Origin of the sequence: Amycolatopsis sp. NPDC047767 (assembly GCF_040704195.1) — a bacterium.
Lineage (GTDB): Bacteria > Actinomycetota > Actinomycetes > Mycobacteriales > Pseudonocardiaceae > Amycolatopsis.
The window spans coordinates 1-48622 of record NZ_JBEYSJ010000005.1 but is presented as its reverse complement, the minus strand read 5'-3'; the positions used below and the strand labels follow the sequence as shown (position 1 = coordinate 48622).

Below are 48622 nucleotides of genomic sequence, written 5' to 3'. Positions count from 1 at the left end.
GCACGCCCAGCTGACAAAGCGGCAACGCGCTCGTGCGCCCACTCCGAGGGGAGGCAGCGCTCCCGTGCGCCTGCTCAACGGCGCGGCAGCGCCCGTCCGACAGCGTGGCGGCGATCCCGCGCACAAAGCCGCAGGGGCGGGCGTGCTCCCGCGCCCCAACCAACGGCGCCGCGGCGCACCCCGACACGATGGCGACGCGCTCGTACGCCCGGCACCGAAGCCGAAGGGCGGCAGCGTTCCCGCGTGCCGGCCTACCCGCGCGGCTGCGCGCCCACCCGACAGCGCAGAGGCGCTACCGCGCCCAGCCAAGCGACGGCGGCAGTCCCACCCGCCAACCCGCCAGGGCAGCGGCGCACCCGAACTCCAGGGTGGAGACGCTCCCGTGCCGTGCCAAGAGGCGGCCGAGCTTCTGCGCGCCAGTCCAGCGGCGCAACGGCGTGCCGATCTGACAGCGCGAGAGGGCTCCCGCGTCACGGCCAAGGGACGGCGGCGCGCGCTAGACCAAAAGCACGGCAGCCAGCCCGTTCGACAATGCGGCGCCGCTCCCGCGCCGAATCATGAGCTGGCAGCGCTCCTTCGCGCCAGCCCAGCGGCGCGACGACGCGACCTCGCGCTCGTCTTACAGCGCGGCGACGTTCCCGGGCCAAGCCCAACCGCGCGGCGGCGATCCCGCGCGCTAGGCCAACAGCGCGGCAGCGCGCCCGTCCGACAGCGCGGCGGCGATCCCGCGCGCTAGGCCAACAGCGCGGCAGCGTTCCCGTCCGAGAGCGCGGCAGCGCGCCCGTCCGGCAGCGCGGCCGCATGCCCGTCCGAGAGCGCGGCGGCGATCCCAACCGACAGCAAGGCCGTGTTCCCGTGCCAACCGACGGGGTGCACTCACCCGCACCCTCGCTGGTGAATTCCGCGCGAACAGCAAGGAAAACCGTCCACACCCGGCCAACAACGCGCACCCAGGAGCAGCCTCACGCAGCCGTATAGCGACCGAAAACCGCCGCCTGCCCCCGTTTCACACCGGTGTCGTCGATGAGGTTCCACATCGTCACGTCTTCGATCCAGAAGCGGCGGCCCGACTTGGCGATGCGGCGGCCGCGGTAGCCGGTGACGAAGCCGTGGGTGGTGACGGCTTCGACGAGGGCGTCGCGGTCTTCCTGGCGGTCCGGTTCGGCGGAGAGGCGGGAGGGCATGCCGCGGAATTCGGTCCAGTCGAGTTCGAACGCGTGCTGGGCGACGAGGTTGGCGTAGGTGAAGCGGGGGTCGTCGGAGGTGTCGTGGGCGAGGAGGCCGAAGGGGGCGTCCGCGTAGAGGTGGTGGGCGGCGTCCGCCGTGGCGTCGATCAGTGGTGTGCCGACCACGCGGCGGTAGCTGTCCACGAGCAGCTGGGCGAAAGCGGCGTCCAGTGGTGACGACCCGGCGTCCGACATAACGCCAAGCTACGCCCGTCGCGGATCACGGCAAGCACAGGTGATCGACTTCACGTCGGGGTCCACTATGGACTCCACCGCCGGAGAAAAAGAACTCGCCACGGCCTCCCCCTCGAGGACCGTGGCGAGGCGTTCGTCCCTGGAGCGACTACGCGTTGACCGGGGTCCAGAGCGCGTCGATCTCCCGCTCCGCCGCGGCCAGGCTCTCGGCCGCCAGGTCGCGCAGGTCGGCCATCGCCGGGTTGGTGTCCGCGAGGGTCAGTTCCGCGGAGATGAACCGCGGCTCGATGCCGGTCATGGCGAGGCCGTGTGGAAGCCAGGACTCGGCGTGGTCCCAGCCGAAGCGCGGGGTGCCCTCGCCGTAGCCGCCGCCGCGGGAGGCCAGGACGAGGAACTCGCGGCCGTCGAGCAGGCCGGTGCCCGTGGCGGGGTCGAAGGCGAGGCCGGGCGCGATCAGGTGGTCGACCCAGGCCTTCACGACGCTCGGGGCGCCGTAGTTGTACAGGGGCAGGCCGAGCAGCACGGTCGAGGCGTCGCGGACCTCGCCGACGAGCTCCTCGGTGAGCTTCCACGACTCGTTCTGCTCCGCCGTGCGCTGCTCGGCAGGCACGACGCGGGCGAGGCCGGACGCGGCGTCGAAGTGCGGGACCGGGTTCGCGCCCAGGTCGCGGTAGGTGACGGTGCCGTCGGGATGGGCGGCTCGCCACGCGGCGGCGGCGCGGGCGGTGAGCGCTCGGCTGACCGAGCGGTCGCCGCTGATGCTGGAGTCGATGTGGAGAAGGTGAGGCATCTCGTTCGCCATCCATAGATCGTTTGTGTAGGGCAAACCATTTATAGCACATGGACGACTAGCGAGTTCTCGTATACTGGACGCATGGCCTCGCTCCCGGTCGTCAACCAGCCGCCCCACCGGTGCGGCGCCCTGCTCGACCACCTCTCGCGCCGCGTGCGCACGCGGGCGGAATCGGTGCTGACGCCCATGAACCTGCGCCCCCGCCACCTGCTCACGCTCACCGTGCTGCGCGACCACGGCAGCAGCACCCAGCAGGCGCTGGCCGCCACGCTCGGCATCGACAGCACGAACCTCGTCGGCCTGCTCAACGACCTCGAGGCCGACAACCTCATCGAGCGCCGCCGCTCCCCCGAGGACCGGCGCCGGCACGTGGTGGAGCTCACCGACGTCGGCGCGAAGAAGCTGGCCAAGGCCGAGTTCGCCATGGCCGCCGTCGAGGACGAGGTGCTCTGCGCGCTGAGCGTCGAGCAGCGCGAACAGCTCTACAGCCTCCTCCAGCAGGCCACCGCCACCACGGACGTCGAGGCCTGCGCCGCCGCCGACGACTCCGGGCGCACCCACGTGCAGGCCTGCGTCGCGGACGACGTGCAGGGGTAGCCGGCTCACCGAAGTGCGTTGAAAAAACGGCCCCACCCCCTCCTCGTGATCGCGCCCACAATGGGTACGCCCTGATGGGAGGACCGATGGCCGACACCGTGACCAGGCCCGTTCCGGTTCCGCTGCGCCCGGCGTGGCGGGGACCGAAGGGCGGGCAGATCCTGAAGATCGCCCGCACGACGGACCACAAGACGATCGGCGTCCTCTACCTCTCGACGTCGTTCGCGTTCTTCCTCATCGGCGGCCTCACCGCGCTGCTGATGCGCACGGAGCTCGCCCAGCCCGGCATGCAGTTCCTGTCACCCGAGCAGTACAACCAGCTGTTCACCATGCACGGCACGATCATGCTGCTGCTGTACGCGACCCCGAACCTCTTCGGCTTCGCCAACTTCGTCGTGCCGCTGCAGATCGGGTCGCCCGACGTGGCGTTCCCACGCCTGAACGCGTTCTCCTACTGGCTGTACCTGTTCGGCGGGCTGATCGTGATCAGCAGCTACCTCACGCCCGGAGGCCCGCCCGACTTCGGCTGGACCGCGTACACGCCGCTGTCCAACGCCATCCACTCGCCGGGCATCGGCGGCGACCTGTGGATCACCGGGTTGATCGTCTCGGGCCTCGGCACGATCCTGGGCGCGGTCAACATGGTGACGACGATCGTCACGTTGCGCTGCCCCGGCATGACGATGTGGCGGATGCCCATCTTCACCTGGAACATCCTGCTCACCGGCGTGCTGATCCTGCTCGCGTTCCCGATCCTCACGGCCGCGCTGTTCGGGCTGCTCGCCGACAGACACATCGGCGCGCACGTTTTCGACCCGGCCAACGGCGGCGCGATCCTGTGGCAGCACCTGTTCTGGTTCTTCGGGCACCCGGAGGTCTACATCGTCGCGCTGCCGTACTTCGGCATCGTCACGGAGATCATCCCGGTGTTCAGCCGCAAACCGCTGTTCGGCTACCGGACCATGGTGTTCGCGACGATCGCCATCACCGGTCTGAGCGCCACCGTCTGGGCGCACCACATGTTCGCGACCGGCGCCGTGCTGCTGCCGTTCTTCTCGTTCATGACGTTCCTCATCGCCGTGCCCACGGGGATCAAGTTCTTCAACTGGATCGGCACGATGTGGAAGGGACAGCTGAGTTTCGAATCGCCGATGCTGTGGTCGATCGGTTTCCTCGTCACGTTCCTGCTCGGCGGGCTCACCGGCGTGATCCTGGCCGCGCCCGCGCTCGACTTCCACGTGCACGACAGCTACTTCGTCGTCGCCCACTTCCATTACGTGCTGTTCGGGACCATCGTCTTCGCCACGTTCGCCGGCATCTACTTCTGGTTCCCCAAGATCACCGGCCGCATGCTCGACGAACCGCTGGCCAAGTGGCACTTCTGGACGACGTTCATCGGCTTCCACACCACGTTCCTGATCCAGCACTGGCTCGGCGACGCCGGTATGCCGCGCCGCTACGCCGACTACCTGCCCACCGACGGGTTCACCCTCATGCAGACCATCTCCACGATCGGGGCGTTCATCCTGGGTGCCTCGGTGCTGCCGTTCATCTGGAACGTGGTGAAGAGCTACCGCTTCGGCGCCCACGTGGAGACCGACGACCCGTGGGGCTACGGCAACTCGCTGGAATGGGCGACGACGTGCCCGCCGCCGCGGCACAACTTCCTCGAGCTGCCGCGCATCCGCTCCGAACGGCCCGCGTTCGAGCTGCACTACCCGCACATGGTGGAACGCCTGCGCGAGGAGGGCCACGTGCGCCGCACCGGCCGCCACCGCGCGACGCCGAGCCAGGCTGCGTCCGACGCGCTGACCCCGCCCGAAGACCAAGCTCGCTGATCGAAAGTGTCCTACGCTGCCTTGAGGAGGGCGGACCATGGACTCTGCGGCGGAGCGGCTCAAGAAGTATCGCGAGATGCGCGACTTCCAGCGCACCGCCGAGCCCGCGGGCGGCGACGCGGCCACCACGCAGGGAAACCGCTTCGTCGTGCAACGTCACCGCGCCCGCCGCCGGCACTACGACCTGCGCCTGGAGCTGGGCGGCGTCCTCATCAGCTGGGCCGTGCCGAAGGGCCCGACGCTCGACCCGAAGGTGCGGCGCATGGCCGTGCACGTCGAGGACCACCCGCTCGAATACGCCGACTTCGAGGGCGTGATCCCGCACGGCGAGTACGGCGGCGGCGACGTGATCGTGTGGGACCGCGGCACGTGGGAGGCCGTCGACACCGACGACCCCGAGCAGGCGCTCGCCGACGGCAACCTGCACTTCGACCTGTTCGGCGAGAAGCTCGCCGGTCGCTTCGTGCTCATCCACCCCAGCCGCGACGGCGACGGGAAGCAGTGGCTGCTGCTGCACAAGCAGGACGACCACGCGTCCGCCGGCTGGGACGCCGAGGACCACCCGAAGTCGGTGAAGAGCGGGCTGACCAACGACGAGATCAAGGCCGCTCCCCCGGCCCTTTGGCGCGCCGACCTGCCCGCGGCCGAGGCGGAGGTGCGGCTCACGCCGGAGTTCACCCCCGCGTCTCCCGCGGAGCTGAACGCCCTCGACGAGCTGGACGGGCGCGGCAGCTGGGCCGTCGCGGGCCGGAAGCTGGCGCTGACCAACCTCGACAAGGTGCTCGTCCCCGGCCGCGAGGGTGAAGACCCGATCACCAAACGCGACCTCATCCGGTACTACACGCGCATCGGCCCGACGATGCTGCCGTACCTCGCCAACCGCGCGCTCAACACCAACCGGTTCCCCGGCGGCATCGAGAAACCCGGCTTCTGGCACAAGGAAGTGCCCGACCACGCGCCGAAGTGGCTGCACCGCTGGCACTACGACAAGGCCGACGCCGACGACGTGCAGCAGTACCTCGTGCCCGAGGGCGTCGCAGACCTGGCGTGGCTGGCGAACTTCGGCGCGCTCGAGCTGCACGCGTGGACATCGCGCATCGAGGACGTCGAGCACCCCACGTGGACGTTGTTCGACATCGACCCCGGCCCGGAGACGTCGTTCGACGACGTGCTCGCGCTGGCCCGCCTCCACCGCACGGCGTTGGAGCACCTCGGGCTCATCGGGCTGCCGAAAGTCACGGGACAGCGCGGGATCCAGGTGTGGGTGCCGGTGGAACCGCGCTACACGTATGCGGAAACGCGCAAGTGGGCCGAGACCGTGTCGAAGACGATCGGGCGGACGCTGCCCGATCTGGTGAGCTGGGCGTGGCACAAGGACCGCCGCGGGGGCAAGGCACGGCTGGACTACACGCAGAACGTGCTGAACAAAACACTCGTCGCGCCCTACAGCGTCCGCCCGCGGCCGGGGGCGCCGGTTTCCGTGCCGTTGCAGTGGGACGAGCTCGACGACCCGGAACTCACCCCCGACCACTGGACGATTCGGACAGTCCTCGAACGAGTCGAGACCGTCGGTGATCCGTTCGCGGCGTTGCTGGGTGTGGAGCAGGAGCTGCCAAAACTGTGAATTATCACCGGTTCGGCCGCACCTGGAGCGCACTCCAGGCCTAGGGTCGGGGCCATGCGATTCGGAATGTTCGTTCCCCAGGGCTGGCGTCACGACCTCGTCGGTATCGACCCGGCCGACCACTGGACCACCATGCTCGACCTCGCCCGCTTCGCCGACGCGGGACCGTTCGAGTCGATCTGGGTCTACGACCACTTCCACACCGTGCCCGTGCCGAGCGACGAAGCCACCCACGAGGCGTGGAGCCTGATGGCCGCCTACGGCGCCGCGACTTCGCGCGTGCGGCTGGGGCAGATGTGCACCTGCATGGCGTACCGCAACCCCGCGTACCTCGCGAAGGTCGCGGCCACCATCGACGTGATCTCCGGCGGCCGCGTGGAGATGGGCATCGGCGGCGGCTGGTACGAGCACGAGTGGCGCGCGTACGGCTACGGCTTCCCCAGCGCCGGCGAGCGCCTCGGCATGCTCGACGAGGGCGTCGAGATCATGCGCCAGCTGTGGACCGAGGGCAAAGCCACCCTCGACGGCAAGCACTACCAGGTCGACGGCGCCATCTCCCGCCCGCTTCCCTTGCAGGACGGCGGAATCCCCCTGTGGATCGCCGGCGGCGGCGAGAAGAAGACCCTGCGCACGGCCGCGAAGTACGCCCAGTACACCAACTTCGTCGGCGACGTCGAGGGCTTCAAGCACAAGTCCTCCGTGCTGGAGGGCCACTGCAAGGACCTCGGCACGGACTTCGGCTCGATCGTCCGCTCGGCCAACTACAACGTCGTCATCGGCGAAACCGAGAAGGACGTGCAGGACCGGCTGGCGTGGATCCGTTCCCACTACGAGCCTTATCTGCCGGCGGATGTGCTCGAGTCCACTCACGAGAGCTTCGCGAAGGGGCCGCTGGTGGGCACGCCGGAGCAGATCGTGGAGCGGCTGAAGGAAATGGAAGGCCTCGGCATGACCTACGCGATCTCCTACTTCGTGGAGGCGGCGTATGACCGGTCGGGGATCGAGCTTTTTGCGTCGAAGGTGATTCCTGAGTTGGTCTGAGGGTTTATGTGGTTTGCCGGCCGGTGCCTGTTGGGGGTGCCGGCCGGTTTTTTTGTATCAGACCAGCGACTCGAGAAGGTCGGGTGCTGCCACCAACACCGTGGCAGCCAACGCAAACGGCACCACCCACAAAGCGACAAACCCGAGCTGTCGCAGTGAACGCACGCCCAGACCCAGCACCAAACCCACGGCGAGCAGAGTCGCCACACCGAGCGTGGGTGGGCCGAAGTGGGACCATTCGCGCACGGCATCGGCGAGGAGGAGGCCCACCGCGGCGGCCGTGGCGAGGGTGCCGGCGCGGGTGGGGGCGCCGATGAAGCGGAAGGCCAGGCCGAGGGTGCCCGCGAGGACGGCCAGAAGGCACCACAGCAGCACCGTCTGGGTGTCGATGGAATACGGCATGCCCGGGTATTTGAGGCCGTACATGACTTTCTTTCCGACGTAGAACGCCACCACGGCCGGCAGGAGGGCCGCGACGGTGCGGACGTACGCGCGGCGCGGGCCGCGGCCGGCGGAGACGGCGACGACCAGGGCGATCCACAGGACGAAGGCGTGGGCGAGGATGCGAAGGGTGTCGTTGTAGTAGGCGAAGGCCGCGAAGGCGCCCGAAAGCAGGCCGCCGGCGGCGGACAAGGCTTCGCCCGCGCCGAGGGGGCGGCGGGTCAGAGTGTCGGTCATGTGTCCCCCCAAAGAACGCTGACCTTACCGGGCGAAGGCGCGGAGGGGTCAGCGTTTCGTCAGCACCACCAGATATCGGCAAGCGTCCGCGGTCGGGTTCACATAAGTGCACGGCGCCGGGCGGCCGAGGTGCAGGCAGTCGCCCGCGTCGAGTTCGTGGACGGTGGGGCCCTCGACGAAGCGGAGGTGGCCCGACAGGACCCAGATCTGGTGGTCCGCGAACGCATACGAATCCGCGGGGAAGCCGACCGAAGCGCCGGCCGGCAGGGAGACCTCGACGAGTTCCGTGGGGCCGGGCGGTGAGACAGCGCGGCGCACGTACCCCGTGACCGGGTCGGTCCACGTCGGTTGAGCCGAAAAGCGCGAGAGGCGACGGTCGGAGCCGGCCTCGGCGCGGGCTATGAGCTCCGACAGCGTCAGGCCCAGGGCGGACGCGAGCCGGCTCAGCAACACCGCCGTGGGCTGGGCCTCGCCGCGTTCGATTTTGCCGATCATGGCGCGTGAGACGCCCGAGCGTTCGGCCAGGGTGCCGGCGGAGAGGTCGTGGGCCAGGCGGGCGTCGCGCAAGGTCGCGGCCAGCGAGGCCGACAGGGGGTCCGTCACAAGGTGACACTATAACAGTCAATATCCGCTACTATAGTGAGCCATGCTGATCCGAGACGCCGACGAGCGCGACGCCGAAGCGTGCGCCGAGATCTACGCGCCGTACGTGCGCGACACGACGATCACGTTCGAGACGGAGCCGCCGACCGGCGCGGAGATGGCGGAGCGCATCAAGCGCGCCGCGAAGACGCACGCGTGGCTGGTGCTGGAGATCGACGGCCGCGTGGCCGGGTACGCGTACGGCGGGCCCTTCAAGGAGCGCGCCGCGTACCGCTGGTCGTGCGAGGTGAGCGTGTACCTGGAGCTGGGGCGGCGACGCACGGGTGGCGGCCGCGCGCTGTACGAAGCGCTCTTCGCCCGTCTCGCCGAGCGCGGGTTCCGGACGGCCGTTGCCGGGATGACGCTGCCGAACGAGCCCAGCGAAGGCCTGCACCGGGCGCTGGGGTTCGAGCCCGTCGGCACGTACCGGCGCATCGGGTGGAAACACGGAGCGTGGCGGGACGTGGCGTGGGCGCAGCGCTCGCTCGTGCCCGATTCGAACGAAACTCCGGAGGAACCACGCTGAGCAGTGCAGAATGGAGCCCATGAGCGCCGACCTCGACGAGCTGCGCAGACTGCGCCGGGCCCGTGACCGGATGGACCGCGAGTACGCCGAACCCCTCGACGTGCCCGCGCTCGCCCGCACGGCGCTGATGTCGACGGCGCACTTCAGCCGCCGGTTCCGCGAGGCGTACTCCGAGACGCCGTACTCCTACCTCATGACCCGCCGCATCGAACGCGCCAAGACGCTGCTGCGCAACGGTCTCACCGTCACCGAAGCGTGCTTCGCCGTCGGGTGTACGAGCCTCGGTTCGTTTTCGGCGCGGTTCACCGAGCTCGTCGGCGACACGCCCTCGGCGTACCGGGCGCGCAACCACGAGGACGTCGCCGCGGTGCCGCCGTGCCAGACGATGGTGGCGTCGCGCCCGCGCAAGACCGGCGGCGCGCCGCGGCAGAGCAGTTTTGGAGAAGCGTCCGTCGGCGCGCCCGCATAACCTCACGGCATGACTGTTTCCATCGCCGCCGTGCACGTGACCGTCGACGATCCCGACGCGGCCGTCGCGTTCTACAGGGACACGCTGGGTTTCAAGGTGCGCAACGAGGTCGCCAACGACGGCTTCCGCTGGGTCACCCTCACCACCGAGACCCAGCCCGACATCGAGATCGTGCTGTCGCAGCCGCACGCCGGCCGCTCGAAGGCCGACGGCGACACCGTGGCCGAGCTGCTCGCGAAGGGTGAGCTCGGCACGATCAACCTGCGCACCGACAACCTCGACGAGACGTTCGCCAAGGTCGCCGCCGCGCCCGGGGCCGAGGTGCTGCAGGAGCCGACCGACCAGTTCTGGGGCGTGCGCGACGCCGCCGTGCGCGACCCGGCGGGGAACCTGGTGCGGATCGCGCAGGCCTAGTTGCCAATCCGCCCAAAAGCAGGCGGACACCTGTGCGCGCGACCCTCTCGAACACGAGTTTCCGTCGTGGCTGTGGCCGGATTCGCACCAATCAGGACAGCCAGTCCCCGCTGATGTCGAGGTCCTCGATGTCCTGCTCGAGCCGGGCGCGCCAGGACCACTGCGGCTGGGTCCAGTCGGTGTCGTCGGCCGGGGGCTCGCCCAGCGGCAGCGCCTGGTCGGTCACGCCGTGGGTGACGCGGTAGGCCAGCGCCGACGTCGCCGCGCGGATCCACCGGTCCCCCGCCGCACCGGACGGCGGGGCGACGCCGAACGCGTGCGTGAACCACACGGGCAGCAGCGCGCTGGAGCCGATCGCGTCCGTGATGCGTTCGCGCAGCTTGGAGTGCAGCTCTTCCCAGTCGCGTTCGGACTTCTCGATCTGGGGCAGCACGCGGGTGCGCGTGACGTCGTCGGCGGTCAGCATCTGCTGCGCGGCCTCGGCGTCCTTGATCGCGGCGGGCAGCTGCCGGTCGAGGACACCGCGGCGGCGGGCGACCACTTCGGACAGTCGGGCCTGCGCGCTGCCGCGGTTTTCGTCGCCGTGCTGGGTGGACGCGAGGATGGCGAGCACGTTGATGAGCGCGTTTTCGCTCTCTGCCAACGCTTCCCGCGCCTGCGGCAGCCGCGCGATGTCCTCTTCGTACGGACGGCGCTGGTTGGCCGTCATGAGCTGCGCGGCCAGCGCGTGGCGACGTTCGGCGTCCGCGGCGAGCTTGCGCAAGGCAGGCCCGACGTCGTCGAGGTCCACCACCGGCACCTTCTCCGACACGCGCACGGCGCGTTCGAGCAGCTGCAGGCGCTGGCGCAGACGTTCGAGCTGGCGCGTGGCCACGTCGAGGCGGGATTCGTGGCGGACCTGGGCTTCGGAGAAGGACTCGAACGTCTCGCGCAGCTCCGTCAGCTCGCGCCCGGTGCGCGACTCGAGGTCGACGACCGTTTCCTGCATGCCGTCGACGGTTTCGGACAGCGCGTCGAACTCGCTGTCGGACTCCTCGGTTTCCTCGTAGTACTCGGTGTCGGGGTAGTACTCGGAGTAGGTCATCGGACCTCCTGCACCAGGAACACGACGGTGGCCACGGTCGCGAGCGCGGCCAGCACGACCAGGATCGCCTGGACGGCGCCCGGGACCAGCAGCGACGCGCCCGTGAGCCCCGCGGCGGCCGCCCCCACGTACGCGGCGCGCAGCCGCCGGTCGACCATCAGCGGCGTCGGCCCGAGCGCCCCGAGCGCGATCCGCAGCCCGGCGCCGAGCAGCGGCAGCGCGAACAGGACCCACACCGCGCCGATCCCGCCGAACAGCATCAGCGCCCCCACGACCATCCCCACCGCGACCGGCGCCGCCGCCAGGTACAGCGACAGCCGCTGCGCGCCGGCCCGCCGCGCCTCGAGCTTCGCCGCGCGCACCTGCTCGGTCGCGATCTCGACCTCACGCTCCGTGCGCAACAGGTCCTCGGCCGCGTCGACCAGGCTGTCGAGGGCACGCGTCCGCTCGTCCCCGGCCTCCGGCAGGGCGCCCAGCCCCGCCCGCATGGCCTCCTGCACCCGGGCGACGCGCGCCGTCGCCTGCTCGCGCTTGTGCTGCGCTGGCGTAGTCACCCGGCCACTGTAGGTACGAACCGCGCCAACCTACGGGAACGACGCGGCTTGCGGTGGGGTGTCGCCGCCGGTCAGATGACCCCGAAGAGGCAGAAACCGCCGTCGGGACCCTGCCGCAGCATGAACGTGGCGCTGTAGGGCATCGGGTTTCCGGGATAGTCCGAGTCGACGTGCACGAACTGCGTGATCTCGTGCAGCGGCTCGACCTCCCGGACGCGATAGTGCCCCACGTTCGGGTCCGCGAAATGCCCGTGCACCAGCGACGCCGGGCTCTCGTCCGCCGACGCGCACACATACGCGGCGGCCCCGGCGAGGTCGTGGACGTTGAGCTTGCCGAGCAGCTCGTTCATGAACTGCGGCTCAGCCAGAGTGCGAGCGGCGCCGACCGGGTGGTTCTTGTTGAGGAAAAACCCAGGCGCGACGAAGCCTGTGATGCCGACGCCGCCGGCCAGGACGACGACTACGCCCAGGGAGATCCAGAGCCAGAGGAGCCTGCGCTTCTTGGGCTGCGGCGGGTAGCCGGGTTGGACCCACTGTTGTTGTGGGTACGGCTGCTGCTGGGGCGGGTACGGCGGCTGTTGCGGGTACGGCGGTTGTTGGGCCGGGTAGGGCGGTGGTTGCTGCGCGTACGGCTGTTGGGGGTAGGGCTGCTGCGGATACTGCCCGCCCTGCTGCGGTGGGTAAGTCATGGTCGTCCTAGCGTGCTCACCGAACGTAACTTACCCATACCGCACGCGTAATTCTCGACGGAGGCTCGTCCCGCACCAAGCCGCCGAACATTGCGCCCCGGCCCCATCCCCCGCCAGACAGGCCCCCGCCCTCTCTAGGGGGCGTGCCCTTGTCCAGTCCATCGGCCACCCCCGACAAAACCCGAGCGCTGCCGAGGCGACTCCAAGCAGATTTACGGGCATCCAACCCCAGACCGGCCCGAGGCCGACAGAGCCCGACAGAATCCGGGATATCCCCGACGCGCCCAGCCCCGAGACCGGGCAGAATCGAGCGGTGCGGATCAGCTTGCTCGGCCCCCTGGAGGTCCGGACGGACGACGGCGCGTCCGTCGAGGTCGCGGGTGCGCGGCTGCGGGCGCTGCTGAGTGCGTTGGCCGCGGATGGCGGGCGGGTGGTGCCGGCGGGGCGGCTGGTGGACGCGGTGTGGGGAGAGCAGCCGCCGTCGACGGGGAATGCGTTGCAGGCGCTCGTGTCGCGGTTGCGAAGGGCCGGGGTGGTCGTGGAGGCCGCGGCGGTCGGGTATCGGGTGGTGGCCGACGTCGACGTGGTGCGGTTCGAGGAGCTCGTCCGGCGGCGCGACACCAGCGCGCTGGCCGAGGCGCTCGGGCTGTGGCGGGGGCCGGCGCTGGCCGACGTGGCGGACAACGCCTACTTCCAGGGCACGATCGCGCGGCTCACGGAGCTGCGCCTGGCCGCGGTGGAGGAGCACGCCGAGGCGGAGCTGCGGCGCGGCGGCGGCGAGGAGCTGACGGCGGAGCTCACCGCCCTCCTGGCGGAACACCCGTTGCGCGAGCGCCTCGCCGCCGCGCTCATGCGCGCGTTGTGTGCCGCGGGGCGGCCGGCCGAGGCGCTGACCGTCTACGAGCGCCTCCGCAAAGCGCTCGCCGAAGAGCTGGGCACCGACCCGTCGGCTCGGCTTTCCGCCTTGCACACCGAGATCCTGCGTGAGTCCTCTGTGGACACCCAGTCCGAGGCGCGCACCAATTTGCGCGCCGGGCTCACGAGTTTCGTCGGTCGTGACGCCGATGTCGCCCAAGTCGTCAAGCTCGTCGCCGAGTACCGGCTCACCACGCTCACGGGGCCGGGCGGCGCGGGGAAAACGCGCCTGGCCACCGAGACCGCGCGCACGCTCCTCGACCGCACGCCGGGTGACGTCTGGTTCGTCGCGCTGGCGCCGGTCGCCGACGCCGACGTCGCGCAGGCCGTGCTCAGCGCCCTCGGCCTGCGTGAACAGGGGCAGCTCGGGCTCGTCGCCGGCGGGACGGCCGCCGACCGGGCCGTGAGCGTGCTGCGTGACCGCGACGTGCTGCTGGTGCTGGACAACTGCGAGCACGTGGTCGACGCCGCCGCGGAGCTGGCCGACCGGCTCCTCGGCGAGTGCCCGCGCCTGCGGATCCTGGCGACGAGCCGTGAGCCGCTGGCCGTGACGGGTGAGGCCCTGTGGCCCGTGGCGCCGTTGGCGTTGCCGCCGGAGGGCGCGAGCGTGACGGAAGCGATGTCGTGCGCGTCGGTGCGATTGCTGGCCGACCGCGCCGCCGCGGTGCGGCCCGGGTTCGAGGTCGCGGAAGCCACGGTCGAGGCCGTTACGCGCATCTGCCGCGCGCTCGACGGGATGCCGCTGGCCGTGGAGCTGGCGGCGGCGCGCCTGCGTTCGCTCACCATCGCGCAGCTGGCCGCGCGCCTCGACGACCGGTTCCGCCTGCTCAACGCCGGCAGCCGCACGGCGATGCCGCAGCACCGGACGCTGCGCGCGGTCGTCGACTGGAGCTGGGAGCTGCTCTCGGAAGCCGAACGCACCCTGCTGCGCCGGCTCGCCGTGTTCTCCGGCGGCGCCACGGCCGACGCGGCCGCCGCCGTCGCGAAGACCGACGACACCGCAGACCCTGCTGGCCGCCCTGGTCGACAAATCGCTTCTCGTCGTGTCGCAGGCGAGCGAGCCGCGGTACGGGATGCTGGAGACGATCAAGGCCTACGCCGCCGAACGGCTCGACGAGGCCGGCGAGCGCGAGTCCGTCCGGCGCGCCCACGCCGAGTGGTTCGCGCGGTTCGCCGAGACGGCCGACCCGCACCTGCGCGGCGCCGAACAGCTCGGCTGGCTCGCCCGGCTCGCGGCCGACCACGGCAACCTGGCCTCGGCGGTGCGCGGCAGCATCGCCGCCGGCGACGCGGCGATGGCCGTGCGGCTCGTGATCGCCGCCGCGTGGTTCTGGCTGCTGGCGGGGCACAAGGGCGAAGGCCAGGAGCTGATCACGGCGGCGCTGGCCGCGCCGGGTGAGGTCGACGCCGAGGACCGGGCCGCGGCCAACGCGCTCGCCGCCGTGTTCGTCACCGCCGGCCTCGCGGACTTCGGCTCGGCCGACGACTACCTCCGCAACGCGATGGAGCTGAGCGACCGGACCACGCGCCACCCGGTGCTGCGGTTCATGGTGTCGCTGCAGGAACTGTTGTCCGGCCTGGAAACCGGGGTCGCGCCACGACTGGACACTTTGGACGATCTCCTCACGGACGAAGACCTCTGGCTTCGGGCGCAGGCGCGGATGAACCGGGCCCAGCTGCTGCTGGCCGGCGGTGGCGGGCAGGAGGCCGCCGAGGAGGACGCCGCCGAGTCCGTGCGGCTGTTCCGGCTCATCGGCGAACGCTGGGGCACGTCGCTGGCGCTCGGCAACCTCGCCGACCTCGTGGCCCGCCGCGGTGAGCTGCGGCTCGCGATCGAGTACTACGGCGAGGCCGCCACGGTCGTGTCCGAGATCGGCACCCTCGAAGACGTGCTGTGGTTGCGCGCGCGGCAGGCGCAGCTGCACTGGCTGCTGGGCGACGTCGAGGCCGTGGACGCGGCCCTGGCCCAGGCCGACCGCGACGCCGCGGTGGTCGTGTACCCGGACGCGCTCGCCGGGCTGGCGCAGGCCAAAGCCGACATCGCCCGGTGGCGTGGCGACGCCGACGGGGCACGGGCCGAGTTCGACCGGGCCGAAGGGATGTTGCGCCACTTGTCGGTGCACCCGTCCTTCCAGGCGACGGTGCTGCTGTCGCGGGCTTATCTCGACGCCGAGGCCGGTGACCTGGCCACGGCCGCGCAACGACGACGCGACGCCGTGCGGATGACCTCGGGCGACGCGATGTACCTGGCGCAGGCCATGGTGAGCATCGCCGATCACGCCACGCGGATCGGGCGGACCGAGGACGCCGCGCGGTTGCTGAAGACAGCCGAGACGCTGCGCGGCGGGCCCGACTGGTCGCTGCCGGACCTGGTGCGGTTGCTGGAGATCGTCGACATCGAGGCCGCGGAAGCCTTCGGCGAAACCGAACTGAAGGCCGTCATGGAGTCCGTCCTGGGCTGAGGACCCAGGCCCTGCACCGAACCTGTCAGCGAACGATCTTGCGGCTGAACACGTCGTCGAGGTGCTGACGCGGCGCTGACCTGGCCTCCGACCAGCGCTTTTCGACGGAGCTCAACGCCGTGGACTTCTCCGGGGACCGCCTTTAGCGTGGTCGCCGTGACGACCTACGTGCTCGTGCCCGGCGCCTGCCACGGCGGCTGGTGCTTCGACCGGCTCACCGGGCAGCTGCGCGACCTCGTCGGCGCGCTGGAGGCCGAGCGGGTGGAGAACGCCGTGCTCGTGGGCCACAGCTACGGCGGCATGGTGATCACCGGCGCCGCCGATCGCGTGCCGGACCTGGTCGACGCGCTGGTGTACGTGGACGCGTTCGTGCCGCGCGACGGTGAATCCTGCTGGCAGCTCACCGACGACCGGCAGCGCGAGTGGTACCTGAGCGTCGCCGAGACCGGGTACGCGAAGGAGTGGGACGGCGGCTCGCCGTTCCAGCCGACGTACGAGCGGCTCATCGACGATCCACTGTGGAACGTTCATGCCCTCGACGGCAAGCACGACCTCATGCGCGACGCCCCCGACGAGCTCCTGCGCATCGTGCTCGACGCGGGCTGAGCCGCGTCCCGGGGTTCGTGGTGCGATGGACGGCATGGAGATCCGGGAGATGCGGGCCTTCGTCGCCGTGGTGGACGAAGGTGGGCTGTCGGCGGCGGCGCGGCGGCTGCACGTGAGCCAGCCGGCGGTGTCGCAGACGGTGCAGGCGCTGGAGCGGCAGCTGGGGGTGCAGCTGCTGGTCCGCAGCAACGCGGGCGTGCAGCCCACCGAAGCCGGGATGACCTTGGCCGGCGAGGCACGCGCCGTGCTCGCGCGGCACGATCAAGCCGTGGCGACGGTGACGCGGCACGCGTCGGGCAGCCCGCTGCGAGTGGGGATGCCGCTGGAACTGCCGCCGGATCTCATGGCCCGCGCCCTCGCCGACCTGGCCGGCGCGTTCCCGGACACCCGGGTGCAGGTGGTGCACGCCTCGACGACCGGACAGTTCGCGTTGCTGCGCAAGGGCGAGCTCGAGCTCGGCCTGGTCCGTGAACACCCCGTCGGCCCCGAACTCGACGCGATGCCGGTGCTGGCGGAGAACCTCGGCGTCATGCTGTCGAAAGCGCAAGCCGACCAGCTCGCCGGCCCCGACGGTGTGCGCCTCGACGCACTGGCCGGGCTGGAGTGGATCGGGTTTCCGCGCGAGGGCAGCCCGGCGTGGTACGACGAGGTCACCGCGATCTTCCGTTCGCACGGTCTCGAAATCGGCCCCGACCCGACGGCCGGGCACTCGCTGATCTCCGAGCTCAAGTTCGCCGCCGTGAGCGCGGGCGGCGCGTTCACGCTCGCGCCGCCGAACTGGACGCAGCCCATCCCCGAGCACCTGGCGTGGTGCCCGCTGCTCGGATCCCCGCTCGTGCGCCGCACGTGGGCGGTGTGGCCGGCCTCCTCGCACCGCCGCGACCTCGGACATCTCGTGGCGGCCTTGGACGTCTTATAGGCGCCATAAGCGAGCCGTATCGCCGGGTCGGAAGGCTCACCGGGCCGTTTCGCTTGAACGAGGCGACCGCGCACGAAAGCGCGGCGGACTCGGGAGAAGTGAACGAAATGACGGCAGAACTGTCGGGAACCACCGCTCTGGTCACCGGCGCCACGAGCGGCATCGGGCGCGCCACGGCGGTCGCGCTGGGCAAGCTCGGTGCGCACGTGCTGGTGAGCGGTCGCGACGCCGGCCGGGGCGAGCAGGTGGTGAAGGAGATCGTCGCCGCCGGTGGGCAGGCCGCGTTCCTGGGCTCCGACCTCGCCGACGCCGCGTCGGCGCGGGACCTCGCGGTCCGGGCGCTGGCGGTGACCGGTCAGGTCGACGTGCTGGTGAACAGCGCCGGCATCTTTCCCTTCGGCCCCACCGAGGACACCACCGAGCCGGACTTCGACTCGGTATACGCGTTGAACGTGAAGGCGCCGTACTTCCTCGTCGCGGCGCTGGCGCCGGCGATGGCCGAGCGGGGCGCGGGATCCATCGTGAACGTGTCCACCATGGTCGCCGAGTTCGGTGCGGCAGGGATGGGTCTCTACGGATCCAGCAAGGCCGCGCTCGAACTGCTCACCAAATCGTGGTCCGCGGAGTTCGGGCCGCGCGGCGTGCGGGTGAACGCGGTGAGCCCCGGGCCGACGCGCACCGACGGCACGGCCGCGATGGGTGAGAGCCTGGACCAGCTGGCGTCCCTCGCGCCGGCCGGGCGCCCGGCCGGCCCGGAGGAGATCGCGGCGGCGATCGTCTTCCTGGTGACGGGTGGCGCGAGCTTCATCCACGGCGCGGTGCTGCCGGTGGACGGCGGACGGGTTGCGGTGTAAGGGATTTCGAGTGGCTGAGCCGGCGCGGGTTCACGCCGGGCTACTGGTGCTGCAGTTCCTGCGACTTCCGCAGCGACCGCAATGATCGTGAGTCCGCGAAACCCGCGCTGCGGGCCGCCGCCTCGAGCGTCGACCCGTCGGCCAGCAGGTGCTCGGCGTGCTCCAGCCGCAGCGTTTGCTGATAGCGCAACGGAGTCATGCCGACGGCGTCGACGAAGTGGCGCGTGACCGTCCGCTCGCTGCAGCCCAGCTCCCGCGCCAGCGACGAAAGCCGCAGCGGTTCCGCGTAGCGCGTCTCGATCAGGTCCTGCACGCGGTGCACCAGGTCGGACAGGTGGTTGCGGTGGCGGAGCAGGCCGGTGACGGGCTGCTGGCCGTTGCGGCGCGCGTAGAAGACGAGCGAACGCGCGATGCGGCCCGCGACGCCCGGACCGTGGGCGCTGGCGACGAGGTGCAGCGCCAGGTCGATGCCGCTGGCCATGCCGGCGGAGGAGGCGACGCGGCCGTCGACGACGTAGAGCACGTCGCGGACGACGGTGGTGGCCGGGTAGCGCAGGGCGAGGTCGTCCTGGAGGTCGTGGTGGGTGGTGCAGCGCCGGCCGTCGAGCAGGCCCGCCTCGGCGAGCGCGACGGTGCCCGCGCAGACGCTCGCGACGAGGCCGCCCGCGGAGTGGTGGACACGCAGCAGGTCGAGCCCGCGTGGCATGGCCGGGGCGACGCCCGGCGTGAACCCGGCGCCGCCGGGGACCACGAGGATGTCGTCACGGCCGAGCACGGGGACGCGGGTCGAGGCGCGCACCGGCAGGCCCTCGGCGGTGGGCACGTCGGGTTCTTCGGCGAAGTAGGCCGGCTCGTAGGGCAGGCCCAGCGAGCGCGCGGCGAGGAACACGTCGGCCGCGCCCGCGATGTCCAGCAGGTACGCCTGAGGTGCGAGCAGGAACACCACCCTCGTCATGAGCGCGACGCTACCCGCGAGCGTCTCCCGGACCGGCGGCGTCGGCGCGGGTCCGGGAGACCTCGGGTAAGGGTCCTGCCCTCGTGGGCCCAGCTGTGGCGAAACGCGTCACGCCGCCAGCGGAGGCACCTGCTCGCCTTCGATCGGCGGACCGGGCGGGGTGCCGTCGCCGAACGGACGGCCGCCCAGCTCCTCGCGGCCGTGCGGCGTCAGCCAGCCCGACAGGTCGGGCCCGGCGGGGATGATGCCGGTCGGGTTGATGGAGCGGTGCACCACGTAGTAGTGCTCCTTGACCTGGTCGAAGTCGATCGTGTCGCCGAATCCGGGGGTCTGGAACAGGTCACGCGTGTAGGCCCACAGCACCGGCATCTCGGTGAGCTTCTCGCGGTTGCACTTGAAGTGGCCGTGGTACACCGCGTCGAAGCGGACGAGCGTGGTGAACAGCCGCACGTCGGCCTCCGTGATGGTGTCGCCGATGAGGTAGCGCTGGTTCGCGAGGCGCTCGGAGAGCCAGTCGAGACGGGCGAACAGCGCGTCGTACGCCTTCTCGTACGCCTCCTGCGAACCGGCGAAACCGGCCTTGTAGACGCCGTTGTTCACGTCGCGGAACACCTTGTCGGCGACGTCGTCGATCTCGTCACGCAGGGGTTCCGGGTACAGGTCGGGCGCGCCTTCGCGGTGGTACGCGCGCCACTCCAGCGACAGGTCGAGCGTCATCTGCTTGAAGTCGTTGGTCACGACCTGGCCGGTGGGCACGTCGACGATCGCCGGCACGGTGATGCCGCGCGGGTACTGCGGGTCGCGCTTGAAGAAGGCCTCCTGCAGGCGCTCGATGCCCAGCACCGGGTCGCGCCCGCCCGGGTCGAGGTCGAACGTCCAGCTGCGCTGGTCGTGCGTCGGCCCGCAGATGCCCATGGACAGCACGTCCTCGAGGCCCAGCAGCCGGCGCACGATCGACGCGCGGTTGGCCCACGGGCACGCGCGGGCGATCACGAGGCGGTAGCGTCCGGGCTCCACGGGCCAGCCGTCGCGGCCGTCGGCGGTGATGCGGTCGGCGAGGTAGTTCTGGTCGCGCTTGAACTCGCCCTTGTCGGCAGTCATGGCACCACTTTCGTCGAAGGGTTGCAGGTCACTCGGGGCACGGCTGGGGGCCGTCCGGCTCCAGCGCCGCGGCCACCCGGGCGAGGATCGGGCCCGCGCCGCGGATCTCTTCGGGGGTCAGGTGGTCGAACAAGTGCGACCGTACGCGCGCCAGGTGCCCCGGGTAGGCGCCCGCGAGCTTGGCGCGACCCGATTCGGTGAGCGACGCGTTGGCCGCGCGGCCGTCGCTCTCGCACTTGGCCTTCTCCACGAGGCCGCGCTTGACCAGGCTGTCGACGACGCGGCTGATGCGGCTGAGCGAGAGCGCCGTGGCCTTGGCCAGGTCGGACAGCCGCAGCCACCCCTCCTCGGCCTCGGACAGGGACACGAGCACGGTGTAGTCGGTCATCGAGATGCCGGTCTCGTTCACGAAATGATCTTCCAGCACCCGCGGCAACACGGTGATGATCCGCGTCAGCGGCCGCCACACGGCCTCTTCTTCCCTGCTCAACGGCACTCTGTCCACCATATGGGCAGTCTACCGGAATACTTGCTCGCGCAATCAGGTTATGTGGGCTAGAGTCTTGTTGAGCCCTCAACCAAGTGGTTGGGGGAGCGAACCCGAAGGAAGAGATCCCATGACCAGCGCGACCACCACTTACCCCCAGCTGACCGGCGAGTACACGATCGACGCCGCCCACAGCCGCATCGGCTTCGTCGCCCGCCACGCGATGGTGACGAAGGTCCGCGGTGCGTTCAACGAGTTCGACGGCACCTTCACCGTCGACGGTGAGAACCCGGCGAACTCGACCGCCAAGGTCACCATCCAGGCGCACAGCATCGACACCCGCAACGCCGACCGCGACGGTCACATCCGCAGCAACGACTTCCTCTCGATGGACGAGTACCCGCAGATCACCTTCGTGTCCACCGGGATCACCCAGACCGGCGACACCAGCTTCGACGTGACCGGCGACCTGACCATCAAGGGCGTTGCCAAGTCCATCACCATCCCCTTCGAGTTCGAGGGCTCGGCGAAGGACCCGTTCGGCAACGACCGCGTCGGCTTCGAGGGCTCCACCACGATCTCCCGCAAGGACTACGGCATCACCTGGAACGCCGCGCTCGAGACCGGCGGCGTGCTGGTGTCCGACAAGGTCACCCTCGAGTTCGAGGTCTCGGCGATCAAGAACGCCTGAACCTCGTCCCAGACCCCGGGTACCCGGGTCGCGCAGGGCCGGCTCACTTCAGTGGGCCGGCCCGTTCGCGTTTGCAGGGTCCCCGCGCTCCGCGGTTCAGCTTTCGGGCAGGAGGGCTTCGCCCAGGCGACGCCAGTGCGGCATGGCCGAGGCTCCCGGTGAAGTGCCGATGACCTGGATCCCGACGTGGTCCGCGCCCGCTGCCAGGTGGCCGCGGAGTTTCTCCACGACGGTGTCCACGTCGCCCCAGAAGACGAGGGCGTCGACGAGGCGGTCGGAGCCACCGTGGGACGTGTCGGCTTCGGAGTAGCCGAGGCGGCGGAACTTGGCGACGTTGTACTTCGACGTCAGGTAGCGCGCCAGGTGCTCGCGCGCGACGGCGCGGGCCACCGAAGGATCGCGCTCGAAGAGGACGGCGTGCTCGACGCCCAGGAAGGTGTCCGGGCCGAGGATCTCGCGGGCTTGCGCCGTGTGGTCGACGGTGACGTGGTACGCGTGGGCGCCCGAAGCGCGGTCGCGGGCCAGCTCCAGCATCTTCGGTCCGTACGCGGCCAGGATGCGGCGGACCGGTGAAGCCGGCGCGGGGTTCGGAGTCTGCACGGCGTCCATCTCGTCCAGGTACGCGGCCATGGCGGCCAGCGGTTTGACGTCCGGCCGGGAGGCGCCGCCGTAGCCGAGACCGAGGACGTGACGGCCGGGGTAGGCGTCAGCGAGCAGGTGGGCGGCGCCTTGGGTCCACCGCGCTTGGCGGGACCAGATCTGCGCGATGCCGTTGACGACGCGCATGCGCTGGGTCGCGGCAAGCAGGAAACCCGCGTGCGTCAAGGCTTCGCGGCCCAGCAGTTCCGGCACCCAGATCGCGCGCCAGCCGTGTTCTTCCAGTTCCTGCACCGAATCCCGGATCAAAGCGGCGGGCTGGTGTTCGAAGTCGAACGTCCAGATCCCGAACTTGCCCAGCCCGTCCACAGCATCTGCTCGCGTCACGTATCGAAGTATCGCAGAATTACGATATGACGCGCAACCAAGGAGCCGGGGCTGAGAACACCTGGACCTACAACGTCTGACCCAGCACCGAAACCAGCGAGGCGATCCGCTCCTCGTCGCGCCGGTAATGGGTCCACTTCCCCACTCGCGTGGACCGCACCAGGCCCGCGCGCTCCAGCTCCGCGAGGTAGGCCGACACCGTCGACTGCGCCAGACCCGCCTTCGCCTGGATGTGGCTCACGCACACGCCGACGTCGAGCACCCCGCCGTCGAGCGGGAAGTGCTGCGCGGGGTCCCGCAGCCACGTGAGCAGCTGCAGCCGCACGGGGTTGGCCAGTGCGCGCAACGCCCGCACGACCTCGGGATCCGCGACTGTTTCCACAGCTGCAGGATACCGCGCACATTTCGCGGTATCCCGATCCGAACTAGCTGCGCCGCAGGTTCTCGATCGCCACGTCCAGCGCGTTCTCCAGGTGCGCGGACGACCCCGTGGACAGCAGCATCATCACCCCGCCCTGAAGCCCGGCCAGCAAAGCCGACGCCGCTCGCGCGGGATCGACCGACGGTCCGACCTCGCCGGTCGCCTGCAGGTGCCGGATGCCGGCCGCGAGCTCGGCGAGCCAGCGCTCCATGAGCTGCGTCGACACCGCCTGTGCGCCCGGGGTGTTGCGGCCGAGCTGCGACATCACGACGTTGATCGGGCAGTGCCGGCCCTGCTCGGTGTAGTGCGCCACCACGGTGTCGCGCCACGACTGCCACGCGTCCCACGTGTGCAGCGCGCCGAGGTAGGGCTGCTGCGAACCCAGCACCTGCTCGGCCTCGAACTCCGCGACGGCCAGCAGCAGCTGCTCCTTGCCGTCGGGAAAGTAGTGGAACAGCTGGCTTTTGCTCGTGCCGGTGCGCGCGCGGACGTCGTCGAGCGTGGTGTCGAACACCCCGCGCTCGCGGATCTCGGCAGCGGCACCCTCGACGATGCGCTGCCGCGTCGCGGCGCCCTTGCTGGTGAGCGTCTGGGTCACGGCCACCCCTTCGCGGTCTGGACTTGCCGGTCCAATTTAGCGCGGGCACGGTTGAACTCGCCAGTCCATTCCACGAAAGGAAGCTCCACCGTGACCTCACGTTTCGAAGGCCGCACCGCGCTCGTCACCGGTTCGACGGGCGGAATCGGCGTCGCCATCGCGCGCGCGTTCGCCGCCGAGGGCGCCCACGTGCTGGTGAGCGGCCGCGACGCCGAACGCGGCGAGAAGGTGACCGCCGGGATCGCCGAGGCAGGCGGCCGCGCCACGTTCGTGCGTGCCGACCTCACCACCGGCGCGGCCGTGCGCGAGCTCGCCCAAGCCGCCGAACAGGCAGCGGGTGGCGCGCTCGACATCCTCGTCAACAACGCCGCCCTGCTGATCTTCCCCTCGCCCACCGCCGACGTGGCCGAAGAGCTGATCGACGCCGCGCTCGCCGTGAACATCAAGGCGCCGATGCTGCTCACCGGCCTGCTCGCGCCGGGCATGGCCGCGCGCGGCAGCGGCGCGATCGTGAACCTCGGCTCCATCAACGGCCTCGACGGCATGGCCGGCTCCGCCCTCTACAGCACCACCAAGGCCGCCGTGCACTCGCTGACGAAATCGTGGGCCGCCGAGTACGGGCCGTCGGGCGTGCGCGTGAACACCGTCGCGCCCGGGCCCACCTTCACCGAGCGCATCGCGGGTTCGGCCGAAGCACTGGAGCACGTGCGGCCGATGCTGGCGACCCTCCCGTCGCGGCGGGCGAGCCAGCCGGAGGAGATCGCGAGCGGCGTGCTGTTCCTGGCGAGCGACGACGCACTGAACATCCACGGCACCACGCTCAGCGTCGACGGCGGCTACTCGGCCGTGCGGTCGGCCTGAGTCAGAAGGCCGTTCCGCCGTCCGACCAGTTCGTCTGGCCGAAGTCCTCGTCGTCCACCGCCGCACGACGAGGACGCGGCTGCGGTTTCGGCGCCGGCTCGGGCTCCGGCGCCGCGGCCACCGCGGTTTCCGCGGGCTCCCCCGCAGCTTCCGGTACCCCGTTCGGCCACACGCACGGCGAGGTCGCCCCGAGGTACAGCTTGCCGAGCTCATTGGCCTGGATCGACATGTCGAAGCTGTCGGAAGCGTTGCGCGCGAACACGTACTGGTCCGTCGGCCGCCGGTCGATGACGACGGTGAAGCCGTGCGCCCGCCACCAGGTGACCACGGCGTCGAAGTGCTCGCCGAACGCCGCCACCTGCACCCCGGTGATCTCGTAGGTCACCGAGATCTCGAAGCGCCCGGGTGGGCCGTCGTCGGTCGGGTCGGTGCACTCGGACCGGTTCTGCGAGAACAAGGTGCGCGACGCCGCGGGCGGCAGCGCCTCGAACGCGGCGCGCACGTAGTCCTCGACCCGGTCGTGGGCTTGTTTCTCGGTCATCGTGGTTTCCATGGCCCCACCTCCGGGGGAGCAGGCGACACAGGTCAGCAGGACGGTCAGCGCGGCGAGCGCGCGGCGAGCGCTCACCCCGGCTTCCCCGCGATGATGCGGCCGAAGCTGCGCAGCGAGGGGTTGTTGTCCTCCCAGTACTGGCTGTGCGCCGCCCCGGAAAGCCCGCCCTCGTACCACGGGCCCTTGGTGCCCGGCGCGGAGTCGAAGACCTGGCCGCCGAAGTCCGAGCCGGTCGGGCTTGGCCCGAGGGGGTCGTGGCCGGCGACGCCGACGTTGGTGATCTTGATCATGTCGTGCTCGGCGACGGTGGAGTGCACGTGCTGCGCCACCTGGTCCTGCGGCACGCCGTCGAGGTGCAGCTGGTTCGCATGGTCGACGCCGACGCCGGGGCTCGCGACGAACACGAGCTCGTCGGCGTCGAGGCCACCGTCGCGCGCGGCGTGGCCGACCACGGTGGTGCCGTAGCTGTGGCCGAGCACGGTGTTGTGCGAAGGCGCGCCGTCGTGCGAGGCGCGCAGGCCTTCCTCGAACTTCGAGAGGTCGGCTTTTCCGTGATCGGCATAGCTTTCGCCGGCGGCGTCCCACAGCTCGTCCGGCGCGTCGTAGCCGACCCAGGTGATCACGGACGGCGAGGGTGAGCCCGCCATCGTCGCCGACTGCCACATCTTGTCCGAGCGCCCGAGGTCACCGCCGATCTTCGAGAGCTCACTGCCGGTGCCGGGCACGTACGTGGCGACATCCGTTGCCGTGTCGGGGTTTCCCGCGGCGACCACGGCCTTGCCGTCGCCGCTCGTGTCCAGCTGCACCAGGTACGCCTGCGGTTTGCCGGGACCGGTGTCCTTGAGCCGGTTGTCGATGTCGGTGAGCCCGCGCAGCTTCGCCTTCGCGTCGTCACTCGGATCGTTGCGCAGCCGGGTCATTTCTCGTTGCAGGACAAGCCGGTTGGCGGCGTCGCGGTCCTTCACGGGGACGCCGTCGAGGTTGCGGACGAGGTCCGGGTTGTCGCGCAGGATCGTGCCCTGCGCGGTGGTCGACAGGCTGTCCCACCACGCGCGGTTGTCACCGGGCGTGCCACCCTGCGGCGGGCCGATCGTCGACAAGCCGCTTTGCGCGGTGCCGGCGTCGGCCGCCTGCGCGAGCGTGGTGGCGCCCTGGTCGGTGATCTCGCCGTTCGCGGCGCGCGTGAGGATGCCGGCGAAATCGGCGTCGACGTCGGTGGCCTGGCGCAGGATCTGCTCGATCCGGTCGGAGAGCTCGACGCGAATGCGCTCGTCGGGCGCCGCGCCCGGGCCCGGCACGGGCGTGACCCAGCCGCCGTCGTCGATGGCGAACCCATTGTGCGCGGCCAACTCGTCGGTGTCGCGGACGTCGGCGGAGATGCGTTCCACGGCCAGCTGCGTCTCGTGCGCGCCGCGCCGCACGGCCGAAGCCTCGGCGACGAGCTGTTCGAGGCGAGTGGTCAACGCGGTGCCGCGGGCCTGCGCGGCCGTTGCGGCGTCTCCGGTCCAGCCGTCGAGGCGCGACATGCCTTCGACGTCGCCGTCGGCGGCCAGGAGCTGCTCGCAGCGTTGGTTCAGCAGGTCGGCCACCGTGCCGACCGCCCCGGCGTTCCAGCTCCGCACGTCGCCCCAGGTGATCACCGGCCCGCCCCGTTCACGTCGTTCGTGGCCTGCTGCTCGGTGCCGCGGTAGCCGCGCGCGGCGTCGTCGAGCTGCCCGCCGTAGGCCTCGGTGTCGGTCGCCCACTGCGGCACGGCCTCGTGCCAGACCTCGCTCAGCCGCGCCGCCGCGGTCACGCTCGTGCCACCCGGCAGTCCGGTCGCGATCCCGCCGAGCGCGCCGGCCAGATCCACCGGACGCACCGCCGCGGCCGCGCGGTGGGCGTGCCCCGCCGCCTCGCTCACCGTCGCCGGAACGACTTCGAACCCCGCACCCATGCGCGTACCTCGTCTTCCCCAGGTGACCAGACGACACCGTACGACGAACGGCGTATGCACGCGGTTCCGAGACAACCCCGGAAATCCGGATTGTCTGTACCACTGCGCCTGACCTGCGCACTTTCGCTCTTACCTTGTCCACATATGTGAATGCCAGTCACGTGACTGAATAGTTATCAGCCGGTGTATTGCCCCCGGATGGGCTGCGTGTGACGGTGTACGGCGAAGTTCGCCGGAACGCGTCCGGCGCCCTGCCAGGGAAAAACCGGCTATTCGAGACCCACCATGTTCGGCCGACGGCGCTGGTCCCCACCGGCGAACCGCACCGGCCGGCCAGCACCGGAAAGAGACGGCTCGGTTATGACACAGACAGCCGCGGCGCGGCGGCCCATCAACAGGACCACGTTGTACTTCTTCGGTGCCCTCGGCGGCATCCTGTTCGGTTACGACCTCGGTGTCATTTCGGGTGTGCTGCCGTTCATCGGCAAGACCTGGAACCTGACCGGGTGGGACAAGGGCGTGATCACCGCCAGCCTGTCGGTCGGCGCGATCATCGGTGCCGTCTTCTCCTCGCGGATGAACGAGAAGCTGGGCCGGCGGCGCACGATCATGGTGGCCGCGGTCATCGTCATCATCGGCACGATCGCGGCGAGCGTCTCGCCGAGCTTCGCGCTGCTGATCGTCTCGCGGCTCGTGATCGGTGTCGGCATCGGGCTTTCCTCGTCCACGGTGCCGACCTACCTGTCCGAGCTGGCCCCGGCCCGCCAGCGCGGTGCCATGGGCGCGCTCAACCAGATCTTCATTGTGCTCGGCATCCTGATCGCGTTCCTCGTGAGCTACGGCCTCGGCCCGTCCGGCAACTGGCGGCTGATGTTCGCCGGTGCCGTCGTGCCGGCCGTGATCCTGCTGGTGGGCTTGATCTTCCTGCCCGAGACGCCGCGGTGGCTGGTCGCCAACGGTCACGAGGAGCAGGCGCGCTCGGTGCTCAAGAGCTCGCACGGCAACTCGGTGAACGTCGACAAGGAGATCAGCACCATCCGCGAGGTCATCCGCCTCGACACGGAATCGGCCAAGACGCGCTTCCGCGACCTGTGGGCGCCGATGGTGCGCCCGATGCTGATCGTGGCTCTGCTGCTCGCCGTCGGCCAGCAGTTCAGCGGCGTGAACGCGGTCAACGCGTACTTCCCGACCATGCTGATCGGCCTCGGCTTCGCCACGCAGGCGGCGCTGCTGTCCGGTGTGCTGCTGGGTGTCACGAAGTTCCTGTTCACCGCGTGGGTGGTGTTCGTCGTCGACCGCTGGGGCCGCAAGCCGCTGCTGCTGATCGGCAACGTGCTCATGGTCATCACGCTCGTCGCGGCCGGGTTCATCGTGATCGAGGTGGACGACGTGACCACCAAGGGCATCCTGATGCTCGTCGCGATGGTGCTCTACCTGGTGGGCTACGAGCTCGGCTGGGGCGCGGTCGTGTGGGTGATGATGGCCGAGGTGTTCCCGCTCAAGGTCCGCGCGGCGGGCATGGGCATCAGCAGCGTGGTGCTGTGGGCCGCGACCGGCATCATCAGCGCGATCTTCCCGATCATCTCCGATCCGGGCGCGCTGGGGCTCGGCGGTTCGATGTTCCTCTTCGCCGGGATCAACGTCGTGCTGTTCGGCCTCACCAAGTGGCTGGTCCCCGAGACCAAGGGGCGCACGCTCGAGCAGATCGAGCTCGACCTGCGCGGGCGCCACAAGGCGCGCGCCAAGGCCGAAGCGGCCTGATCATTCCCATCCGGCCGGCCGGGGCGGGGCGTTCGCGCCGCGCCCCGGCCGCCGTCGTTTTCAGGTCCGCGTCAGGTCCACTTCGGACAGAATTTGCCGCGCGGAGTTGGCACGGCGGTGATCACAGTGCTGTACTGCCACCAGAGCGCGAGGAGGTGGCGGCATGACCGAGCCGGACGGGACACCGGGCCGCCACCGCGTGTCCGACCCCGCCGAGGGTGCCGGTGACCTGCCGCTCGTGCGGCCGTACGCGCGCACCCGCACGCCAGCGCCGGTCAGCCACGAGCTGGCGCTGGAGACACTGGTCTCGACCACCGAGCTGGGCCGACGGCTGAGCCGCCTGCTGCGGGAGCCCTACGGCAGCGCGTGCGAGCTGTGCGTGTCCACGGTGTCGGTCGCCGAGCTGTCGGCGTATCTGAACCTTTCGATCGGCACCGCGCGCGAGCTCGTCGACGAACTGGTCGGCGAGGAGCTGCTCTACGCCCACCCGCCGGTCGGCGCGTACGACCCGGAGTCCCGCACGCAGGTGCTCGACCGCATGCTCGGCGGGCTCGACCGGCTGTAGCGGCGCGGATATCGTCGGAGCGGTGCCGACTTCCGTGGCCCGGTTCGACCGGTGGATCAGGAACGAGTTCGTCGAGTACAACACCGCGCTGGAAGAGGCGTACTTCGCCGAGCGGCGCGAGGTGCTCGGCGGCCGTCCCGAGCTGGACGAGCTCAAGCGCGCCATCGTCACCGAAGGCCACCACCTGATCGGCCGCATCCTCGACGAGGGCGCGCTACCCGTGGTAGAGCGGGAGAAGTACCAGCTTCTCGGCATGGTGGGCTACCACCTCGCTGCCTGCCGGAGGCACGAATCGGTTGCGCCGGGTGCCGAGGAGCTGTCGTCCGCCTGGTCGCTGGCATCGTTGCTCGGGTCCTCGCTGGGTGTGGCGCCGCGGTTCGTTTTCGCGCACCAGGCGATGTACAACCCGGCCAGTGGCGGGCAGTTCCAGACCTTCACTTCTCTCGAGGACGAGGCTGTTTTCCTGACCAACAACGGGCTCGCCGTTTTCGCGTACCAACGCGCGGCCGAGGCCGTTCGGCGGATTGTTCCGATCGGGGTGTCGAGTCCGCTTTCCGCGTATTTACTGGAAACGGCTCGGGCGGCTTTGGACGACGTGCTGCAGTTCAACCGGACGCTGTCGAAGACGCTGGACGTGGAGCGGTTCTTCTTCAACGTCCGGCCGTACTTCAAAACGTACCGAGTGGGCAACGCCGAATACCGCGGGGCGAACGCCGGCGATTTCTCCGCGATCAACGAGCTCGACGTCCTGCTGGGACTGGCGACTACGCGGGATCCCTTCTACCAGAACGTGGTGGTGGAGAAGTACCCGTACGTGACCCCCGAAGACCAGGTGCGACTGCGGGCGATCGGCGACGAGGAATCACTGCTCACGCGGTTCCTGCGGGAAGCCGAGAGTGCACCCGGCCCGCAGCTGAGCCGCAACGCGGAATTGTTCCTCGCCCTGTGCCGCGCCCACGGCGCCGCGTACACCTACCACCACCACAAGCTCGTTCTGCCGTTCCTCGTCGAACCCGCGAAAACGGCGCCGCCGGAACGGCTTTCCGAACTCACGGCGAGCGGCCCGCCGTTGGAGGTCGTGGTTTCCGGGCTTTCACACCTGGCGGATCTGCGTTCGGCACACGACCGGCCTGGAAAACCGTCGGCGCGAAAGGACCTCGACCGGCTCCGGGAACTGGTTTCGCGCGGAACCGGTGACGGCCACCCTGCGTCACTCACCGCATCGGCCGAGTAACTCCGCAGGTGCGGCGGCGACTTTCCCACCGTTGATCCCGATCGACGAAAGGGAAGTGAAGCCTTGAGACCGAGAATGTGGGCCGGCGCCGCAACGCTGGCCGTGACGGCTCTTGCCATGGGTGCGATACCGGCCGCGGCCGTGACCGGGAACCTGCCGGGCGGGACGAGCATCGCGGTCACCGTGACCGGGCCGGCCGAGGACACCGTGATCCCCCAAGGTCCCGCGACCGTCACCGGCACCGCGTCGGTGGGCACCGGCGCGGCGGTGAAGGACACCGGGCTCACCTACGTGCTCGACGTGTCCGGCAGCACCGGCTCCGGCTGCGCGAACACCACCGTGCTGGGCTGCGAGATCGCGGCGGCCAAGGCGCTCAACAACGACGCGGCGGCCCCCAACACCGTGATCGGCAGCGTCGGCGCGGCCGTGTTCGGCACCGGCGGCGCCGCGGCCGACGTGCGTCCCGCGGCCGGCGACCAGCCGCTGACCACCCCGACCGCCGACGACAACGGCAACGGCACCCGCGACATCAACGAGGTCCTCGACTCGGCCGTGATCGGCGGCGTCGGCAAGTTCACCGCGAAGAACTTCCCGAGCGGCACGGACTACGTCGCCGGGATCAACGCCGCGAAAGCCGTGACCAACGCGCAGAGCGAGAACCGCAAGATCGTGGTCTTCCTCTCCGACGGCATCGCGGCCGGTGACGTGCGGCCGCCGCTGAGCTCGGTGCCCGCGAGCGTCACGTACTACACGTTCGCCGTCGGTGCCGGCGCGAGCTGCGCCGGGACCTCGTACCCGGCGAGCCTGCAGGCCATCGCCGACCTCACCGGCGGCACCTGCACCGCCGTACCCGACCCCGCCAACCTGCCCAACGTGCTCCCGGGCGTGATCGACTCGCAGCTCAGCGCGCTGACGCTGTCGGTCGACGGCGGCGGCGCGACGCCGGTGACGAACGTGAACCCCGGGCTGCCGCGCACAGGCCCGGCGTCCGTCACGTATTCCGTGGCCACCGGCCCCCTCGCGCCGGGGCGCCACCAGCTGTGCGTGACGGCGCACGGCACCGACGGCGGCGGCCCGGGCACCGTGGCCGACTGCACGCACGTGATCGTGAACGCGCCGCCGGTGGTCTCGGCGGGTGGCCCGTACGCGGGTCAGGAAGGCGCGGCGATTTCGCTGGCCGGCACGGTCACCGACCCCGACGGTCCGGCCGGCACACGGCACTGGAGCATCGCGCCGGGCTCGGGCGTCGACGCTGGCGCGACGTGCTCGATCGGCGACGCGGCTGCGCTGAGCACCACCGTGACATGTGACGACGACGGCGTGTGGACCCTCACCCTGACCGCCGACGACGGCGTGAACCCGCCCGTCTCGCGCACGGCGAACCTGACCGTGTCGAACGTGGCCCCGCACGTGAGCGTCACCGCGCCGGCCACCGACGCGGTGTTCAACCACGGGGCCGCGGTGGCGGTGACCGCGCCGTTCACCGACGTCGGCAAGCACGACACGCACACCTGCACCGTCGACTACGCCGACGGTTCGCCGCTCGTGACGGGTTCGGTCTCGGAGACCCCGGGCTCGGGCACCTGCACGGCTTCGCATGCGTACACGGTTTCGGGCACGTACAACGTGCTGGTACGCGTGACCGACGACGACGGTGGCGCGGCGACGGCGATCGTGCGGATCATCGTGAACGATCCGCCGGTGGTGGTGGCCGGTGGCCCGTACGCGGGTCAAGAGGGCACGGCGGTTTCACTGGCCGGTTCGGTGTCCGATCCGGACGGTCCTTCGCTTGCCACGCACTGGAGCGCGACTCCGCAGTCCGGTGTGGACAGTGGGACTTCCTGTGCCTTCGCCGATCCCGCCGCGTTGTCGACGACGGTGACCTGTGACGACGACGGCGTGTGGACGCTCACGCTCTCGGCCGACGACAGCCTGCACCCGGCCGTGCTGAAGACGACCACGCTGACGCTGACGAACGTCGCGCCGCACGTGAGCATCTCGTCGCCGCCCGACGGACAGCTCGTGCTGCGGGGCGCGGCCATCGGCGTCACCGCGCCGTTCACCGACATCGGCACGCACGACACGCACACCTGCACGGTCGACTTCGGTGACGGAACGCCGGTGGCCACCGGCGCCGTTGCCGAGACGCCGGGTTCGGGCACCTGCACCGCTTCGCACGCCTTCACCGGCGTCGGCGCGCACAACGTGCTGGTCACCGTGACCGACGACGACGGCGACGCGGCCACCGCCGTGGTCAAGATCGTGTCGTACGTGCGGGCCGAGGCGTGGTCGCTCAGCGCGAGCGGCCTGATCAACGTCAGCAAGACGCCGCTCGCCGGTTGCCCGCCGAACAGCAACCACACCACGGCTTCGCTGAACGTGCTCGGGCTGGCCTCCGTCCAGGCCCTCCACGCCGACTGCACCCTCGACGCGGCCACCGGCCGCACCGACGCGGGCGCGCTCGTCTCGGGCGCTTCGCTGCTCGGTGGCGTGATCTCGCTGAAGGACATCCAGACGTCCTGCGTCGCCGATGAGACCGGCCTGCACGGGTCCTCCCGCGTGGGCACGCTGAACGGCCAGCCGATCGGCACCGGCCCGGTCACCATCGGCATCCCCGGGGTGGCGACGGTGCACCTCAACGAGACGGTCACCGGACCGAACGGTCAGCTCGCGCAGTACGCCGTGCGAGTCGTGACGCTGCTCGGCCAGGAGATCGTGCTGTCGGGCTGCCGCATGGGCTTCTGACTGCGCGCGGGTTTCCGACAACGCATGGGTTTCTGACAGCGCATGGGTTTCTGACAGCATGGTGCCGCGGCGGAGGTTCCGTCGCGGCACCACGTCGTTCTGCGTGACCGCTCGAGGTTCAGCTGCCCTCGTGCAGGGAATGGATCATGCTCCGCAGGATCCGGAACGCGCCTTCCTGCTCGGTCCCGGTCAGGCCGGTCAGCATTCTGACCTCGACGGACCGGACCGCCACGGTCGCCTTCTCCAGCAGCCGCCGGCCGCGCGGCGTGAGCCGCGTGGGAAGAACCTTCCCGACCGGTGCCTCCGCGGGCCTGGTCACCTGCCCCTCCCGTTCCAGGGTCTGGAGCAGCACGTTCATCGACTGCCGGGTCACGAACGCGCCCCGCGCGAGCTCGGAGTTCGACAAGCCCGGTCGTTGGGCCAGCAGTTCGAGGCAGGAGTAGTGCGTCACGGTCATGCCGAGCGGCCGCAGCACCTCCTCCATGGCTGCGCGCAGGGCGCTCGACGCCTCCTTCAGCAGGTAGCCCAGTGACTTGTCCAGGTCGACGCCCTCTTGGCTCATGTCAGCATTCTGACATAGATTGCCCCGTGTCAGAAGACTGACACGAATCGAGGAGCTTCGTCATGCCCGTCACCGGCCCCGACTTCATCTCACTCCAAGCGCGCGACCTCAACGCGTCGCAGGCGTTCTACGAGCAGTACCTCGGCCTCGTCCGCTCGCCGGCCGGACCTCCGCACGCCGTCGTCTTCGAGACGAAGCCGATCGCGTTCGCGCTCCGCGACGTCGTTCCCGGCACCGATCTCGCGTCCGTCGCCCAGCCGGGTATCGGTGCCGCGATCTGGCTGCACGCCACTGACGTCCAGGCCATTCACGATGCGCTCGTCGCCGACGGCCACACCATCGTCTCCGCGCCGATCGACGGTCCCTTCGGCCGGACCTTCACCTTCGCCGATCCCGACGGCTACCAGGTCACTCTCCACGACCGCGCCTGAACCGCGGAAAGAACTCATTCGGGCACGTGTGACGAGCGAAATAGGGCCGGAGATGAATTGTTATCCCGGCAGGGTGGACAGACCGCGTCGAAAATGTCTTGTCGACCCGATTGGGTGAGTGCGGAAAAAAGTCCACCGGCGCATTAACCCGCGTGACGTGAAGCGGCCCGGCACCCCAGGGGGAAGGGTGCCGGGCCGGTTTCGCGGAGAGAGGTCAGCAGCTGATGAGCAGGCTGGTGACGGCGTGGCAGGAGCGCGACGCCTTGTCGTTGGCCGGGTTGGGGTCCGTCGGGGAGCTCGCCTGGCGCTGGGCCGTGGTGGTGAGCGTGCCGATGGTCAGGAGGCCGGCGCGGGCCGTGAAGCTCGCCTTGGCCGAGGAGCCCGAGGCGAGGGACGCGACGTTGCAGGTGACCGTGCGGCCGGAAGCCGAGCAGCTGGAGGACTTCGAGTACTGCAGGCCGCTGGGCAGCGTGGCCTGGAGCTTGACGCCCGTGGCGGTGGCGGGGCCGCTGTTCTTCGCGGTGATCGTGTAGGTGATCTCCGAGCTGAGGACGCCCGTGGGAGCGGCGGTCAGCGACACGGCGACGTCGGCGGAGTCGGTGGCCGGGGTGATGGTGATGGCCGGGCCGTCGAGGGTTTCGAAGGCGAAGTTGTCGCCCACGAACTGGTCCTGCAGGGTGACCGAGCCGGTCGGGGCGGTGTCCTTGACCTTGAGGGTGAAGGTGACCGTGGCGCTCTGGCTCGGCGCGAGGTCGCCGACGGTCGCGCGGAGGCTGCTGCCGAGCACGCCGCACGGGACGTCGCAGGACACCACGTCGACGACGTCGGTGATCGGCGTCTCCTTGCCGTACAGCGCGGCCTTGGCGCCGGTGACGGTGAAGTCCTGCGGGTTGTACAGCGTCTCGGTGACCGTGAAGGTCTCACCGCGCTGCAGGCTCGTGGGGCTCACGTCGATCGCGCTGCTGGGCGGGGCGGCGAGCGCCGCACCGGGCGCCACGAACAGCACCGCGGCGGAGGCCGCCACCACCGAGAGAATGGTGATACCGCGCCGGCGTCTTTGCTTGTCCATGCTTTCTCACTATTTCGTCCGAGGGGTACCGCTCTGGCATTTTCGGGAAGACTCGGGAAAACGTAGCTGCCCCTCCGTCGCCCGAAGCCCTTCGTTCGTTACAGGGCCATTCAGCGCACCCGCCGCTGATCCACAGTGAGTTTTTCACCTGATGCCGGCAAATCCCGGTGGAGATCAGTCCGGCAGCAGCGGCACCGACATCCCGGGGTCGTGTCCGAGCAACGACCCGCGCGTGATCGCCGCGCTGCCGAACCGGTCGCGGATCCCGTCGACGGCCGAGTCGACGGCCACCCCGTCCTCGATCTCGAACGGCAGCACCAGCTGCACCGACCCGTGCGGTGTCAGGTTCGAGAACGAGATCCCCAGCAGTGTGAGCCCGCGGTCGTAGACCATCGATTGGGCCTCCACCAACAACTTCCGCGCCGCGGCCAGCAACGTCTCGGTGTGGTCGGTGGCCTCGACCAGCGTGCGCGACCGCGTGGCCCGCGTGAAGTCGGCGAACCGCATGCGCAGCACCACCGTCCGCGTGAGCCGCGACGCCGACCGCAGCCGCCGCGCCAGCCGGTCCACAATGGACACGAGCAGCTCGTCCAGCTCCGCCATCGACCGCCGCCGACGCCCCAGCGCGCGCTGCGACCCCATGGACCGGCGGCGCCGGCCGACCTGCACCGGACGTGGGTCCAGACCACGCGACAGCGCGTGGAGGTGGTGCCCGGCTCCCCGGCCGAGCATCGACACCAGGTCCACCTCCGGCAGCTCCGCCACCTGCCGCACGGTGCGGATCCCGCGTGAGCGCAGCTTTTCCGACGTCACCTTCCCCACGCCCCACAGCCGCTCCACCGGCAACGGGTGCAGGAACTCCAGCTCCCCCTCGGGCGGCACGACCAGCAACCCGTCCGGCTTCGCCACCGCGCTGGCCACCTTCGCGAGGAACTTCGTGCGCGCCACCCCCACCGTGATCGGCAGGCCGACGCGCGCGAGCACCTCGGCCCGCAGCCGCCGCGCGATCTCCGACGGGCTGCCCGCGATGCGCCGCAGCCCGCCCACGTCCAGGAACGCCTCGTCGATCGACAGCCCCTCCACGACCGGCGTGGTGTCCCGGAAGACCTCGAACACGGCCTTGCTCGCCGCGCTGTACGCCGCCATCCGCGGCGGCACCACCACCGCGTGCGGGCACAGCCGCAGAGCCTGCGCACCACCCATGGCGGTCCGCACGCCCAGCTTCTTCGCCTCGTAACTCGCCGCCAGCACCACCCCGCCCCCGACGATCACGGGCCGGCCGCGCAGGCGCGGATCATCGCGCTGCTCGACCGACGCGTAGAACGCGTCCAGGTCGGCGTGGAGGATGGGGCCTTCGGTCGACACGAACATATGTTCGCATCGATCACCGACAAAACCGGCCCCCTTGTCACCCGAATGGCGCAGTAGGCGGTGTCGGGCGTGCCCGGCAGCCTCTCACCTCTTCCACCGGTTGAGGATCCGGGCGAGCGTGCCTGCCGGCGAGTTGTTGAGCGGCGTGCTCAGCCGTCGGGCCGCTGCGTTCGCGTGAGAGCCGAGGCCACGAGAGCGACGGCCGGGTCGTCGTCCTGGGTCAGCTGCTGCAGCAGGTCGTCGGCTGCCGGCAGTTCGGCGAGGGCCTGCGTCACGCGGATCCGTACGGCCGAGTCCGAGGTGTGGGCGGCGAGCTCGTCGGCCAGGGCGGCCTTGATCGGGCCGGCGCAGGAGGCGTCCAGCGACAGCGCGCCCAGGACTTCGGCCGCTTCGACGTCGTTCGGCCCGTCCACCACCATCGCGACGAGCGTGGGCACGGCCGCGGGAAAACCACGGCCGCCCGACGCCAGAGCCGCCCGAGTCCGGACCGTCGGGTCCAGGTCGTCGAGCGCGCCGAGCAGCGCCGCCGACGCGTCCTCCCCCGGCAGCGAAGCGATGGCCCGGACCGCGCGCCGCCGGACGTCGACGTCGGCGGAGCGCAGGCCCGCCGCCAGGCTTGCCAGGCCGTCGCCGCCCGCGCGGGCGAGGGCCCACCGCAGGGCGCCCGCGACGTTCTGGTCGGGTTCGGCGAGCACCGCCTCGGCCAGCAGCTCCGCCGGCACCTCCTCGACCGGGGCCAGCGCGGCCTGCTGCCGGCGCGCGGCGTCCGGCGAGTCGAGCCCGTGCAGCAGCTCCACCAGGCGCAGCACGTCCTGCCAGCCCGGCGGCGCCGACGCGTCGACCCGGCGCAGCCGCTCCAGCAGCTCCTGCTCGCGCTTCAGCCGGTCTTCGGTCCGCCGGATCAGCTCACCGACCAAAGTGGACGGTGCGAACGCCGGATCCTCCAGCGCGCGGCCGATCTCGCGCAGCGACAACCCCAGCGACCGCAGGCTTTCCACGTGGAAGATCCGCCGGATGTCCTCGGCGGAGTACTCGCGGTAGCCGCCGACGGTGCGGCCGGTGGGGCGCACCAGCCCGAGGGTGTCGTAGTGCCGGAGCATCCGGGCACTCACCCCCGAGCGGCGCGCCACCTCACCGATCAGCACCGGCCACCTCCGCCGCCCGTTCCGGCCCGAGCGCGGCCATCCGCTTGGCCTCGTCGACGGCCGGGTCGAACGCCGCCTCGGGGTCACGCAGCAGCCGTTCCGTGGCGCGGGCGTGCGCACGGACCACGGGGTCGGCACTCACCAGCGCCTTCCGCAGCGTCGGTTCGATCCCGTCCCCGAGCGCCACCAGCGCCCGGCTCAGGCTCAGCTTCACGTGCCGGTCCCCGCGGCCGAGCTGCGCCGCCAGCTCCTCGGCCAGCGCGAGCTTCTCCGCCTCGGGCACGAGCACGACGGCCGCCCGCCAGGCACTCCGCGCGACCTCGTCGTCGGCGTCGCGCAGCAACGACCGCGTGATCTCGGGCCAGACACTCGCGTCGCCGATCTTGGACAGTGTGTGCAACGCCTGGCTGCGCGCCTGGGCGCGCCCGGACCGCAGCTCCACGACGAGCCGGGGCACGGTCAGCTCCGCCGGCAGCCGCGTCAACGCCCAGGTGAGCATGTCGCGCACGAAGAAGTCGGGCTCCACCGCGCACCGCGCCACGAGCGGCTCGAGCAGCGAGGGGTCGGCGTCCGTGCCGGCCGCCAGCGCCGCCTGCAGCCGCGTCGACGAATTTCCCGCGCCGAGTGCTTCGCGCAGGTGTGGGTTCTTGTGTGGCGTGTTGATCGGAACCACCTCCTGCGACCCAGTGAAGACCTTGTCACGATGTCAAGGTCAAGCGCAGAGGTTCAGCCGCGGAAGCGCAGGCCGTCCAGCAGCAGGTCGAGCAGCCGCCCGGCTTGCTCGCGTTGCGCCGGCTCGCCGGCCGCCAGTGCGATGCCGCTGAGGCCGATGAGGACGTCGTCCACGAGGACGTCGCCGCGAAGGGTGCCGGCGGCGATCAGCGGGACGACCAGCTGCTCGATGGTGGAGTTCAGGCGGTCGCGGCTGTGGGCGTACGGGTTGCCGCCGGAGGCGATCACGGCGCGCAGGGCGTCGGACATGCCGATCTTCGTGGTCATGTAGTCCACGAAGCGGTCCATCCACGTGCGCAGCGCTTCGAAGGGCGGCAGCTCCTGCAGCAGCGCGGGGCCGGCGTCGCACAGCTGATCCAGCTCGTTGCGGTACGCGGCCTCGATCAGGGCCTCACGCGTTGGGAAGTGGCGGTACAGCGTGCCGATGCCGACGCCGGCGTCCTTGGCGATCGCGTCGAGCGTGGCGTCGAGGCCCTTCTCGGAGAACTGCCGCACCGCGGACGCGAGCAGGAGGTCGCGGTTGCGCCGCGCGTCCGCGCGTAGTGGTTTGGTCACAGTGGCTTCGTCACCTCTCACCCCTTCCGTCTCGTCAACTCAAGCATACTTGCGAACGGAGGATCCTCCGGTTAATGTCGGACTCAACCGGAGGTTCCTCCGTATCGAGTCCGGAACAGGAACGCCATGCGCATCACCACCCCGTTCACCAGGGAGTCCACCGCCGCCGACGTCAGCGCGGGCGTCGACCTCACCGGCCGCCGCGCGATCGTCACCGGGGGCGCGTCCGGCATCGGCGTCGAGACGGCCCGCGCGCTCGCGCAGGCCGGGGCCGAGGTCACGCTGGCCGTCCGCAACACCGAGGCCGGCCACCGCACCGCCGAGGCGATCACGGCGGCCACGGGCAACGCCGCCGTCGACGTCAAGCACCTCGAACTGGCCGACCGCGACTCCGTCGCCAAGCTCGCGAGCGACTGGCAGGGCCCGCTGCACATCCTCGTGAACAACGCCGGCGTGATGGCCGAGCCGCTCAACCGCACGCCGGAAGGCTGGGAGCACCAGTTCGCCACCAACCACCTCGGCCACTTCGGCCTCGCGCTCGGCCTGCACGACGCCCTCGCCCGAGCCGGCGACGCGCGCATCGTGGCCGTGAGCTCCAGCGCCCACCTGCGCTCGGGCGTCGTTTTCGACGACATCCACTTCGAACGCCGCGAGTACGACCCGTGGTCGGCCTACGGCCAGTCGAAGTCCGCGAACGTCCTCTTCGCCGTCGAGGCCACCCGGCGCTGGGCCGCCGACGGCATCACCGCCAACGCCCTCATGCCGGGCGGCATCCGCACCAACCTGCAGCGCCACCAGGCCGACGACGCCGAGTTCAACGAGATCGCCAAGACCTACCCGTGGAAGACCACCGAGCAGGGCGCGTCGACCTCGGTGCTGCTCGCCGCGTCTCCCCTGCTGGCCGGCGTCGGCGGCCGCTACTTCGAGGACAACAACGAAGCCGAGCCCCACGTCCCGCCGTCCCGCGACGGCGTCGCGGCCCACGCGGTCGACCCGGAAGCGGCGACGCTGCTGTGGGAGGTCTCGCTGGAGCTGCTCGCGCGCTGACCCGACGGTCGACCTGCGCCGCTCGGGTCGTTCGGGCCGGATCAGCGTGCGGGTGCCCGCGGTGTCTGCTTAGGGTCATTCGGTGCGGCTCGTGCTGTTCGACCTCGACAACACCCTCGTCGACCGGGCGGAGGGGTTCCGGCGCTGGGCTTGGGAGTTCTGCGCGGAACACCGCCTGACGCCCGGCGACGCCACGTGGCTCGCTTCCGCCGACGAAGACGGCCTCGCCCCGCGCGACGTCTTCTTCAAAGCCGTGCGCGACCGGTTCGCCCTGCGCGACACCGCCGCGGAGCTGCTCGAGTCGTACCGGCAGCGGCACCCGGCGCTGATCCCCGCCGCGCCGGGCGTGCTGACTGGCCTGCCGCGGTTGCGCGCGGCGGGCTGGCGGATCGGCGTGGTGACCAACGGCAACGCCGAACAGCAGCTCGCCACCCTGCTGTGCACGGGGGTCGCGGGGCTCGTGGACGGGTGGGCGATCTCGGAGCACGAAGGCGTCGCCAAGCCGGACGGGCGGCTGTTCGAGATCGCGGCGGAACGCTGCGAGGCGCCGTTGCGCGACGGCTGGATGGTCGGCGACGGCGAGGAGACCGACGTCGCCGGCGGCCGGGCCGCGGGGCTGCACACGGTGTGGGTCGACCGGGGGCGCGCGTGGAGCGGGGACGAAAAGGCCCCGGACCACGTCGTCACCGACGTTGCCGGGGCCATCGAACTGCTGCTGGAGTGAGGACTCAGCTTTCGGAGTCGATCTTCCAGACGCCGTTGTCGTTGACCATGTGGTACGTGTGGTGGTTGGTCTGACTGGCCCCACCGGCGGACACGTAGGTGATGTCGGCGCTGAGCATGTCAGTGCCGATCGACTTCACGTTGCTCGCGCGCGCGGACTTGTAGTCGTCCCAGAAGTTCTGGTACGTGGCGAAAGTCTGGTGCTTGCTCGCCTTGAAGTTGTCCGTGAGCAGGCCGAAGCCCTGTTGCAGGTCGCCCGGGATGAGCGAGAAGTAGCGCGTCAGCGCCGCTTCCATGTCCTGCGGCGAGCTGACCGAACTGCTGGTGGGTGACGACGGCGGGCTGCTGGGCGCCGACGGGGTGCTCGGAGGCGGCGGTGTCGTCGGCGGGTTCGTGGTCGACGGCGGCGGCGCCGGGGCGTTCGCGGACGACGAGTTGACCACCGGAGACGCGCCACCGGCCGTCGGGGTCGTGCCGTTGTTGCGGTTCACCAGCACGATCGCCACGACGACGAGCACCACGAGCACGGCGCCGACGCCGGCGAGGACCATCGAGCGCCGTCTTCGGTCGACAGGTGCCGGGGCGGGAGTCGTCGGGGCGGCGGCCGGAGCCGGAGCGGCCGGGAGCGGCGCGGGCACCGTCAGCGGGATCGGCACCGACGCGACGGGCGTGACCCCGCCGTCGAGCTCCCGCAGCTCGGTGAGCACCTCGGCCATCGACGGCCGGTCCTCGGGCTTGAGCTCCAGCAGCTTCAGCAGCAACGGCTCCAGCTTCCCCGCCTGCTTCGGTGGGTTGATCGAACCGCTGGACACGCGGTACAGCAACGCGATCGCGTTGTCCGCCGTGCCGAACGGCGGCGCGCCCTCCACCGCCATGTAGAGCGTGGCGCCGAGGGCGAAGACGTCGGAGGCGAACATCGCTTCCTCGCCGCGGGCGACCTCGGGCGCGAGAAACGCGGGCGTACCGGAGATTTCGCCCGTGGCCGTCAGCGTGACGTCGCCGACCGCGCGGGAGATACCGAAGTCGGTGACCTTGACGGTGCCGTCTTCGCCGAGGAGCACGTTGCCGGGCTTGACGTCGCGGTGCACGATGCCGGCGCGGTGCGCGGCGGCCAGCACACCGGCCAGCTGCACGGCGATGGGGATGACCTCTTCGACGGTCAGCGGGCCGTCGTCGTGCAGCTTTGCCGAGAGGCTGCGCGAAGGCAGGTACTCCATGATCAGCCACGGGCGGTCTTCGTACTCGACCACGTTGAACACGGAGATGGCGTTGGGGTGCTGCAGGCGCGCGGCGATGCGGGCCTCGCGCATGGCGCGGTTCTTCGCCTCGGCGACTTTCTCCTCGCCCTGGTTCATCGGCATGAGGAGTTCTTTCACCGCGACGACGCGGCCGAGGATCTTGTCCTCGCCGCGCCAGACCATGCCCATGGCGCCGCTGCCGATGAGCTCGACGAGCTGGTAGCGACCGGCGATCTGCCGGCTCTCCTCGGTCAACGAAAAACCCCTCAGTGCGACGTTCACGGACGGCGATCGCCAAGTTTTTCACGGCGCTCGCCCGGGTGTCCCTACGACCCACCGGAGGGTGCGGGGGTTGCTCCGCGTGGCCGAACCGGGACACTCTGATCATATGAGCGCCGGCGCCCCGACATTCCGAAACGTGTTCGGCGTGACCGAATTCCGGGCCCTGTGGCTCGCGCACGTGCTGTCGGTCGCCGGTGATCAACTGGCTCGGGTCGCGCTCACGGTCCTCGTGTTCGACCGTACCGAATCCGCGGGCTGGGCGGCGCTCACGTACGCGCTGACTTACCTGCCCGATCTCCTCGGCGGCGCGCTCGGCGGGCTGGCCGACCGGTTCCCGCGCCGCACGGTGCTCGTGGTGGCCGACGTGCTGCGGGCCGTGCTCGTGGCCGTGATGGCGATCCCGGGGCTGCCGTGGCCGGTCGCGGCGGCGCTGCTGGTGGTGGTGCAGCTGGCGGCCGGGCCGTTCCAGTCCGCGCGGCAGGCCGTGCTGCCGGACATCCTCGGCCCCGACCGGTTGCCCGTCGGCCAGGCGATGTTGTCCTCGACGTACCAGGCGGCGCTCGTGATCGGCTTCGGCGCGGGCGCGGCGGTGGTCGCGTGGCTCGGCGTGACGGGCGCGCTGGCCGTGGACGCGGTGACCTTCGCCGTGTCGGCACTCGCGCTGCGGTGGGGCCTGCGGCCGCACCCGGTGAACGTCGTCGAGCGGGGTCCGGCGCCTTCCCAGTGGGCTTCGCTCGTCGCGGGCTGCCGGCTGGTCGGGCGGGACCGGCGGTTGCGGTCGTTGCTGGCGATCGCGTGCTGCAGCGGGTTCTACGTGGTGCCCGAAGGCCTGGCCGTGCCGATCTCCGCGCAGCTCGGCGGTACGGCGGTGCTGGCGTGGCTGCTCATCGCCAACCCCGTCGGTTCGCTGCTCGGCGCGGTGCTGCTCAGCCGGGTGCCACGCGCACGCCAGGCGCGGCTGCTCGGGCCGCTCGCCGTGGCGACCAGCCTGGTGCTGCTGCCGACGGGCTGGACGCCCGGGCTCGTCGTGCTGGTGGTTTTGTGGACGTTGTCCGGGATGTTCTCCGCGCACGACTTGATCACTCAGGTGCAGTACAGCCTCGCCGCCCCGCCCGAACAGCGCGGCCAGGTGATCGGCGTCGCGATCGCGGCCCTGCGGGCGTCGCAGGGCGTCGCGATCGCGGCCGCCGGCGCGCTCACCCAGGTGCTCGCGCCCACGACCGTGGTGGCCGTCGCGGCCGTCGCCGGCGCGACCGTCGCCGCCCTCGCCGCCGCGGCCTGGCTGCGCGCGGCGTGGCCTCGTCGAAGTCCCCTCGACGAGGCCACGCCACCTGCCGCGTCCTGAACCACACGGCTCACGTCCGGTGACCGGCCCACCTCCTCGTGGTTCTCGTGGTGCTCGTGGTTCTCGTGCACAGTCGGGCTCTCTCGCGGGCAGGACTCACGTCCAGTTGTTGTCACGCATGCCTTTCACCCCCTCGTCGGGTGTTCGCGGGCTTCGGGTCAGCAGGTCCAGTTGTTGTCGCGCACCTGGCGCTCCTCTCGGTCGGTCGGGGCCATTGCTGTCGTCGGGCGGGGGGTCAGCGGGTCCAGTTGTTGTCACGCACGGGCGTCTCCTCTCGGGCTCGTCGGGGTGACCGGCTTGGTTCAGCGAGTCCAGTTGTTGTCGCGCACGGGCTTCTCCCTTCCACTCGTCACGGACGTTGACCACTTGCCTCAGCGGGTCCAGTTGTTGTCGCGCACCGGCGTCTCCTCTCCGCTCGTCGTGTTCGTTGGTCTGACCTCAGAACCGCGGACCTCAGCGGGTCCAGTTGTTGTCACGCATCGTCGAAACCTCCTTCCCCGCCAGTGCTTCGCCCCATTCGCCGGTCACCAGTTGTTGTCACGCACGGCTCTACCCCCTTTCGCCTCGGCTGTTCAGCGGACTTCGGCCGTCACCAGTTGTTGTCCCGCACCGCCGGACCTCCTTTCCGCATCGCGGTTCGCCAACAGTTCGGACACTCACCAGTTGTTGTCCTGCACCGTGGACACCTCCTCCCACAGATCGCACCGAAACGCTTGCAACCCTCGACCTCAGGTCGAGCTCAACGGTCCAGACCACTCAAGCCGAAGCCGCCCAGTTGTTGTCGCACACCGTCGTCACCTCCTCGCCAGGGCCGCACCGACCGGCGGGTTCGCGGAGCTCGCCGGTCACCGATCGTGGTTGTCGCACGTCAGTGGCTTCAGTGGCCGGAGACCGCGGATTCCCAGGTACGCCAAGGAATCCCGGCGGGCCACCACTACGCTCAGTGGTCACCTCCCCTCTGCGCGGGCCGGGCGCTGGGCTGTCCGGGCGAAATTCCCCGGCCAGGTCCCATAGTCCGGACCACGGGCGGCACACGGCGCGCCCCGTCGTTTACGGTAGAAGCCAACCGGGTGAGGTGAAGAGTGCGCGGACGAGCAAACCGGTCTGCCGGATGGTTCACGGGCTGGCGCCTTTGGCGGTTGCCCTCGCACGTCCGCACTTATGTGCTCCTCGTCAACTTCCTGGCGATCCTGGCGTCGGTGAGCACCGCGTGGCTGGTGCCGGTGCACCAGCAGGACTTGATTCGCTTCGGCGTGCTGGCCGTGTGCGCGGCCGCCGCCATCGAGGCCACGCGCCACATCGAGCGCCAGCGCGAGTACAACCGCGCGCCCACGGTCGCGTACGTCGACACCAAGGCCGTGTGGAGCATCGCGGCCGTGGTGGCGCTGCCGGCCGTGCTCGCGACGGCGATGGTCGTGTTCACGTACGCGGTGGCGTGGTGGCGTGTCTGGCCGCGGGAACGGCCGGTGCTCCCCCACCGCTGGATCTTCTCCGCCGCGTCGGTGCTGTGCGGCACCCAGGCGGCGGTCGCCGTGCTCGCGCTGGGCATGCACCACTACCCCGGCGTGCCGGCCGCGGGGTTCCTCCCCGGCCTCACCGACCTGGTCGTCGTCATCTTCGCGGCCGCCCTGCGCTGGGCCATCAACACGGCGCTGGTGATGGTCGCCATCGCGCTCTCCAGCCCGCCGCGGACGCTGTCGGACCTGTTCTCCGGCTTCGGCGACCAGCTGCTGGAGGCCGGCGCGATCGGCCTCGGCCTGGTCACCGCCGCGCTGCTCCTGCTGGCCAACCCGCTGGTGCTCACCGGCGTGGTCGTGGCGCTGGTGGCGCTGCACCGCGGCCTGTTGCTCGCGCAGTTCCAGCGCGACGCGCGCACCGACGTGACCACGGGCCTGGCCACCAAGCGCTGGTGGCGCACGCTGGCTGAGCAGTACCTCGAGCGCGCCCGCACGGGCAACGGCACCGTCGGCGTGCTGCTGCTCGACCTCGACCACTTCAAGGCCATCAACGACACCTACGGCCACCCGACGGGCGACGTCGTGCTGCGCGAGATCGCCATCGCGCTGCGCAGCGAGGTGCGCGACCAGGACATCTGCGGCCGCTGGGGTGGCGAGGAGTTCGCGATCGTGCTGCCCAACGTCCCGACGATGGAGCAACTCGGGCAGCTCGCCGACCGCATCCGCCGGCGCATTCCGAAGGTCGTCGTGCCCTTGCCCGAGCGCGACACGGTCATCAGCGACCTCACCGTGTCGATCGGCTGCGCGCTCTACCCGGCCGAGCACCTCACGGGCGTCGACGACGTGCTGGTCGCCACCGACACCGCCCTTTACCGGGCGAAGCAGGCGGGCCGCAACCGCGTGGAGCTCGCCACACACTGAAGGACGTTCCGGACAACCCCGCCTTCTCGTTCCGACTTAGCCACCCCCGCGTGCCACGATGGACGCTGAGGGCCGCGCCGAGGCCCGCGAGGAGGTCCGAGTGCCCGACTGGGATGGCCGTGGACTGCCGCCGGTCGCGCGGGCTCGCGTCGACCGGTTCGCTTCGTCCGGCCTGCGCACCTCACTGCTGAGCGTCCCCGGCGCGGTCGGCTCGGAATTCGCCGGATTCACCCCCGTGGGGGAGGTCATGGGGTGCGTCGTGGAGCGCCTCGGCTGGACCTCCGGCTTCGGCATCACGCCGAACCAGCAGGCCGCCATCTACGCCGACGCGCTGCGGCAGGGCTACCGCATCGCGCTGGACCGGCTGCGGCTGGAGGCCGAGACGATCGGTGCGGACGGCGTCCTCGGCATCACCACGTCCGTCACGCGGCTCGACGAGACCATGCAGGAGTTCGTGGCCCTCGGCTCCGCGGTGCGCGCCAAGACGTCGCAACGGCCGGGCCGCGTCTTCACCACCGAGCTGCCGGGCCAGGATGTCGGCAAGCTGATGCAGGCCGGCTGGGTGCCCGCGGCCGTCGCGATCGGCATCTCCGCGCACACCACGTTCGACTACAACATGCAGTACCAGACCACGATGTGGGCCGGGAACGTCGAGGTCGACGCCCACACCCGGCTCGTCACCGAGGTGCGGGCCGACGCGCGCAGCCAGTTCCGCAAGACCGTGCAGACCACCGGCGCCGACGGGGCGATCGTCTCGCGGATGTCGCTCGACACGTGGCAGCTGGGCGAGGTGGCCGTGGCCGGGGTGGCGAGCGTGTTCGGCACCGCCATCGCGCGTTTCCACAGCGGCAGCGCCGCGCCTACGTCCGCGCTCACCATCCTGCCGCTGAACCGAGTTTGAAGGAGGCCCTGTGACGACCACGGACCCCGCCGCGCAGCACATCCCCGAGGATGCGATGCGCCGGCTCGCCGAGATGCGGCCGGGCCAGGCGACGAGCCTGTTCACGTCCGACCTGAGCGTGAACGAGTTCCTGCTCGTGCGCGAGGCCGGCTTCCGCCCGCTGGGCCTGGTGCTCGGGTCGAGCATCTACCACGTCGGGTTCCAGATGGGGCGCTGGAGCAAGAACCAGGAGATGGATCGGCTGTCGGCCGCGATGTACCACGCGCGCGAGCTCGCGATGACGCGCATGGAGACCGAGGCCGACCTGCTGGGCGCCGACGGGATCGTGGCCGTGCGCCTGGAGATCGAGTTCAAGGAGTTCGGCAGCGACCTGGCGGAGTTCATCGCCGTCGGCACCGCGGTGAAGGCCGACGAACCCGGCCAGTGGCGCAACAACACCGGCAAGCCGTTCACGTCCGATCTGTCCGGCCAGGACTTCTGGACGCTGGTGCAGGCCGGGTACGCACCGCTGGGCATGGTGATGGGCACCTGCGTCTACCACATCGCGCACCAGCGGTTCCGCCAGGCGATGAGCAACATCGGGCAGAACGTGGAGATCCCGCAGTACACCGAGGCCCTCTACGACGCCCGTGAGCTCGCGATGTCACGCATGCAGGCCGAGGCCGAGCAGCTGCACGCCGAAGGCATCGTGGGGGTGCAGTTGCTGTCACTGCCGCATCGATGGGGCGGGCACACGACGGAGTTCTTCGCCATCGGCACCGCCGTGAAGCCACTGCGCCCCGACCACCGCATCACCAAGCCGCAGCTCGTGCTGCCCCTCACCGACTGATGGCCGGGTCAGAGCTCGGCCCGGCCGGCGAGTTCCACCTCCTGGTGGCCGCGCTGCGCGCCGATCGCGCCGACGTCGAGTCCTACACGCGCGTGCTGTCCGAGACCCTCGGCGACGCCCTCCCCCCGGGCATGGTCGAGATCGACCGGCGGCGCAGCTTCGCCGACCGCGTGGCCGGGCGCCTCGGGCAGCCGGTGGAGGTGCGCGTGTCGACGCCGCACCAGCTGCTCGTGCTCACAGCCGGGCGATCCGGCGGGGTCACGGGTGAGATTCGCCAGGTGGTGCGCGGGGTCGTGATCAGCCGCCGGGACACCGACGTCGAGGAATGGGTGACGGTGCTCGCCGAGGAGCTGCAGGCGCTGGCTTCGCGGGACGCGAAGGCGCGGGAAGCGTTGTCGCGGTTCCTCGGCAGCTGACTTTCTGGCCGGCGTGGTTGAACCGCCCGACCTTGACCCGCCTGGTTTGCCCGGTTAGACATCGGGGATGGACTGGACACTCGAGGTCGTCATCGTTCCCGTGTCCGATGTGGACCGCGCCAAGGCGTTCTACGCCGAGCAGTGCGGGTTCCACCTCGACCACGACACCGTGGTGGGGCCCGGCGCCCGCGTCGCGCAGCTGACTCCCCAGGGCTCCGGGTGCTCGATCGTCGTCGGCGAGGGTGTGGTGCCACCGATGCCGCCCGGCTCGCTCAAGGGCCTGCAGCTCGTGGTCGCCGATCTGCCGCGCGCCCGCGAGACGCTGCTCGCGGGCGGCGTCGACGTCAGCGAGATCCAGCTCCTCGGGCCCGACCCGGCCACGGGCGGGCCCGAGGACCTCGACAACATCGGCTTCTTCCATTTCTCCGACCCAGACGGCAACGCCTGGGCCGTGCAGCAGATCTCGGCGCGCGGCAAGAGCTAGTTGTGATGTCCGGGGACGTTGTTCTCGGTTGAGGTGAGGTCGGCCTGTCGTGCAGACAGGCGAAGGCCTCCGGTTGTGAAGTGGAGCTGTTGAGGA

Annotated in this window: 49 protein-coding genes; 26 read left to right on the top strand and 23 right to left on the bottom strand. The window is 70.6% G+C overall.

The window, feature by feature from the left end; genetic code table 11:
- Positions 1 to 962 precede the first annotated feature (962 nt).
- Together AB0878_RS11265 and AB0878_RS11260 are read right to left on the bottom strand one after the other, a co-directional pair.
- On the bottom strand, positions 963 to 1421 hold the full coding sequence (locus AB0878_RS11265; protein WP_366578821.1) for an MEKHLA domain-containing protein: 459 nt from the start codon (positions 1419 to 1421) through the stop codon (positions 963 to 965).
- Positions 1422 to 1569: 148 nt separating this feature from the next.
- Entirely contained in the window at positions 1570 to 2211 is a 642-nt protein-coding gene (locus tag AB0878_RS11260) for an NAD(P)H-dependent oxidoreductase (RefSeq protein WP_366578819.1), read from the bottom strand.
- A gap of 84 nt (positions 2212 to 2295) precedes the next feature.
- On the opposite strand from AB0878_RS11260, the gene AB0878_RS11255 reads away from it, so the two are divergent.
- The 4 genes from AB0878_RS11255 to AB0878_RS11240 all read left to right on the top strand — a co-directional run bounded on the left by AB0878_RS11255 (position 2296) and on the right by AB0878_RS11240 (position 7314).
- Positions 2296 to 2811, top strand: coding sequence for a MarR family winged helix-turn-helix transcriptional regulator (locus AB0878_RS11255; protein WP_366578818.1), 516 nt, complete (start codon positions 2296 to 2298; stop codon positions 2809 to 2811).
- An 86-nt stretch (positions 2812 to 2897) separates the two neighbouring features.
- Positions 2898 to 4649, top strand: a complete 1752-nt coding sequence (ctaD, locus tag AB0878_RS11250) for a cytochrome c oxidase subunit I (RefSeq protein WP_366578817.1) — start codon at positions 2898 to 2900, stop codon at positions 4647 to 4649.
- A gap of 37 nt (positions 4650 to 4686) precedes the next feature.
- Positions 4687 to 6273 (top strand): non-homologous end-joining DNA ligase, encoded by a 1587-nt coding sequence (gene ligD, locus AB0878_RS11245; RefSeq protein ID WP_366578815.1) that lies wholly within the window; start codon positions 4687 to 4689, stop codon positions 6271 to 6273.
- Positions 6274 to 6327: 54 nt separating this feature from the next.
- Positions 6328 to 7314, top strand: a complete 987-nt coding sequence (locus AB0878_RS11240; RefSeq protein WP_366578813.1) for an LLM class F420-dependent oxidoreductase — start codon at positions 6328 to 6330, stop codon at positions 7312 to 7314.
- Between the two features lie 57 nt (positions 7315 to 7371).
- Here AB0878_RS11240 and AB0878_RS11235 read toward each other — a convergent pair whose 3' ends face one another.
- Both AB0878_RS11235 and AB0878_RS11230 read right to left on the bottom strand, forming a co-directional pair.
- Positions 7372 to 7992, bottom strand: a complete 621-nt coding sequence (locus AB0878_RS11235) for a hypothetical protein (RefSeq protein WP_366578812.1) — start codon at positions 7990 to 7992, stop codon at positions 7372 to 7374.
- A 48-nt stretch (positions 7993 to 8040) separates the two neighbouring features.
- Positions 8041 to 8595 carry an XRE family transcriptional regulator gene (locus AB0878_RS11230; RefSeq protein WP_366578810.1) on the bottom strand — a complete coding sequence of 185 codons (555 nt, stop codon included), beginning with the start codon at positions 8593 to 8595 and terminating at the stop codon, positions 8041 to 8043.
- A gap of 43 nt (positions 8596 to 8638) precedes the next feature.
- Here AB0878_RS11230 and AB0878_RS11225 point away from each other — a divergent pair, with 43 nt between their 5' ends.
- The 3 genes from AB0878_RS11225 to AB0878_RS11215 are packed head-to-tail and all read left to right on the top strand — an operon-like array spanning position 8639 to position 10043.
- A complete protein-coding gene (locus AB0878_RS11225) occupies positions 8639 to 9160 on the top strand; it encodes an N-acetyltransferase family protein (RefSeq protein ID WP_366578808.1) in 522 nt (173 codons plus the stop codon).
- Between the two features lie 19 nt (positions 9161 to 9179).
- A complete protein-coding gene (locus AB0878_RS11220; protein ID WP_366578806.1) occupies positions 9180 to 9629 on the top strand; it encodes a helix-turn-helix transcriptional regulator in 450 nt (149 codons plus the stop codon).
- Positions 9630 to 9638: 9 nt separating this feature from the next.
- Positions 9639 to 10043, top strand: coding sequence for a VOC family protein (locus AB0878_RS11215; RefSeq protein WP_364057973.1), 405 nt, complete (start codon positions 9639 to 9641; stop codon positions 10041 to 10043).
- Positions 10044 to 10134: 91 nt separating this feature from the next.
- On the opposite strand, the gene AB0878_RS11210 is transcribed toward AB0878_RS11215, so the two are convergent.
- The 3 genes from AB0878_RS11210 to AB0878_RS11200 all read right to left on the bottom strand — a co-directional run bounded on the left by AB0878_RS11210 (position 10135) and on the right by AB0878_RS11200 (position 12370).
- Positions 10135 to 11127 carry a hypothetical protein gene (locus AB0878_RS11210; protein WP_366578804.1) on the bottom strand — a complete coding sequence of 331 codons (993 nt, stop codon included), beginning with the start codon at positions 11125 to 11127 and terminating at the stop codon, positions 10135 to 10137.
- On the bottom strand, positions 11124 to 11681 hold the full coding sequence (locus AB0878_RS11205) for a hypothetical protein (RefSeq protein ID WP_366578802.1): 558 nt from the start codon (positions 11679 to 11681) through the stop codon (positions 11124 to 11126). The genes AB0878_RS11210 and AB0878_RS11205 overlap by 4 nt, the downstream gene beginning before the upstream one ends.
- Positions 11682 to 11752: 71 nt before the next feature.
- Positions 11753 to 12370, bottom strand: a complete 618-nt coding sequence (locus AB0878_RS11200) for a hypothetical protein (RefSeq protein ID WP_366578800.1) — start codon at positions 12368 to 12370, stop codon at positions 11753 to 11755.
- A 313-nt stretch (positions 12371 to 12683) separates the two neighbouring features.
- Here AB0878_RS11200 and AB0878_RS11195 point away from each other — a divergent pair, with 313 nt between their 5' ends.
- From AB0878_RS11195 to AB0878_RS11180, 4 genes are all read left to right on the top strand, one after another.
- Complete coding sequence (locus AB0878_RS11195; protein ID WP_366578798.1) at positions 12684 to 14684, top strand: BTAD domain-containing putative transcriptional regulator; 2001 nt, start codon at positions 12684 to 12686, stop codon at positions 14682 to 14684.
- 1219 nt (positions 14685 to 15903) lie between these two features.
- Positions 15904 to 16353: an alpha/beta hydrolase gene (locus AB0878_RS11190; RefSeq protein WP_366578796.1), complete on the top strand. Its 450-nt coding sequence runs from the start codon at positions 15904 to 15906 to the stop codon at positions 16351 to 16353.
- A 34-nt stretch (positions 16354 to 16387) separates the two neighbouring features.
- Positions 16388 to 17272, top strand: a complete 885-nt coding sequence (locus AB0878_RS11185) for a LysR family transcriptional regulator (protein WP_366578794.1) — start codon at positions 16388 to 16390, stop codon at positions 17270 to 17272.
- A 107-nt stretch (positions 17273 to 17379) separates the two neighbouring features.
- The gene (locus AB0878_RS11180; RefSeq protein WP_366578793.1) at positions 17380 to 18126 is read left to right on the top strand and encodes an SDR family oxidoreductase; all 747 of its coding nucleotides are present in this window, start codon (positions 17380 to 17382) and stop codon (positions 18124 to 18126) included.
- 40 nt (positions 18127 to 18166) lie between these two features.
- On the opposite strand, the gene AB0878_RS11175 is transcribed toward AB0878_RS11180, so the two are convergent.
- The 3 genes from AB0878_RS11175 to AB0878_RS11165 form a co-directional block, all read right to left on the bottom strand.
- Positions 18167 to 19081 carry a DJ-1/PfpI family protein gene (locus AB0878_RS11175; protein ID WP_366578791.1) on the bottom strand — a complete coding sequence of 305 codons (915 nt, stop codon included), beginning with the start codon at positions 19079 to 19081 and terminating at the stop codon, positions 18167 to 18169.
- A 108-nt stretch (positions 19082 to 19189) separates the two neighbouring features.
- A complete protein-coding gene (locus AB0878_RS11170; protein ID WP_366578789.1) occupies positions 19190 to 20182 on the bottom strand; it encodes a glutathione S-transferase C-terminal domain-containing protein in 993 nt (330 codons plus the stop codon).
- 28 nt (positions 20183 to 20210) lie between these two features.
- Positions 20211 to 20690, bottom strand: a complete 480-nt coding sequence (locus AB0878_RS11165) for a MarR family transcriptional regulator (RefSeq protein WP_366578787.1) — start codon at positions 20688 to 20690, stop codon at positions 20211 to 20213.
- A 109-nt stretch (positions 20691 to 20799) separates the two neighbouring features.
- Between AB0878_RS11165 and AB0878_RS11160 the strand changes: the two genes are divergently transcribed.
- Positions 20800 to 21360 carry a YceI family protein gene (locus tag AB0878_RS11160; RefSeq protein WP_366578785.1) on the top strand — a complete coding sequence of 187 codons (561 nt, stop codon included), beginning with the start codon at positions 20800 to 20802 and terminating at the stop codon, positions 21358 to 21360.
- A 96-nt stretch (positions 21361 to 21456) separates the two neighbouring features.
- Here the strand turns inward: AB0878_RS11160 and AB0878_RS11155 are convergent, their stop codons facing one another.
- The 3 genes from AB0878_RS11155 to AB0878_RS11145 all read right to left on the bottom strand — a co-directional run bounded on the left by AB0878_RS11155 (position 21457) and on the right by AB0878_RS11145 (position 23363).
- Entirely contained in the window at positions 21457 to 22344 is an 888-nt protein-coding gene (locus tag AB0878_RS11155) for a TIGR03620 family F420-dependent LLM class oxidoreductase (RefSeq protein ID WP_366578783.1), read from the bottom strand.
- A gap of 67 nt (positions 22345 to 22411) precedes the next feature.
- The gene (locus tag AB0878_RS11150) at positions 22412 to 22726 is read right to left on the bottom strand and encodes a metalloregulator ArsR/SmtB family transcription factor (protein WP_366578781.1); all 315 of its coding nucleotides are present in this window, start codon (positions 22724 to 22726) and stop codon (positions 22412 to 22414) included.
- 43 nt (positions 22727 to 22769) lie between these two features.
- Positions 22770 to 23363, bottom strand: a complete 594-nt coding sequence (locus AB0878_RS11145) for a TetR/AcrR family transcriptional regulator (protein ID WP_366578779.1) — start codon at positions 23361 to 23363, stop codon at positions 22770 to 22772.
- 90 nt (positions 23364 to 23453) lie between these two features.
- On the opposite strand from AB0878_RS11145, the gene AB0878_RS11140 reads away from it, so the two are divergent.
- Positions 23454 to 24224 carry a glucose 1-dehydrogenase gene (locus AB0878_RS11140; protein WP_366578777.1) on the top strand — a complete coding sequence of 257 codons (771 nt, stop codon included), beginning with the start codon at positions 23454 to 23456 and terminating at the stop codon, positions 24222 to 24224.
- Position 24225: 1 nt separating this feature from the next.
- Here the strand turns inward: AB0878_RS11140 and AB0878_RS11135 are convergent, their stop codons facing one another.
- From AB0878_RS11135 to AB0878_RS11125, 3 genes are read right to left on the bottom strand one after another with little or no spacing between them, the layout of a single operon-like run.
- Positions 24226 to 24852 carry a hypothetical protein gene (locus AB0878_RS11135; RefSeq protein WP_366578775.1) on the bottom strand — a complete coding sequence of 209 codons (627 nt, stop codon included), beginning with the start codon at positions 24850 to 24852 and terminating at the stop codon, positions 24226 to 24228.
- The gene (locus AB0878_RS11130; protein ID WP_366578773.1) at positions 24849 to 26417 is read right to left on the bottom strand and encodes an alpha/beta hydrolase; all 1569 of its coding nucleotides are present in this window, start codon (positions 26415 to 26417) and stop codon (positions 24849 to 24851) included. The genes AB0878_RS11135 and AB0878_RS11130 overlap by 4 nt, the downstream gene beginning before the upstream one ends.
- On the bottom strand, positions 26414 to 26713 hold the full coding sequence (locus AB0878_RS11125; RefSeq protein WP_366578771.1) for a hypothetical protein: 300 nt from the start codon (positions 26711 to 26713) through the stop codon (positions 26414 to 26416). The genes AB0878_RS11130 and AB0878_RS11125 overlap by 4 nt, the downstream gene beginning before the upstream one ends.
- Positions 26714 to 27073: 360 nt before the next feature.
- Between AB0878_RS11125 and AB0878_RS11120 the strand changes: the two genes are divergently transcribed.
- The 4 genes from AB0878_RS11120 to AB0878_RS11105 all read left to right on the top strand — a co-directional run bounded on the left by AB0878_RS11120 (position 27074) and on the right by AB0878_RS11105 (position 33018).
- Entirely contained in the window at positions 27074 to 28474 is a 1401-nt protein-coding gene (locus AB0878_RS11120) for a sugar porter family MFS transporter (protein WP_366578769.1), read from the top strand.
- Between the two features lie 163 nt (positions 28475 to 28637).
- A complete protein-coding gene (locus AB0878_RS11115; RefSeq protein ID WP_366578767.1) occupies positions 28638 to 29039 on the top strand; it encodes a DUF742 domain-containing protein in 402 nt (133 codons plus the stop codon).
- A 22-nt stretch (positions 29040 to 29061) separates the two neighbouring features.
- Complete coding sequence (locus AB0878_RS11110; RefSeq protein WP_366578765.1) at positions 29062 to 30273, top strand: monodechloroaminopyrrolnitrin synthase PrnB family protein; 1212 nt, start codon at positions 29062 to 29064, stop codon at positions 30271 to 30273.
- A 117-nt stretch (positions 30274 to 30390) separates the two neighbouring features.
- Positions 30391 to 33018: a PKD domain-containing protein gene (locus AB0878_RS11105; protein ID WP_366578763.1), complete on the top strand. Its 2628-nt coding sequence runs from the start codon at positions 30391 to 30393 to the stop codon at positions 33016 to 33018.
- Positions 33019 to 33136: 118 nt separating this feature from the next.
- Here the strand turns inward: AB0878_RS11105 and AB0878_RS11100 are convergent, their stop codons facing one another.
- Entirely contained in the window at positions 33137 to 33580 is a 444-nt protein-coding gene (locus AB0878_RS11100; protein WP_366578761.1) for a MarR family transcriptional regulator, read from the bottom strand.
- 62 nt (positions 33581 to 33642) lie between these two features.
- On the opposite strand from AB0878_RS11100, the gene AB0878_RS11095 reads away from it, so the two are divergent.
- Positions 33643 to 34011, top strand: a complete 369-nt coding sequence (locus AB0878_RS11095; RefSeq protein ID WP_366578760.1) for a VOC family protein — start codon at positions 33643 to 33645, stop codon at positions 34009 to 34011.
- Positions 34012 to 34225: 214 nt separating this feature from the next.
- On the opposite strand, the gene AB0878_RS11090 is transcribed toward AB0878_RS11095, so the two are convergent.
- The 5 genes from AB0878_RS11090 to AB0878_RS11070 all read right to left on the bottom strand — a co-directional run bounded on the left by AB0878_RS11090 (position 34226) and on the right by AB0878_RS11070 (position 38883).
- A complete protein-coding gene (locus AB0878_RS11090; RefSeq protein ID WP_366578758.1) occupies positions 34226 to 35080 on the bottom strand; it encodes a hypothetical protein in 855 nt (284 codons plus the stop codon).
- Positions 35081 to 35254: 174 nt separating this feature from the next.
- Positions 35255 to 36451 (bottom strand): DNA polymerase IV, encoded by a 1197-nt coding sequence (gene dinB / locus AB0878_RS11085; RefSeq protein WP_366578755.1) that lies wholly within the window; start codon positions 36449 to 36451, stop codon positions 35255 to 35257.
- A gap of 149 nt (positions 36452 to 36600) precedes the next feature.
- Positions 36601 to 37596, bottom strand: a complete 996-nt coding sequence (locus tag AB0878_RS11080; protein WP_366578753.1) for a MerR family transcriptional regulator — start codon at positions 37594 to 37596, stop codon at positions 36601 to 36603.
- The gene (locus AB0878_RS11075) at positions 37583 to 38269 is read right to left on the bottom strand and encodes a HEAT repeat domain-containing protein (protein WP_366578751.1); all 687 of its coding nucleotides are present in this window, start codon (positions 38267 to 38269) and stop codon (positions 37583 to 37585) included. Before AB0878_RS11075 ends, AB0878_RS11080 begins: the two co-directional genes overlap by 14 nt.
- A gap of 53 nt (positions 38270 to 38322) precedes the next feature.
- Complete coding sequence (locus AB0878_RS11070) at positions 38323 to 38883, bottom strand: helix-turn-helix domain-containing protein (RefSeq protein ID WP_366578749.1); 561 nt, start codon at positions 38881 to 38883, stop codon at positions 38323 to 38325.
- A gap of 126 nt (positions 38884 to 39009) precedes the next feature.
- On the opposite strand from AB0878_RS11070, the gene AB0878_RS11065 reads away from it, so the two are divergent.
- Together AB0878_RS11065 and AB0878_RS11060 are read left to right on the top strand one after the other, a co-directional pair.
- Positions 39010 to 39930, top strand: a complete 921-nt coding sequence (locus AB0878_RS11065; RefSeq protein ID WP_366578747.1) for an SDR family NAD(P)-dependent oxidoreductase — start codon at positions 39010 to 39012, stop codon at positions 39928 to 39930.
- 82 nt (positions 39931 to 40012) lie between these two features.
- Positions 40013 to 40654, top strand: a complete 642-nt coding sequence (locus AB0878_RS11060) for an HAD family hydrolase (RefSeq protein ID WP_366578745.1) — start codon at positions 40013 to 40015, stop codon at positions 40652 to 40654.
- A 4-nt stretch (positions 40655 to 40658) separates the two neighbouring features.
- Here AB0878_RS11060 and AB0878_RS11055 read toward each other — a convergent pair whose 3' ends face one another.
- Positions 40659 to 42146, bottom strand: coding sequence for a serine/threonine-protein kinase (locus tag AB0878_RS11055; RefSeq protein WP_366578743.1), 1488 nt, complete (start codon positions 42144 to 42146; stop codon positions 40659 to 40661).
- Positions 42147 to 42279: 133 nt separating this feature from the next.
- Here AB0878_RS11055 and AB0878_RS11050 point away from each other — a divergent pair, with 133 nt between their 5' ends.
- The 6 genes from AB0878_RS11050 to AB0878_RS11025 all read left to right on the top strand — a co-directional run bounded on the left by AB0878_RS11050 (position 42280) and on the right by AB0878_RS11025 (position 48526).
- Positions 42280 to 43518 carry an MFS transporter gene (locus AB0878_RS11050; protein WP_366578741.1) on the top strand — a complete coding sequence of 413 codons (1239 nt, stop codon included), beginning with the start codon at positions 42280 to 42282 and terminating at the stop codon, positions 43516 to 43518.
- A 1139-nt stretch (positions 43519 to 44657) separates the two neighbouring features.
- Positions 44658 to 45896, top strand: coding sequence for a GGDEF domain-containing protein (locus AB0878_RS11045; RefSeq protein ID WP_366578739.1), 1239 nt, complete (start codon positions 44658 to 44660; stop codon positions 45894 to 45896).
- Positions 45897 to 45996: 100 nt separating this feature from the next.
- The gene (locus AB0878_RS11040; protein ID WP_366578737.1) at positions 45997 to 46797 is read left to right on the top strand and encodes a heavy metal-binding domain-containing protein; all 801 of its coding nucleotides are present in this window, start codon (positions 45997 to 45999) and stop codon (positions 46795 to 46797) included.
- Between the two features lie 10 nt (positions 46798 to 46807).
- Entirely contained in the window at positions 46808 to 47626 is an 819-nt protein-coding gene (locus AB0878_RS11035) for a heavy metal-binding domain-containing protein (RefSeq protein WP_366578735.1), read from the top strand.
- Entirely contained in the window at positions 47626 to 48042 is a 417-nt protein-coding gene (locus tag AB0878_RS11030) for a hypothetical protein (protein WP_366578733.1), read from the top strand. The genes AB0878_RS11035 and AB0878_RS11030 overlap by 1 nt, the downstream gene beginning before the upstream one ends.
- Positions 48043 to 48109: 67 nt before the next feature.
- Positions 48110 to 48526 carry a VOC family protein gene (locus AB0878_RS11025; protein ID WP_366578731.1) on the top strand — a complete coding sequence of 139 codons (417 nt, stop codon included), beginning with the start codon at positions 48110 to 48112 and terminating at the stop codon, positions 48524 to 48526.
- The last annotated feature ends 96 nt before the right edge of the window (positions 48527 to 48622 follow it).

Bases quoted from the DNA above. Each gene is read 5' to 3' on its own strand.
- AB0878_RS11265 (WP_366578821.1), bottom strand. From the start codon at position 1,421: ATGTCGGACGCCGGGTCGTCACCACTGGACGCCGCTTTCGCCCAGCTG.
- AB0878_RS11260 (WP_366578819.1), bottom strand. From the start codon at position 2,211: ATGCCTCACCTTCTCCACATCGACTCCAGCATCAGCGGCGACCGCTCG.
- AB0878_RS11255 (WP_366578818.1), top strand. From the start codon at position 2,296: ATGGCCTCGCTCCCGGTCGTCAACCAGCCGCCCCACCGGTGCGGCGCC.
- ctaD (WP_366578817.1), top strand. From the start codon at position 2,898: ATGGCCGACACCGTGACCAGGCCCGTTCCGGTTCCGCTGCGCCCGGCG.
- ligD (WP_366578815.1), top strand. From the start codon at position 4,687: ATGGACTCTGCGGCGGAGCGGCTCAAGAAGTATCGCGAGATGCGCGAC.
- AB0878_RS11240 (WP_366578813.1), top strand. From the start codon at position 6,328: ATGCGATTCGGAATGTTCGTTCCCCAGGGCTGGCGTCACGACCTCGTC.
- AB0878_RS11235 (WP_366578812.1), bottom strand. From the start codon at position 7,992: ATGACCGACACTCTGACCCGCCGCCCCCTCGGCGCGGGCGAAGCCTTG.
- AB0878_RS11225 (WP_366578808.1), top strand. From the start codon at position 8,639: ATGCTGATCCGAGACGCCGACGAGCGCGACGCCGAAGCGTGCGCCGAG.
- AB0878_RS11220 (WP_366578806.1), top strand. From the start codon at position 9,180: ATGAGCGCCGACCTCGACGAGCTGCGCAGACTGCGCCGGGCCCGTGAC.
- AB0878_RS11215 (WP_364057973.1), top strand. From the start codon at position 9,639: ATGACTGTTTCCATCGCCGCCGTGCACGTGACCGTCGACGATCCCGAC.
- AB0878_RS11210 (WP_366578804.1), bottom strand. From the start codon at position 11,127: ATGACCTACTCCGAGTACTACCCCGACACCGAGTACTACGAGGAAACC.
- AB0878_RS11200 (WP_366578800.1), bottom strand. From the start codon at position 12,370: ATGACTTACCCACCGCAGCAGGGCGGGCAGTATCCGCAGCAGCCCTAC.
- AB0878_RS11185 (WP_366578794.1), top strand. From the start codon at position 16,388: ATGGAGATCCGGGAGATGCGGGCCTTCGTCGCCGTGGTGGACGAAGGT.
- AB0878_RS11180 (WP_366578793.1), top strand. From the start codon at position 17,380: ATGACGGCAGAACTGTCGGGAACCACCGCTCTGGTCACCGGCGCCACG.
- AB0878_RS11175 (WP_366578791.1), bottom strand. From the start codon at position 19,081: ATGACGAGGGTGGTGTTCCTGCTCGCACCTCAGGCGTACCTGCTGGAC.
- AB0878_RS11170 (WP_366578789.1), bottom strand. From the start codon at position 20,182: ATGACTGCCGACAAGGGCGAGTTCAAGCGCGACCAGAACTACCTCGCC.
- AB0878_RS11165 (WP_366578787.1), bottom strand. From the start codon at position 20,690: ATGGTGGACAGAGTGCCGTTGAGCAGGGAAGAAGAGGCCGTGTGGCGG.
- AB0878_RS11160 (WP_366578785.1), top strand. From the start codon at position 20,800: ATGACCAGCGCGACCACCACTTACCCCCAGCTGACCGGCGAGTACACG.
- AB0878_RS11125 (WP_366578771.1), bottom strand. From the start codon at position 26,713: ATGGGTGCGGGGTTCGAAGTCGTTCCGGCGACGGTGAGCGAGGCGGCG.
- AB0878_RS11120 (WP_366578769.1), top strand. From the start codon at position 27,074: ATGACACAGACAGCCGCGGCGCGGCGGCCCATCAACAGGACCACGTTG.
- AB0878_RS11115 (WP_366578767.1), top strand. From the start codon at position 28,638: ATGACCGAGCCGGACGGGACACCGGGCCGCCACCGCGTGTCCGACCCC.
- AB0878_RS11105 (WP_366578763.1), top strand. From the start codon at position 30,391: ATGGGTGCGATACCGGCCGCGGCCGTGACCGGGAACCTGCCGGGCGGG.
- AB0878_RS11100 (WP_366578761.1), bottom strand. From the start codon at position 33,580: ATGAGCCAAGAGGGCGTCGACCTGGACAAGTCACTGGGCTACCTGCTG.
- AB0878_RS11095 (WP_366578760.1), top strand. From the start codon at position 33,643: ATGCCCGTCACCGGCCCCGACTTCATCTCACTCCAAGCGCGCGACCTC.
- AB0878_RS11090 (WP_366578758.1), bottom strand. From the start codon at position 35,080: ATGGACAAGCAAAGACGCCGGCGCGGTATCACCATTCTCTCGGTGGTG.
- dinB (WP_366578755.1), bottom strand. From the start codon at position 36,451: ATGTTCGTGTCGACCGAAGGCCCCATCCTCCACGCCGACCTGGACGCG.
- AB0878_RS11065 (WP_366578747.1), top strand. From the start codon at position 39,010: ATGCGCATCACCACCCCGTTCACCAGGGAGTCCACCGCCGCCGACGTC.
- AB0878_RS11050 (WP_366578741.1), top strand. From the start codon at position 42,280: ATGAGCGCCGGCGCCCCGACATTCCGAAACGTGTTCGGCGTGACCGAA.
- AB0878_RS11030 (WP_366578733.1), top strand. From the start codon at position 47,626: ATGGCCGGGTCAGAGCTCGGCCCGGCCGGCGAGTTCCACCTCCTGGTG.
- AB0878_RS11025 (WP_366578731.1), top strand. From the start codon at position 48,110: ATGGACTGGACACTCGAGGTCGTCATCGTTCCCGTGTCCGATGTGGAC.